The sequence below is a fragment of the Actinomadura alba genome (assembly GCF_014323705.1).
Classification (GTDB): Bacteria; Actinomycetota; Actinomycetes; order Streptosporangiales; family Streptosporangiaceae; genus Actinomadura_C; species Actinomadura_C alba.
Genome location: NZ_JABVEC010000007.1, coordinates 1 through 53,375, shown reverse-complemented (window position 1 = coordinate 53,375; position 53,375 = coordinate 1). Strand labels below are relative to the sequence as shown.

General features: G+C 70.1%; 62 protein-coding genes, 3 tRNA genes and 1 other RNA gene (1 of these 66 running past the window's edge). 43 read left to right on the top strand and 23 right to left on the bottom strand.

The window, feature by feature from the left end; translation table 11 throughout:
• A protein-coding gene (locus HKK74_RS11600) for a sensor histidine kinase (protein ID WP_187243163.1) crosses the window boundary here: on the bottom strand, window positions 1-53 show its 5' portion. The gene continues 1,120 nt to the left of window position 1, outside the view; only the first 53 of its 1,173 coding nucleotides appear in the window; it begins with the start codon at window positions 51-53; its stop codon lies off the left edge, out of view.
• On the bottom strand, window positions 40-714 hold the full coding sequence (locus HKK74_RS11595) for a response regulator transcription factor (protein WP_187243162.1): 675 nt from the start codon (window positions 712-714) through the stop codon (window positions 40-42). Before HKK74_RS11595 ends, HKK74_RS11600 begins: the two co-directional genes overlap by 14 nt.
• A gap of 125 nt (window positions 715-839) precedes the next feature.
• Between HKK74_RS11595 and HKK74_RS11590 the strand changes: the two genes are divergently transcribed.
• Genes HKK74_RS11590 through HKK74_RS11570 form a run of 5 tightly spaced genes read left to right on the top strand, consistent with a single transcriptional unit; the run spans window position 840 to window position 5,106 of the window.
• Window positions 840-1,379, top strand: coding sequence for a hypothetical protein (locus HKK74_RS11590; RefSeq protein WP_187243161.1), 540 nt, complete (start codon window positions 840-842; stop codon window positions 1,377-1,379).
• A complete protein-coding gene (locus tag HKK74_RS11585; protein WP_187243160.1) occupies window positions 1,376-2,569 on the top strand; it encodes a peptidoglycan-binding protein in 1,194 nt (397 codons plus the stop codon). Before HKK74_RS11590 ends, HKK74_RS11585 begins: the two co-directional genes overlap by 4 nt.
• Window positions 2,566-3,321, top strand: a complete 756-nt coding sequence (locus tag HKK74_RS11580) for an ABC transporter ATP-binding protein (protein ID WP_187243159.1) — start codon at window positions 2,566-2,568, stop codon at window positions 3,319-3,321. The genes HKK74_RS11585 and HKK74_RS11580 overlap by 4 nt, the downstream gene beginning before the upstream one ends.
• 1 nt (window position 3,322) lies before the next feature.
• Complete coding sequence (locus HKK74_RS11575) at window positions 3,323-4,558, top strand: ABC transporter permease (protein WP_187243158.1); 1,236 nt, start codon at window positions 3,323-3,325, stop codon at window positions 4,556-4,558.
• A 44-nt stretch (window positions 4,559-4,602) separates the two neighbouring features.
• Window positions 4,603-5,106, top strand: a complete 504-nt coding sequence (locus tag HKK74_RS11570) for a M15 family metallopeptidase (RefSeq protein ID WP_312881421.1) — start codon at window positions 4,603-4,605, stop codon at window positions 5,104-5,106.
• 381 nt (window positions 5,107-5,487) lie between these two features.
• On the opposite strand, the gene HKK74_RS11565 is transcribed toward HKK74_RS11570, so the two are convergent.
• A complete protein-coding gene (locus HKK74_RS11565) occupies window positions 5,488-7,080 on the bottom strand; it encodes an MFS transporter (RefSeq protein ID WP_187243157.1) in 1,593 nt (530 codons plus the stop codon).
• A gap of 95 nt (window positions 7,081-7,175) precedes the next feature.
• Here HKK74_RS11565 and HKK74_RS11560 point away from each other — a divergent pair, with 95 nt between their 5' ends.
• On the top strand, window positions 7,176-8,114 hold the full coding sequence (locus tag HKK74_RS11560; protein ID WP_187243156.1) for an RNA polymerase sigma-70 factor: 939 nt from the start codon (window positions 7,176-7,178) through the stop codon (window positions 8,112-8,114).
• A gap of 134 nt (window positions 8,115-8,248) precedes the next feature.
• Here the strand turns inward: HKK74_RS11560 and HKK74_RS11555 are convergent, their stop codons facing one another.
• Complete coding sequence (locus HKK74_RS11555; RefSeq protein ID WP_187243155.1) at window positions 8,249-8,926, bottom strand: response regulator transcription factor; 678 nt, start codon at window positions 8,924-8,926, stop codon at window positions 8,249-8,251.
• Window positions 8,923-10,182, bottom strand: a complete 1,260-nt coding sequence (locus HKK74_RS11550; RefSeq protein ID WP_246491465.1) for a HAMP domain-containing sensor histidine kinase — start codon at window positions 10,180-10,182, stop codon at window positions 8,923-8,925. The genes HKK74_RS11555 and HKK74_RS11550 overlap by 4 nt, the downstream gene beginning before the upstream one ends.
• Before the next feature lie 174 nt (window positions 10,183-10,356).
• Between HKK74_RS11550 and HKK74_RS11545 the strand changes: the two genes are divergently transcribed.
• From HKK74_RS11545 to HKK74_RS11535, 3 genes are read left to right on the top strand one after another with little or no spacing between them, the layout of a single operon-like run.
• Window positions 10,357-11,289 carry an ATP-binding cassette domain-containing protein gene (locus tag HKK74_RS11545; RefSeq protein WP_187243154.1) on the top strand — a complete coding sequence of 311 codons (933 nt, stop codon included), beginning with the start codon at window positions 10,357-10,359 and terminating at the stop codon, window positions 11,287-11,289.
• Complete coding sequence (locus tag HKK74_RS11540) at window positions 11,286-12,851, top strand: ABC transporter permease subunit (RefSeq protein WP_187243153.1); 1,566 nt, start codon at window positions 11,286-11,288, stop codon at window positions 12,849-12,851. Before HKK74_RS11545 ends, HKK74_RS11540 begins: the two co-directional genes overlap by 4 nt.
• A complete protein-coding gene (locus HKK74_RS11535) occupies window positions 12,848-13,624 on the top strand; it encodes an ABC transporter permease subunit (RefSeq protein ID WP_187243152.1) in 777 nt (258 codons plus the stop codon). Before HKK74_RS11540 ends, HKK74_RS11535 begins: the two co-directional genes overlap by 4 nt.
• Window positions 13,625-13,837: 213 nt before the next feature.
• On the opposite strand, the gene HKK74_RS11530 is transcribed toward HKK74_RS11535, so the two are convergent.
• Entirely contained in the window at window positions 13,838-14,380 is a 543-nt protein-coding gene (locus HKK74_RS11530) for an NADPH-dependent FMN reductase (RefSeq protein ID WP_187243151.1), read from the bottom strand.
• A gap of 26 nt (window positions 14,381-14,406) precedes the next feature.
• Window positions 14,407-15,960 (bottom strand): MFS transporter, encoded by a 1,554-nt coding sequence (locus tag HKK74_RS11525; RefSeq protein ID WP_187243150.1) that lies wholly within the window; start codon window positions 15,958-15,960, stop codon window positions 14,407-14,409.
• 131 nt (window positions 15,961-16,091) lie between these two features.
• On the opposite strand from HKK74_RS11525, the gene HKK74_RS40790 reads away from it, so the two are divergent.
• Window positions 16,092-16,220 carry a hypothetical protein gene (locus tag HKK74_RS40790; RefSeq protein ID WP_281397734.1) on the top strand — a complete coding sequence of 43 codons (129 nt, stop codon included), beginning with the start codon at window positions 16,092-16,094 and terminating at the stop codon, window positions 16,218-16,220.
• A 66-nt stretch (window positions 16,221-16,286) separates the two neighbouring features.
• Here the strand turns inward: HKK74_RS40790 and HKK74_RS11520 are convergent, their stop codons facing one another.
• A complete protein-coding gene (locus HKK74_RS11520; RefSeq protein WP_187243149.1) occupies window positions 16,287-17,471 on the bottom strand; it encodes a lipase family protein in 1,185 nt (394 codons plus the stop codon).
• Between the two features lie 182 nt (window positions 17,472-17,653).
• On the opposite strand from HKK74_RS11520, the gene HKK74_RS11515 reads away from it, so the two are divergent.
• Complete coding sequence (locus HKK74_RS11515; RefSeq protein WP_187243148.1) at window positions 17,654-17,944, top strand: hypothetical protein; 291 nt, start codon at window positions 17,654-17,656, stop codon at window positions 17,942-17,944.
• Window positions 17,945-18,431: 487 nt separating this feature from the next.
• Here the strand turns inward: HKK74_RS11515 and HKK74_RS11510 are convergent, their stop codons facing one another.
• Window positions 18,432-19,304 (bottom strand): aldo/keto reductase family oxidoreductase, encoded by an 873-nt coding sequence (locus tag HKK74_RS11510; protein WP_187243147.1) that lies wholly within the window; start codon window positions 19,302-19,304, stop codon window positions 18,432-18,434.
• Window positions 19,305-19,435: 131 nt separating this feature from the next.
• On the opposite strand from HKK74_RS11510, the gene HKK74_RS11505 reads away from it, so the two are divergent.
• From HKK74_RS11505 to HKK74_RS11460, 10 genes are all read left to right on the top strand, one after another.
• Window positions 19,436-19,879, top strand: a complete 444-nt coding sequence (locus tag HKK74_RS11505) for a winged helix-turn-helix transcriptional regulator (RefSeq protein WP_187243146.1) — start codon at window positions 19,436-19,438, stop codon at window positions 19,877-19,879.
• A 119-nt stretch (window positions 19,880-19,998) separates the two neighbouring features.
• Window positions 19,999-20,172 (top strand): hypothetical protein, encoded by a 174-nt coding sequence (locus tag HKK74_RS11500; protein WP_187243145.1) that lies wholly within the window; start codon window positions 19,999-20,001, stop codon window positions 20,170-20,172.
• Between the two features lie 147 nt (window positions 20,173-20,319).
• On the top strand, window positions 20,320-20,550 hold the full coding sequence (locus HKK74_RS11495) for a hypothetical protein (protein ID WP_187243144.1): 231 nt from the start codon (window positions 20,320-20,322) through the stop codon (window positions 20,548-20,550).
• Entirely contained in the window at window positions 20,528-21,049 is a 522-nt protein-coding gene (locus HKK74_RS11490; RefSeq protein ID WP_187243143.1) for a DUF6879 family protein, read from the top strand. Before HKK74_RS11495 ends, HKK74_RS11490 begins: the two co-directional genes overlap by 23 nt.
• Before the next feature lie 15 nt (window positions 21,050-21,064).
• A complete protein-coding gene (locus tag HKK74_RS41355; RefSeq protein WP_187243142.1) occupies window positions 21,065-21,919 on the top strand; it encodes a DUF5753 domain-containing protein in 855 nt (284 codons plus the stop codon).
• Between the two features lie 62 nt (window positions 21,920-21,981).
• A complete protein-coding gene (locus HKK74_RS11480; protein WP_187243141.1) occupies window positions 21,982-22,422 on the top strand; it encodes a hypothetical protein in 441 nt (146 codons plus the stop codon).
• 77 nt (window positions 22,423-22,499) lie between these two features.
• Window positions 22,500-22,910 (top strand): hypothetical protein, encoded by a 411-nt coding sequence (locus tag HKK74_RS11475; protein WP_187243140.1) that lies wholly within the window; start codon window positions 22,500-22,502, stop codon window positions 22,908-22,910.
• Between the two features lie 48 nt (window positions 22,911-22,958).
• Window positions 22,959-23,192: a DUF397 domain-containing protein gene (locus HKK74_RS11470; protein ID WP_187243139.1), complete on the top strand. Its 234-nt coding sequence runs from the start codon at window positions 22,959-22,961 to the stop codon at window positions 23,190-23,192.
• 63 nt (window positions 23,193-23,255) lie between these two features.
• Window positions 23,256-23,687: a hypothetical protein gene (locus HKK74_RS11465; protein WP_187243138.1), complete on the top strand. Its 432-nt coding sequence runs from the start codon at window positions 23,256-23,258 to the stop codon at window positions 23,685-23,687.
• On the top strand, window positions 23,629-24,453 hold the full coding sequence (locus HKK74_RS11460; protein ID WP_187243137.1) for a methyltransferase domain-containing protein: 825 nt from the start codon (window positions 23,629-23,631) through the stop codon (window positions 24,451-24,453). Before HKK74_RS11465 ends, HKK74_RS11460 begins: the two co-directional genes overlap by 59 nt.
• An 82-nt stretch (window positions 24,454-24,535) precedes the next feature.
• On the opposite strand, the gene HKK74_RS11455 is transcribed toward HKK74_RS11460, so the two are convergent.
• Window positions 24,536-25,666, bottom strand: a complete 1,131-nt coding sequence (locus tag HKK74_RS11455) for a methyltransferase domain-containing protein (RefSeq protein ID WP_312881420.1) — start codon at window positions 25,664-25,666, stop codon at window positions 24,536-24,538.
• Window positions 25,667-26,273: 607 nt separating this feature from the next.
• Here HKK74_RS11455 and dnaN point away from each other — a divergent pair.
• Window positions 26,274-27,440, top strand: coding sequence for a DNA polymerase III subunit beta (dnaN, locus tag HKK74_RS11445; protein ID WP_187243135.1), 1,167 nt, complete (start codon window positions 26,274-26,276; stop codon window positions 27,438-27,440).
• Between the two features lie 128 nt (window positions 27,441-27,568).
• On the opposite strand, the gene HKK74_RS11440 is transcribed toward dnaN, so the two are convergent.
• Window positions 27,569-28,609 carry a WD40/YVTN/BNR-like repeat-containing protein gene (locus HKK74_RS11440; RefSeq protein WP_187243134.1) on the bottom strand — a complete coding sequence of 347 codons (1,041 nt, stop codon included), beginning with the start codon at window positions 28,607-28,609 and terminating at the stop codon, window positions 27,569-27,571.
• Window positions 28,610-28,745: 136 nt separating this feature from the next.
• Window positions 28,746-29,309, bottom strand: coding sequence for a helix-turn-helix domain-containing protein (locus HKK74_RS11435; RefSeq protein WP_187243133.1), 564 nt, complete (start codon window positions 29,307-29,309; stop codon window positions 28,746-28,748).
• Window positions 29,310-29,476: 167 nt separating this feature from the next.
• Here HKK74_RS11435 and HKK74_RS11430 point away from each other — a divergent pair, with 167 nt between their 5' ends.
• Together HKK74_RS11430 and HKK74_RS11425 are read left to right on the top strand one after the other, a co-directional pair.
• Window positions 29,477-30,154 (top strand): B3/B4 domain-containing protein, encoded by a 678-nt coding sequence (locus HKK74_RS11430; RefSeq protein WP_187243132.1) that lies wholly within the window; start codon window positions 29,477-29,479, stop codon window positions 30,152-30,154.
• Complete coding sequence (locus HKK74_RS11425; protein WP_187243131.1) at window positions 30,154-31,017, top strand: EamA family transporter; 864 nt, start codon at window positions 30,154-30,156, stop codon at window positions 31,015-31,017. The genes HKK74_RS11430 and HKK74_RS11425 overlap by 1 nt, the downstream gene beginning before the upstream one ends.
• Before the next feature lie 360 nt (window positions 31,018-31,377).
• Here the strand turns inward: HKK74_RS11425 and HKK74_RS11420 are convergent, their stop codons facing one another.
• From HKK74_RS11420 to upp, 5 genes are all read right to left on the bottom strand, one after another.
• Entirely contained in the window at window positions 31,378-32,751 is a 1,374-nt protein-coding gene (locus HKK74_RS11420) for a helix-turn-helix domain-containing protein (RefSeq protein WP_187243130.1), read from the bottom strand.
• 159 nt (window positions 32,752-32,910) lie between these two features.
• Window positions 32,911-33,438, bottom strand: a complete 528-nt coding sequence (locus HKK74_RS11415; RefSeq protein WP_187243129.1) for a PH domain-containing protein — start codon at window positions 33,436-33,438, stop codon at window positions 32,911-32,913.
• Window positions 33,435-33,590, bottom strand: coding sequence for a hypothetical protein (locus tag HKK74_RS11410; protein ID WP_187243128.1), 156 nt, complete (start codon window positions 33,588-33,590; stop codon window positions 33,435-33,437). Before HKK74_RS11410 ends, HKK74_RS11415 begins: the two co-directional genes overlap by 4 nt.
• A 75-nt stretch (window positions 33,591-33,665) precedes the next feature.
• Complete coding sequence (locus HKK74_RS11405; protein WP_187243127.1) at window positions 33,666-33,917, bottom strand: hypothetical protein; 252 nt, start codon at window positions 33,915-33,917, stop codon at window positions 33,666-33,668.
• Between the two features lie 167 nt (window positions 33,918-34,084).
• Window positions 34,085-34,723, bottom strand: coding sequence for a uracil phosphoribosyltransferase (upp, locus tag HKK74_RS11400; protein WP_187243126.1), 639 nt, complete (start codon window positions 34,721-34,723; stop codon window positions 34,085-34,087).
• 70 nt (window positions 34,724-34,793) lie between these two features.
• On the opposite strand from upp, the gene HKK74_RS11395 reads away from it, so the two are divergent.
• The 6 genes from HKK74_RS11395 (at window position 34,794) to HKK74_RS11370 (ending at window position 37,618) form a co-directional block, all read left to right on the top strand.
• Window positions 34,794-34,976, top strand: a complete 183-nt coding sequence (locus HKK74_RS11395; RefSeq protein WP_187243125.1) for a hypothetical protein — start codon at window positions 34,794-34,796, stop codon at window positions 34,974-34,976.
• Between the two features lie 90 nt (window positions 34,977-35,066).
• A complete protein-coding gene (locus HKK74_RS11390; protein ID WP_187243124.1) occupies window positions 35,067-35,552 on the top strand; it encodes a tRNA adenosine deaminase-associated protein in 486 nt (161 codons plus the stop codon).
• Between the two features lie 162 nt (window positions 35,553-35,714).
• Window positions 35,715-36,164, top strand: a complete 450-nt coding sequence (locus tag HKK74_RS11385; RefSeq protein ID WP_187243123.1) for a tRNA adenosine deaminase-associated protein — start codon at window positions 35,715-35,717, stop codon at window positions 36,162-36,164.
• A gap of 55 nt (window positions 36,165-36,219) precedes the next feature.
• Window positions 36,220-36,657: a tRNA adenosine(34) deaminase TadA gene (gene tadA, locus HKK74_RS11380; protein WP_187243333.1), complete on the top strand. Its 438-nt coding sequence runs from the start codon at window positions 36,220-36,222 to the stop codon at window positions 36,655-36,657.
• A 10-nt stretch (window positions 36,658-36,667) separates the two neighbouring features.
• Window positions 36,668-36,757: transfer RNA gene (locus tag HKK74_RS11375), tRNA-Ser, on the top strand.
• Between the two features lie 111 nt (window positions 36,758-36,868).
• On the top strand, window positions 36,869-37,618 hold the full coding sequence (locus HKK74_RS11370) for an RDD family protein (protein WP_187243122.1): 750 nt from the start codon (window positions 36,869-36,871) through the stop codon (window positions 37,616-37,618).
• An 86-nt stretch (window positions 37,619-37,704) separates the two neighbouring features.
• Here the strand turns inward: HKK74_RS11370 and HKK74_RS11365 are convergent, their stop codons facing one another.
• Both HKK74_RS11365 and HKK74_RS11360 read right to left on the bottom strand, forming a co-directional pair.
• Window positions 37,705-38,004, bottom strand: a complete 300-nt coding sequence (locus tag HKK74_RS11365) for a type II toxin-antitoxin system VapB family antitoxin (protein WP_187243121.1) — start codon at window positions 38,002-38,004, stop codon at window positions 37,705-37,707.
• 96 nt (window positions 38,005-38,100) lie between these two features.
• Window positions 38,101-38,206 (bottom strand) — tRNA-OTHER (locus HKK74_RS11360).
• A gap of 216 nt (window positions 38,207-38,422) precedes the next feature.
• Between HKK74_RS11360 and HKK74_RS11355 the strand changes: the two genes are divergently transcribed.
• Window positions 38,423-39,832: a PhoX family protein gene (locus HKK74_RS11355; RefSeq protein ID WP_246491462.1), complete on the top strand. Its 1,410-nt coding sequence runs from the start codon at window positions 38,423-38,425 to the stop codon at window positions 39,830-39,832.
• Between the two features lie 243 nt (window positions 39,833-40,075).
• Here the strand turns inward: HKK74_RS11355 and HKK74_RS11350 are convergent.
• Together HKK74_RS11350 and HKK74_RS11345 are read right to left on the bottom strand one after the other, a co-directional pair.
• Window positions 40,076-40,163: transfer RNA gene (locus HKK74_RS11350), tRNA-Ser, on the bottom strand.
• A 10-nt stretch (window positions 40,164-40,173) separates the two neighbouring features.
• Window positions 40,174-40,497, bottom strand: a complete 324-nt coding sequence (locus HKK74_RS11345; protein WP_187243120.1) for a DUF952 domain-containing protein — start codon at window positions 40,495-40,497, stop codon at window positions 40,174-40,176.
• Window positions 40,498-40,562: 65 nt separating this feature from the next.
• Between HKK74_RS11345 and ffs the strand changes: the two genes are divergently transcribed.
• The 7 genes from ffs (at window position 40,563) to HKK74_RS11310 (ending at window position 46,846) form a co-directional block, all read left to right on the top strand.
• Window positions 40,563-40,658: signal recognition particle sRNA small type (gene ffs / locus HKK74_RS11340), an RNA gene on the top strand.
• A 21-nt stretch (window positions 40,659-40,679) separates the two neighbouring features.
• Window positions 40,680-42,758 (top strand): DNA polymerase III subunit gamma and tau, encoded by a 2,079-nt coding sequence (locus HKK74_RS11335; protein ID WP_187243119.1) that lies wholly within the window; start codon window positions 40,680-40,682, stop codon window positions 42,756-42,758.
• A 113-nt stretch (window positions 42,759-42,871) separates the two neighbouring features.
• Complete coding sequence (locus HKK74_RS11330; RefSeq protein WP_187243118.1) at window positions 42,872-43,225, top strand: YbaB/EbfC family nucleoid-associated protein; 354 nt, start codon at window positions 42,872-42,874, stop codon at window positions 43,223-43,225.
• A gap of 3 nt (window positions 43,226-43,228) precedes the next feature.
• Window positions 43,229-43,828 (top strand): recombination mediator RecR, encoded by a 600-nt coding sequence (gene recR / locus HKK74_RS11325; RefSeq protein ID WP_187243117.1) that lies wholly within the window; start codon window positions 43,229-43,231, stop codon window positions 43,826-43,828.
• Window positions 43,821-44,384, top strand: coding sequence for a DUF5063 domain-containing protein (locus HKK74_RS11320; protein WP_187243116.1), 564 nt, complete (start codon window positions 43,821-43,823; stop codon window positions 44,382-44,384). Before recR ends, HKK74_RS11320 begins: the two co-directional genes overlap by 8 nt.
• Before the next feature lie 105 nt (window positions 44,385-44,489).
• Window positions 44,490-45,773, top strand: coding sequence for an aspartate kinase (locus HKK74_RS11315; protein WP_187243115.1), 1,284 nt, complete (start codon window positions 44,490-44,492; stop codon window positions 45,771-45,773).
• A complete protein-coding gene (locus HKK74_RS11310; protein ID WP_187243114.1) occupies window positions 45,770-46,846 on the top strand; it encodes an aspartate-semialdehyde dehydrogenase in 1,077 nt (358 codons plus the stop codon). The genes HKK74_RS11315 and HKK74_RS11310 overlap by 4 nt, the downstream gene beginning before the upstream one ends.
• Window positions 46,847-46,921: 75 nt before the next feature.
• Here the strand turns inward: HKK74_RS11310 and HKK74_RS11305 are convergent, their stop codons facing one another.
• Window positions 46,922-47,704: a phytanoyl-CoA dioxygenase family protein gene (locus HKK74_RS11305; protein WP_187243113.1), complete on the bottom strand. Its 783-nt coding sequence runs from the start codon at window positions 47,702-47,704 to the stop codon at window positions 46,922-46,924.
• A 94-nt stretch (window positions 47,705-47,798) separates the two neighbouring features.
• Here HKK74_RS11305 and HKK74_RS11300 point away from each other — a divergent pair, with 94 nt between their 5' ends.
• The 4 genes from HKK74_RS11300 to HKK74_RS11285 all read left to right on the top strand — a co-directional run bounded on the left by HKK74_RS11300 (window position 47,799) and on the right by HKK74_RS11285 (window position 51,278).
• Window positions 47,799-48,629: a helix-turn-helix transcriptional regulator gene (locus tag HKK74_RS11300; RefSeq protein ID WP_187243112.1), complete on the top strand. Its 831-nt coding sequence runs from the start codon at window positions 47,799-47,801 to the stop codon at window positions 48,627-48,629.
• A gap of 290 nt (window positions 48,630-48,919) precedes the next feature.
• Window positions 48,920-49,429, top strand: coding sequence for a SigE family RNA polymerase sigma factor (locus tag HKK74_RS11295; protein ID WP_187243111.1), 510 nt, complete (start codon window positions 48,920-48,922; stop codon window positions 49,427-49,429).
• 19 nt (window positions 49,430-49,448) lie between these two features.
• On the top strand, window positions 49,449-50,504 hold the full coding sequence (locus tag HKK74_RS11290) for a hypothetical protein (protein WP_187243110.1): 1,056 nt from the start codon (window positions 49,449-49,451) through the stop codon (window positions 50,502-50,504).
• 105 nt (window positions 50,505-50,609) lie between these two features.
• Window positions 50,610-51,278: a TetR/AcrR family transcriptional regulator gene (locus HKK74_RS11285; RefSeq protein ID WP_187243109.1), complete on the top strand. Its 669-nt coding sequence runs from the start codon at window positions 50,610-50,612 to the stop codon at window positions 51,276-51,278.
• Between the two features lie 246 nt (window positions 51,279-51,524).
• On the opposite strand, the gene HKK74_RS11280 is transcribed toward HKK74_RS11285, so the two are convergent.
• On the bottom strand, window positions 51,525-51,752 hold the full coding sequence (locus HKK74_RS11280; RefSeq protein ID WP_187243108.1) for a hypothetical protein: 228 nt from the start codon (window positions 51,750-51,752) through the stop codon (window positions 51,525-51,527).
• Between the two features lie 342 nt (window positions 51,753-52,094).
• On the opposite strand from HKK74_RS11280, the gene HKK74_RS11275 reads away from it, so the two are divergent.
• Window positions 52,095-53,345: a helix-turn-helix transcriptional regulator gene (locus HKK74_RS11275; RefSeq protein ID WP_187243107.1), complete on the top strand. Its 1,251-nt coding sequence runs from the start codon at window positions 52,095-52,097 to the stop codon at window positions 53,343-53,345.
• Window positions 53,346-53,375: the final 30 nt, after the last annotated feature.

Below are 53,375 nucleotides of genomic sequence, written 5' to 3'. Positions count from 1 at the left end.
CGGAGGGACAGATGAGCGGAGACGCGCGGGCGGAGCAGGTCACGAAGGCGCATGGGCTTCACCTATCCGGTAGCCGCCCTGCTGGACGGTCTCGATCACCGGTGGCGGGCCGAGCTTGGACCGCAGCCGGTTCATCGTGGCCTTGACGGTGGTCGTGAACGGGTCGGCCATCTCGTCCCACACCCGTTCCAGCAGTTCCTCGGCGGACACGACACGGCCGTCGGCGCCGAGCAGGTACTCCAGAACCGCGAACTCCTTCGGGCTCAGCGCCAGGCGCATTCCCGCCCGGGTCGCGATCCGCTGCGCAGGATCCAGTCGCAGATCACCGTGGATGAGGACCGGCGGCAGCGCCGGCTGCGCTCGGCGGCCGAGCGCCCGGATCCGGGCTACGAGCTCGGCGTAGGAGAACGGCTTCGGCAGGTAGTCGTCGGCGCCGAGGCTCAGGCCCGACACCCGGTCGGCGATCGTGCCGGAGGCGGTCAGCATCAGGACACGGGTACGGCGCGTCCGGCTCACCAGCGTGCGGCACACCTCGTCGCCGTGGACGGCGGGCAGGTCCCGGTCGAGCACGACGACGTCGTACTCCAGCAGCGAGGTCCGCTCGATGGCCGCCTCGCCGTCGTGAACCACGTCGACGGCCATTCCCTCGCGGCGCAGGACTCTGGCCACGGAGGCCGCGAGCTCGGCGTGATCCTCGGCCACCAGCACTCTCATCGTGTGGTCAGAGTAACCACTGCCGCGGTCACAGCCGGGTCACAGGAGCTCTGACCGTGGTGTGACCGCCCGTTGCCTAGAAATGGCCTCCAGCGCCCATCCGCAGACGCGAAGGAGACCATGACATGTCCAAGGCGAAGCCGAAACGGACCCTGACGCTGCCGCTGGTGGCGCTCGCGATCTTCCTGCCGGTGCTCGCGGCCTGCGGTGGATCGGACGGCTCTTCCGGCGGTTCGGGTGCGGCGGCGGGCGGCGGTTCGAGTGCGGCGGCGGGCGGTGGTGCCGCTGGTAAGGGCAACGCCCAGTATGTGAAGTACGCGCAATGTATGCGCCAGAACGGAGTCCCGCAGTGGCCTGACCCCGTTGACGGGACGAAGTTCCGGATGCCGTATCCGGGGGCCGTTGATCCCGACTCGCCGCAGGTCAAGGCTGCGGGGCAGAAATGCGAGTCAGTGCGGCCGCCGGGATGGACCTCCCGGCAGGACCCGGCCGCGCAGGCCCGAATGCTGAAGTACGCGCAGTGCATGCGCAAGAACGGGGTGCCCAAGTTCCCCGACCCGCAGGGCGGAGCACTGGACCTCGGTGACCTCAATCTCAACTCGCCGCAGTTCAAGGCCGCGGAGCAGAAATGCCAGTCATTGCGGCCGTCGGGTGGTGGGGGTTGAGCACCGAAGTCAATGAGGCGCCTTCCGGTATGCCCGGTGCCGAGGACACCGCCCCCGGCATCCCGGTTCCGGACCGCCGGAAGCCGCGCCGGCGCGGTCGGAAGGTGCTCGCCGCGACGGGGGCCCTGGTGCTGCTGGTCGCCGCGGGTGTCGCCGCCGCCGTCATGGATCCCTTCGATGACGGGGACACCCAAGCGTCCTCGACCGATGGCACCTCGTTGGCGGCCGTACGGGAAGGACCGCTGTCCACGCAGGTAACGCAGAGTGGGACGCTCTCGTACGCGGCCCATGGTGACGGGACCCCGTACGCCGTGGTCAACCAGGCCAAGGGGATCTACACCTGGGTCCCCAGCGAGGGCAAGGAGATCGGCTGCGGCAAGACCCTGTACCGGGTAGACGAGAAACCGGTGGTGCTGATCTGCGGCGACACACCGGCTTACCGCGCTCTGTCGGTGGGCGACGAGGGACGCGAGGTGCGCGACCTCAACGAGAACCTCGTGAAGCTCGGGTACGCCGAGAAGTCCGAGCTCGATCCCGACTCGGACTACTACGGATCGGAGACCGCGGAGGCGGTCACCGAACTGCAGGATGAGCTGGGCGTCGAGGAGACCGGGAGACTGGCCCTCGGGGATGCGGTATTCCTGCCCGGTCCGCTCCTGGTGACGAAGGCGATGGCCAAGGCCGGAACGCGGGCGGCGCCGGGAGCCCAGGTGGCCCAGTCCACCTCGGCCAAACGCCAGGTGACGGTGGAACTCGACCCCGGTCAGCAGTCCCAGGTCAAGGTCGGTGACCGTGCCCAGATCACGCTTCCGGACAACAGGACGACCCCGGGCAGGGTGGGCCGCATCGGGACGGTCGCGAAATCCGGTGACGACAAGAAGGACTCGTCGAGCTCCACGATCCCGGTGTACATCACGCTCACGCGCCCCAAGGACGCGGGGAAACTGGATGAGGCCCCGGTTCAGGTGCAGATCACAACCGACGGGGTCAAGAAGGCGCTGACCGTCCCGGTCACCGCGCTCATGGGCAAGGCCGGAGGCGGCTACGTCGTCGAGGTGGCCGACCCGGCGGATAGCCGGCGGCGCCGTCTGGTTCCCGTGACGCTCGGCATGTTCGATAACGACAACGGGCTCGTGCAGGTATCCGGGGACCTGTCCGCCGGCGATCAAGTGGTGGTGCCGGCCTCATGAACACGACTCACGATCAACACGGCCAGGCTCCCGCGCTCGAGCTGGAAGGCGTCACCAAGATCTACGGAGGACAGCCACCCGTGCCCGCGCTGCGGGGCGTGAGCTTCACCGTCCGGCATGGTGAGCTGGTCGCCATCGTCGGGCCGTCGGGGTCAGGGAAGACGACGCTCTTGCACGTCATGGGGACGCTGGAGCGGCCCACGGACGGGTTGATCCGGATCGACGGAGTCGACGCGGCGGGGCTCGGCGACCGGCAGCTCGCGGCATTGCGCGCCCGCAGCATCGGGTTCATCTTCCAGCAGTTCTTCCTGGCCGAGCACTCCACCGCCCTGGAGAACGTCGCGAACGGCCTCCTGTACGCGGGCGTCGAGGTCGGCGAGCGACGGCGCCGTGCCGCCGACGCACTCGATCGTGTCGGGCTCGCGCATCGCAGCGACTTCCGTCCCACGAAGATGTCCGGAGGTGAGCGCCAGCGCGTGGCCATCGCCCGCGCACTGGTGGGCAGGCCGGCGATCGTGCTCGCCGACGAACCGACGGGCAACCTCGACAGCACTACGGGAGCCTCGATCCTCGAGCTGCTGCGAGAGCTCAACGCCGATGGCGCGACGATCATCATGATCACGCACGACGGTGACCTGGCCGCACGGCTGCCTCGCCAGCTGCACGTTCTGGACGGCCGGATCATCTCCGACGACAGCGGCGCCTCCTTCGCCGGCTCGGGTGCGTACAGCAGGCCAGGAAAGGCGGAGTGACATGCGGATCCCATCCCATCTCGTGCCGGCACGCTTGCGCGCCGGAGACCAGGCCCGGGTGGCGAGCGCCGGGCTGCGTGCCCGGCCACTGCGGGCGGGGCTGTCCGCGCTCGGGATCGCGATCGGCACCACGGCGATCGTCGCGGTTCTCGGGCTGTCGTCGTCCTCCCAGGCCGGTCTGCTGGCGGAGATCGACCGGCTCGGCACAAATCTGCTGACCGCCAAGACCGGCCAGAGTTTCACCCAGGAGGAAGCGGTCATGCCGGTCGCCGCGCCCGCCCGGGTGTCGCGGCTCGGGTCCGTCGAGGAGGTGGCACATACCGGCACGGTCAGCGACGCGAAGGTGTACCGGAGCCCGTTGATACCTCCGATCAACACCAACGGGCTGAAGGTCCAGGCGGCGAGTTTGAACCTGCCGCGGGTGGCCGGCGCCGGCGTCGCCCATGGCCGCTGGCTCAACGAGGCGACAGCGACGCAGCCTGCCGTCGTGCTCGGCGCGGCTGCCGCGGAGCGACTGGGGATCAGCCGCGTCCATCCCGGGCAGCGAGTGTGGCTGGACGGGCAGTGGTTCTATGTCGCCGGGACTCTCACCCCGGCGACGCTCGCGCCGGACATCGACACAAGCGCCCTGGTCGGATACCCGGCGGCGCGGCGCTACCTCGGCCACACCAGCATGGCCCGCGGCAAGCTGGCAGACGGCCCGCCGAGCACGCTCTACGTACGGTCGAAGACCGACGCGGTCGGCGAGGTGCAGTCGGTGCTCGCGCAAACCGCCAATCCCGAGGCGCCGAACGAGGTCGACGTGAGCCAGCCCTCCGATGCGCTCACCGCGCGTGCCGCAGCGAAGGGAGCGTTCAACAGCCTGTTCCTCGGACTCGGCGTGGTGGCCCTGCTCGTAGGGGCGGTAGGCGTAGCCAACATCATGATCATCTCCGTCCTCGAACGCCGCTCGGAGATCGGCCTGCGCCGCGCGCTCGGCGCGACCCGGGGACAGATCCGCACACAGTTCCTGTCGGAAGCGATCATGCTGGCGGTCCTCGGCGGTGTGGCCGGCGTGGCCGCCGGCGCCGTGGCGACCGCGGTGTACGCCAGCGTCAAGGGCTGGGCGGTCGTCGTTCCCGCAGAGGCGTGGGTGGGTGGTGTCGGCTCGGCTGTTGTCATCGGCGCGGTCGCCGGTTTGATGCCCGCGTTGCGCGCGGCCCGGCTCTCGCCGACCGAGGCTCTGCGTGCGGCTTGATCCTTGGGTGGTGAGTTGTGGTGAATCCGCCCTTGGTGATCAGAGTGCGTGTCTTGGCGGCCGTCACTCGGCTTGTCGGGGTGCTGCTGGTGCCGGTCGCCTTCTGCTGCGGACCGGGCCGCGCTCGTTTCCTGGCGTGCCAGTGGGCGTTGGGTCTGCGTTTTCCCGCCGAGGATCTGCGTGGGTTGGCAGCGGAGGTGTTGACGGCGTTCACGCATGCGCGGGCCGAGGCGTTCTGGCGCGATGGGCAGTTGATCGGTCTCACTTCGGGATATCGCGATGCGGCGGAACAGCACCGGATCTTCACTGAGGAGGTGCGGCGCACCGGCTCGGTGTCCGCGGCGCGGCGCCGGGTGCTGCCACCGCAGGAGTCCCGCCATGTGCGGGGGCTTGCGCTCGACGTCCGGCCGACCGAGGGCGCGCGGTGGCTCGAACAGCACGGCGGGCGGTACGGGCTCTACCGCGTCTACGACAACGAGTGGTGGCACTTCGAATACCGCACGGCCGCCCCGGCCCGGCTGCCGCATCCGGACGCGCGCGTCAGCTAGGTGGGTTGAGCCGGGCCGCACGGGTTCTCTAGGCGTCGCGTTTGCGTAGCAGTAGGCCGCCGGCCACGAGCGCGGCGGCGGCCCACCCGGCGGTGACGCCAAGACCGGCCCAGGGGCTGAGGGGCAGGCTGTGGAGATCGGTGGGAGACAACTACGCAGAACTCGCGACCTAAACGCATATCGGGGCCTTCACCAAACCCCATGCATGCGCGTTTGACCAGAGCTTGCTGCTCCGGGGCCCTTTCGTCACTCTGTGTGGGGGCGACTTTTGTCGGTTCCCCGGAAGCGGGTCACGATCAAGGAGGCCGTCCATGACGCTCATGAAGAAGGGCTCCAGACTGATCGTTGTGGACGACGTCGAGTGACACGAGCGGTGAGAACCTACAGTGCGAGCAGCGGCTCGACACTCTCGGCGTCCTCGGCGACGGCCTCGTGCTTGGGGCGCGGGGTGTTCATCAGGACGGCGACGATCAGCGCGCCGACCAAGATGATCCCCGCGGCCCAGGCGCTGGCCGCCGCGAAGCCTTCCACCACTGCCTGCTTGGCGATGGCCGGGCTCGTGCCGTGCGAGGCCAGGTAGTCCACCGTCGCGCTGGTGGCGATGGTGTTGAGCAGCGCGGTGCCGATCGAACCGCCGATCTGCTGCGCGGTGTTGACGCTGGCCGAGGCTACGCCCGAGTCGCCCGGGTCGACGCCGTGGGTGGCGTAGTTGAGGGCCACCGGCAGGATCATGCCCGCCCCGAAGCCGAACAGGAGCCCCGTGACCAACACGCCGCCGGCGTAGGCGGTGCCGGGCTCCACGGTGAGCATCCACAGCATGCCGAGGGCACTGATGAGCATGCCGGGTACGATCAGCGTCCGCGGCGGGAGCTTGGGCAGCAGCCGGGTGGTGAGCCCGCCGGCCGATATCAGGACCGCCGTGACCATCGGGAGGAAGGCCACGCCCGTCTTGATCGGCGAGTATCCCTTGACGACCTGCAGGTAGTAGGTCATGAAGAGGAACGCCCCGAACATTCCGATGACGGCCAGGCCCACGGCCAAGTAGGCGCCGCCGCGGGTGCGGTCGGCGATCACACGCAGCGGCAGCAGCGGCTGCGGCACCCGGCTCTCGACGAAGGCGAACGCGGCGAGGAGCGCCGCGCCGGCGGCCAGCAGGCCGATGACCGTCGCCGAGCCCCAGCCGTCGGACTCGGCCCGGCTGGTGGCGTACACGACCGCGACCAGCCCGCCGGTGACCAGCAGCACGCCGGGGATGTCGAACCGGGCCCTGCCCTCGTGCCGCGACTCGGCCAGCATCGCGTACCCGCCGATCGCCGCGATCAGGGCGATCGGGATGTTGACGTACAGGCACCAGCGCCAGTCCAGGTATTCGGTCAGCGCCCCTCCGGCCAGCAGCCCGATCGCGCCGCCCGCGGCGGAGATGCCACCCCAGATCCCGAACGCCTTGGCGCGATCCTTCGGCTGGGTGAACATCACTGTCAGCAGCGACAGCGCGGACGGCCCGAGCAGCGCGCCGAAGCCGCCCTGCAGGGCACGGGCGATCAGCAGCATCTCGAAGTTGGCCGCCGCGCCGCCGAGCGCCGACGCGCCGGTGAAGCCGAGCAGCGCGATCAGAAAGGTCCGCTTGCGGCCGGTGTAGTCGGCGATCCGGCCGCCGAGCAACAGCAGGCTGCCGAACGCCAGCGTGTACGCGGTAATGATCCACTGTCGGTCGCCGTCGGAGACCCCCAGGTCCCGCTGGAGCGACGGCAGCGCGATGTTCACGACGGTGGCGTCCAAAACGATCATGAGCTGGGCCAACCCGATGAAGAACAGCGCGGCCCAGCGGCGCGAAGTGACCGCAGGGGCCTGCGCCTTCGTGGTTACCAAGACTTCGTCCTTACTCGTGGTGTTGCGTGCCGCGCGGATCGTTCGTGCGGCGTCCTGACAAGCACGAGACGTGGGCGATCCGATCCCTGTGACAGCAGCGGTCATGTGACGTGCGCCACCGATCGTGGGTGTCACAAAGCGGTGGGGGCCGGCGTCTTGTGCGTGGAGCACAATTAAGGGCGAACAGGCAGGAGTCGGGCATGAGCGAGCGCAGCGAACGAACAACGGACACAGCCGGGCCGCTCGATCGTGGCGACCGCGTGGACGCCGCCACCGAGGCGTTCGTCGCTCACCGCAATCTGCTGTTCACCGTTGCCTACGAGATGCTCGGTTCGGCGGCTGACGCTGAAGACGTGCTGCAGGAGACCTGGTTGCGGTGGGTGGGTGTCGATCTCGGCACGGTGCGAGATCAGCGTGCGTACCTGGTGCGGATCGCCACCCGGCAGGCGCTGGACCGGTTGCGTACGCTCGGCCGGCGCAAGGAGTCCTACGTCGGTCCCTGGTTGCCCGAGCCGTTGCTGACCGCTCCGGACGTGGCCGAGGACGTCGAGTTGGCCGACAGTGTCTCGATGGCGATGTTGCTGGTGCTGGAGACGCTCGCGCCGACCGAGCGGGCGGTGTTCGTGCTGCGCGAGGTGTTCGATCTGGCCTATGGCGAGATCGCCGAAGCCGTCGACAAGAGCCCGTCCGCGGTCCGCCAGATCGCCCACCGGGCACGGGCGCACGTCGCCGCGCGCCGACCACGCGACGTCGTCTCCCCCGCTGATACCCGAGCCGCGCTCCAAGCGTTCCAGCGGGCGATCGAAACCGGCGACCTGCAGAACCTGCTCGACATCCTCGCGCCGGACGTCGTCCTTTTGAGTGACGGTGGTGGACTCAAGCAGACTGTGCCGCGGCCCATCGTGGGGGCCGGCAAGGTGGGTCGTTTGCTGGGCGCCGGCTTGAACAGGCTCGGCGCCGAGGCGTCGGTCGAGCCGGTCCAGGTCAACGGCTACCCGGGGCTCATCATGCGGCGCAACGGAGAGCTCGACACCGTCGTGGCGATGCGGGTCGAGGACGGCCTCATCACCGGGTTCTACTTCGTACGCAATCCCGAGAAACTGTCGCGTGTGGAGCAGGAGACCGCGCTGAGCCGCTGAGGCCGTAACGACCTGGGCGAACAGACCTCCGCCCGCGTCACCGCCGAGCCAGACCCGGCCGCATCCACCACCGAGCGGAAGGACAAGGCCGCCGCCCGCGTTGGGTGCTCCGCCCCAGCTGCCGCGGCAAAGCGTCAGCCTTCGTCTGCGGGTGGGGCGGTGATGCGGTAGCCCACGCCCGGCGTTGTGATGATCACCGGTGGGTCGCCGAGCTTGCGGCGCAGCCGGCCGATGGTGACGGTGACGGTGTTGGTGAACGGGTCGGCGTGCTCGTCCCAGACCTGCTCGAGCAGGTCCTCGGAGCTGAGGAACGCGGGGCCGGCGCGCAGGAGCGCCTCGAGGAGGGCGAACTCCTTGACCGACAGGTCGACCTGACGTCCGTCGCGGGTGACCGTACGCCGCAGAGGGTCGAGCTCGATCCCCGCCGCGCGCAGAACGCGGGCCCGTACGGACGGCCGGCGGCGGGCGAGGGCGCGGATGCGCAGGACGAGTTCGGGAAAGTGGAACGGCTTGGCGAGATAGTCGTCGGCTCCGAGGCCCAGGCCGCTGACGCGGTCGCCGGGCGCTCCGGCCGCGGTCAGCATCAGCACCATGACCCGGTCGTCCCGGTCAGTGATCATCTGGCAGAGCGTGTCGCCGTGGATGCCCGGCAGGTCACGGTCAAGGACGACCACGTCATAGGCGTTGAGGTCGAGTTTGGCCGCGGCCTCGAGCCCGTCGTGCGCGGCGTCGACCGCCATGCCCTGGTCGCGTAGGCCCTCGACCAGAACGTCGGCGAGGGACCGGGCGTCCTCGACGACCAGGACCCTCACGCCGGCGTCCCCGCGGAGGACGTACGGCCCGTCGGCCGATCGCCCGGGTGTTCCGCCGCCCGGTCCGCGCGGGGGAGTGCGATGCCGACCCGCAGACCGCCCTCGTCCCGGGCGCGCAGGTCCAGAGTGCCGCCGTGCGCCCTCGCGATGGCCGCGACGATGGAGAGCCCGAGGCCGGACCCGCCGTCGGAGCCGGTCCGGTCCGCGCCGAGCCGGTGGAACGGCCGGCCCAGCTCCGCGACCTGCCGCTGGTCGAGGAGCCGGCCGCCGGTCTCGACCACGAGCCGTGCGGTCGTGGCGTCGGTCTCGGTGGCGACGCGGATCCAGCCCCCATCGGCGTTGTGCCGGATCGCGTTGTCGACCACGTTCTCGACCATCCGCGCCAGAAGGGTCCGGCTTCCGCGGACCCACGCCTCGTCGCGGCCGCCGGCCACCCGCGTGGTCAGGCCCTTGGTGGTGAGGTCGGCGGAGCGGGCGGCGAGAGCCGTGGACGCGACCTGGCCGAGCGAGAGCGTCGTGTGGTCGGCAAGCGCGCCGTGTTCCGTACGGGCGAGTGTGAGGAAGCCTTCCAGCAGCCGGTCGACCTGGTCGAGTTCGGTGCGCAGCCGGTCGGCGAGGGCGATGGTCTGCGCGGGTACGGGCTCGGGTTTGGCCACCGCGACGTCGAGCGACGCCCGCATGGTGGCGAGCGGGGTGCGCAGCTCGTGGGACGCGTTGGCGACGAAACGGCGCTGCGCCGTGAAGGCGTCCTCGAGCCGTTCCAGCAGGCCGTCGATGGTGTCGGCGAGGGCCTTCACCTCGTCGGCCGGGCCCGGCACGGCCAGCCGCTCGTGCAGGTTGTCCGCGGAGATCCGCCGGGTGGCCGCCGTCATGGTCCGCAGCGGCCGCAGGACCCGGCCCGCGACGATCCGGCCCAGCACGACGGACACCACGGCCATGACGGCCAGCGCCACCGCCGATCCCACCAGGAACTGACGCGATGCGGTCGCCTGCGCCTGGGACAACTGTTCCTGCAGCCGCTCGATGTGGGCCTGGACCTGCGCCGACGATGGTGGGACCGGCCGACCGGCGTACGGCCCGGTAGGCGCGCTTTGGGAGACGCTCGCCGACCCGTTGAACACGATGCCGGCGATGAGTAGCAACCCGGCGCCGGACAGGAGGAACAGAGAACCGTACAGGGCGGTGAAGCGCAGTCGTACGGTGCGGCGCGGCAGTGAGAGAGCGTCGCCCAGACGACGCATCAGGCGCTTTCCCATCGGTCCTCTCTCGTCCCGCGCGCGTGCCCGCCGCCGAGGCGGGGCACCGGTCCCGGCCTCCAGGATGCAGCCCTGGACCTAACAGCGGAATGACGGCCCCTGTTCGGCCCAGGTTATGGCCGGATCCGTACAACCGGTTCACGAACGCGAAGCCGCAACGAGAGGGACCACCACATGGAAGCGACCATCGAGGTCAACGATGTGCACAAACGCTTCGGGCCGATCGTGGCACTGGACGGGATGTCATTCACGGTGAAGCCGGGGCATGTCACCGGCTTCGTCGGCCCCAACGGCGCGGGCAAGTCCACCACGATGCGGGTGATCCTCGGCTTGGACGCGGCCGACGAAGGCAGCGCGCTGATCGGCGGGCGGCCGTACCGGAGCCTGCGCCACCCGCTGCGCCACGTCGGAGCTCATGTGGACGCCGCCGCGCTGCAGCCGAGCCGATCCGCCCGCAACCACCTGCTGTGGCTGGCGCATTCTCAGGGGCTGACCGCCGAGCGGGTCGATGAGGTGATCGAGCAGGCCGGTCTGCGGGAGGCGGCCCGGCGTAGGGCGGGCGGCTATTCGCTGGGCATGCGGCAGCGGCTCGGGATCGCCGCCGCACTGCTCGGCGACCCGCCCGTGATCATTTTGGACGAGCCGTTCAACGGTTTGGATCCCGAAGGCATCGTGTGGATGCGCGGCTTCCTGGCAGAGCTGGCCGGGCAGGGCCGCGCCGTACTGGTGTCCAGCCATCTGATGAGCGAGCTGCAGGACACCGCCGCCCATCTGGTGGTGGTGGGGCGCGGCAAGGTCATCGCCGACGCCGGCGTGGCGGAGCTGCTGGCCGCGGTATCCGGCGACCGGGTGACGCTGCGAACCACGGCGCCGTCGGAGGCGGCGAGGGTGCTGGAGCACGAGGGGGCCACCGTCGCCGCCCTCGGCCACGACACGCTGACGGTGTCCGGGCTGGCGGCCGAGAGAGTGGCGGCGCTCCTCGGTGCGAGGACGGTGCCGTTCCACGAGGTGGCGGCCCACCGCGCGACGCTCGAGGATGCCTATCTGGAGCTCACCCGGGACGCGGCCGAGTTCCGCGCCGTCTCCGGACAGGAGGCGCGGCGATGAATACCACTATCCCCTCCCGCTCGGTCCCGCGGGCCCAGCGCGGCGGCCTGGCCTACCTGTTGCGCGCGGAATGGACCAAATTCCGTACGGTCCGCGGCTGGGTGCTCGCCGTGGTCGTCGCGGCGCTGGCCACCGTGCTGCTCGGGCTGCTCACCGCGTCAGGCAGCCACTCGTCATGCCCCGAAGGGCCCTGCCCCAGTCCTCCCGTGGGGCCGGGCGGCGAAGCGGTGAACGACAGGTTCTACTTCGTGCACCAGCCACTGGCCGGAGACGGAAGCATCACCGCCCGCCTGACCTCCATGACCGGCATCATCACCTACCCCCCGCCCGATCACGATGAGATCGTCCCCGGCCTGGTGCCGTGGGCGAAGGCCGGGATCATCGTCAAGCAGAGCACCGAACAGGGCTCGGCCTACGCGGCGGTGATGCTCACCGGCAAGCACGGGGTGCGCATGCAGAACAACTTCACCCACGACACGGCCGGCCGGCCGGGCGGTGTCTCGGCGGCGTCCCCGCGATGGTTGCGGCTGACCCGCTCCGGTGACACATTGACCGGCTACGAGTCGACGGACGGCAAGCAGTGGACCAAGGTCGGCACGGCTCGCCTGGCCGGGCTGTCGGCCACCGTACGGGTCGGGCTCTTCGTCAACTCGCCGGGCGATCTGACGGTGGAGCGGGTCGGGCTCGGCGGGAGCACAGGACAGGTGCGCTTCACCCAGACCACGGCGGTCTTCGACCAGGTCAGCCTGCATTCCAAGGCGGCCGGCGGCGCGTGGAGCCGCGTCGAGGTGGGAGACGGTCCCGGCATGACCGATTGGGAGCGTTTCCATCGCCCGAACGGGCTTGAGCAGTCCGGCGGCACGCTGACCGTGACCGGGACCGGCGACATCGGACCGCTCGGGGCCGAGGGCGGCCAGTCCATCGAGCGCACCCTCGGCGGCGCGTTCGCCGGGCTGATCGTGGTGATCGTCGTGGCGGTGCTGTTCATCACCGCCGAATACCGGCGGGGCCTGATCCGCACCACCCTGCTCGCCGGCCCGCGGCGAGGCCGGGTGCTGGCGGCGAAGGCCATCGTGATCGGCACGGTCACCTTCGTCGCGGGGCTGGCCGCCGCCGGCGTCGCGGTTCCGATCTGCACGCGGATCCTGCGCTCCAACGGCAACTACATCCTCCCGGTGACCCTGCTCACCGAACTGCGGGTCATCGTCGGCACCGCGGCGCTGCTCGCCGTCGCCGCCGTCTTCGCCCTCGCGCTCGGCGCCCTGTTCCGGCGCAGTGTCGCCGCGGTCGTCACCGCGATCGTGGTGATCGTCGTGCCCTACATTCTCGCGACCACCTCGATCCTGCCCTTGGGCGCTGCGCAGTGGCTGCTGCGGCTCACTCCGGCCGCCGCCTTCGCGATCCAGCAGAGCATTCCGGAGTACCCGCAGGTGATCAGCCACTACGCGCCGCAGATGGGCTACTACCCGCTGGCGCCGTGGGCCGGCTTCGCCGTACTCTGCGGCTACACCGCGCTCGCTCTCGGCTCGGCCGTCTTCCTGCTACGCCGGAGAGACGCATGAGACCGGAACTGCACGCGGAATGGACGAAACTGCGCACCGTGGCGGGCGCCGGCCGACTCCTGCTCGCCGTCGTCGCGCTGACCGTCGCCGTGAGCGCCGCGGCGGCCGCGACCGTGACCTGTCCGTCGGCACGCTGCAACTACGATGCCGCCAAGCTCAGCCTCATGGGCATCCAGGTGAGCCAGGCGATCGTCGCCATCTTGGCCGTACTGGCGATCAGCGGTGAGTACAGCACCGGCATGATCCGCACCACCCTCACCGCCATGCCGCGCCGGGCCACCGTGCTGGCCGCCAAGGCCGCCATCCTCACCGGCCTGACATTGGCCGCGGGGACCATCGCCGTGCTCGCGTCCGTGCTGGCCGGGCGGCTCATCCTGCCCGGCAACGGCTTCACCCCCGCGCACGGCTACCCTCCTCTGTCCCTGGCCGACGCACCGACGCTGCGCGCGGCCGCAGGCTCGGTCCTCTACCTCGTCCTCATCGCCCTGCTCAGCCTCGGCATCGCCGCCGCCGTACGGGACTCCGCCGCAGCCATCGGGGCCGTGCTCGGCGTGCTCTACCTCCTCCCGATCATCGGCAGCATGATCAGCGATCCGGACTGGCAGCGGCTGCTGTGGAAGATCTCGCCGATGAACGCCGGGCTCGCCGTTCAGGCCACCACCGATCTCACCGACCTGCCCCTGAGCCCATGGGCGGGCCTCGGCGTACTGGCGGCCTGGGCGGCGGCGGCACTCTTCATCGGTGGGCAACTGCTCCGGCTGCGCGACGCGTGAGCGGATCGCGGGGAATCGTACGGCGTGAGCCGCGGGGCACGACGGCACGCGCGGGCCCGGCACGCATGGCCCCGGCACGCATGGCCCCGGCACGCATGGGCCCGGCACGCATGGGCCCGGCACGCATGGGCCCGGCACGCATGGGCCCGGCACGGCAGCGATGACCACGGCCCACGGTGGTGCCCATACCACCGTGGGCCGCGATCGCAGTGATCAGCCGGGGTAGGGCCGGGACGTTCGCGCCTCGCGGAGCGCGTCGGCCCACCACGCGAGCTGGGCGATGAGCCCGGCGGCCGCCGCGTTGGCCGCCTCGGTGTCGCGGGGTTCGCCGCCGTCGTGGAAGTTGCCCCGTGCGCCGTGAAAGCTCACCGTCTCGCGGACCGTGACCGTGTGGAGCTCGGCGAAGACGGCGCGAAGCTGCTCGACCGCCCGCAGCCCGCCCGACCTCCCGCCGTACGACACGAAACCGACCGGCTTGGCGCGCCACTGCTCTTTCACCGAGTCAACGGCGCACTTCAGCTCTCCCGGGTAGCCGCGGTTGTACTCCGGCGTGACGACGACGAAGGCGTCCGCGAGGCCGACGCGCGTCGTGAAGTCCATGCCGGGGATCTCGGTGCCGAGCAGGTCGATGCGATCGACCTTCAGGTCGCCGCGCTGCTCAACCTGGCCTATGAACCAGTCGGCCACCGTCGGGCCGAACCGGCCCTCTCGGGTACTGCCGATCAACACCGCGAGCTGAAGCGGTTCTCCGGGCATGGTCGGTTCCTTTCTGAGTGGACGTGTCATCGGCTGGGGCTTCCCGATGCCGGTGGGCCGGCCATCGGTTCGGGTTCCTCATGGCGGGGCCGGGACCGCCGGAGCAGGAACGCGGTGACGATGGCAGTGGCGACCATGAGCACGGCGCTGCCCGCGGCGGTGAGCCGCATTCCCTGGGCGAAGGCAATCCGGGCCGTGTGCAGGAGTTCGGCGGCGATCGGGCCCGGGAGCATGTCGGCGGCGGCCACCGCACCGCCGAGGGTGTCGTGCGCTGCGTGTGCGGTCTCGGGTGGAAGGCCCGCCGGTACGGCGTCCGCCGCCCCGTGGCGGTGGACGGCGGTGATGACGCTTCCGATCACCGCGATGCCGAGTGCTCCGCCGAGCTGCGGCGCGGTGGACGAGATGGCCGAGGCGGCTCCCGCCCGCCCGGGCGGGGCCGCGCCCACGACGAGGTCGGTCGCCAGGGCCATCATCGGGCCGAGCCCGGCCGAGACGATGACCGATCCGATCACCACGACGGTCGGCCCGGAGTCGACGCCGACCTGGGTGAGCACGCAGAATCCCGCGGCCGAGAGGGCCAGCCCGGCGCTGATGACCGTACCCGGGCCGACCCGGCGGATGCGGGACGCGATCGTGGATCCGGCGATGACGCCGGCGGCCGAGGGCGCCGTCCACAGGCCGGCCCGCAGCGGCGACAGCCCCTCCACGAGCTGGAGATACTGGGCGATGGCATAGTTCGAGCCCCACAGGACGAAGATGCCGAGCGCCAGTGTGCCGACGGCGGCGGCGATGACGCGGTCGGTGAACAGTCCGAGGTCGAGCAGCGGGTGCGGCAGCGCACGCTGCCTGCGGACGAAAACAACGCCGACTGCGAGCCCGGCGGCGATCGCCGTCAGCGGCACCGGCTCGGGCCCGTCGACGGCGATTCGCTTGAGGCCGTAGACCATCGGCAGCACCGCGCCGAGTGACAGCACCACGCTGACCGGGTCGAGCCGCGCCGCCCCCGGGTCGCGGTGTTCCGGCAGCAGCACCGGCCCGACGGCGAGCAACAGCACCATGACGGGTACGCCGAGCAGGAACACCGAGCCCCACCAGAAGCTCTCCAGCAGCCTTCCGCCGATCAGCGGCCCGAGCGCGGTGCCCCCCGACACGCTGGCGACGATCACACCGATGGCGGCCCTGCGCCGTCTCGGCTCGGGGAACATCGTGGCGGTCAGGGCGAGCGTGGACGGCATCAGGGTCGATCCCGCGATCCCGAGAAGGGCGCGGGCCGCGATGAGCGTCTCGGCCGTGGGCGCGTAGGCGGCGAGCACTGACGCGATCCCGTACGCGGCCGCACCGATCAGGAGCAGTCGGCGGCGGCCGATGCGATCGCCGAGAGCGCCCATGGTGATCAGTGATCCGGCGAGCAGGAACGGGTAGACGTCCACGATCCAGAGCAACTGGTCGCCGCTCGGCCGCAGATCCCTGGTGAGGGCGGGCAGCGCCAGATGCGTGACGGTCAGCTCAAGCGAGGCGAGCAGCGCGGGCAGGGCCAGCACGATGAGCGCGACCTGGTCGCGCCGTCCCGTTCTCCGCACGAATCCTCCTGAACCCGGGTGCCGGAGTCGGACCGGCGCGTCGTGAACAGGACGAACGCTAGGACCTCAAGCAACATTGAGGTCAATGCCGACGTTCCGAAACCCGATTCGGGGGTGCGAAACCGGGATACGTGGGCATCGGCTGTGGACGGACGACGGCGCTGGCCGAGGTCGCGAGCATCCACGACGAGGTGAGCCGGGAGACGGTCCAGCGGATGGCGTCCTGCCGCGGGACGAGCACCGTCTCGCTCACGTCGTAGCGTGACCCGCGGCCGGGTGTCGTGCCACACCCGGCCGCGGGCCGCTTGTCCGTACCCGGTCGGAGGTCAGCAGTTGCTCGGCGCGCCGCGGCCGGCCAGCCGGTCGGACAGCCAGTTGCCGGCCGGGATGGACCCGAGCACCGCCGTGCCCACGTGGTCGGCGGGATAGACGTTCCACTGCACCGAGACGCCGCGCGAGCAGTAGGTGCGGCGGAGGGTGCCGGCCTGCGCGATCGGGATCGTCACGTCCAGGAGACCGTGGTAGAGCAGCATCGGAACGCCGGGAGTGGCGCCGCCGAGCTTGTTCTCGGCCAGCCGCGCCTGCCACGCGGGGAGTTCCAGCACGTCCGGTACGGTCGTGAACTCGTTCATCCGGCGATCGGCGAGCTTGCCCTGGATCTCGGAGAGGCAGTCGTCACGGATGTCGGCGAACAGTGCCTTGCCCTCGGCCGTCAGCAGCTCTTCGAAGGGCAGCTCGGGGTAGGCCGCGTCGAAGCCGACGCCCGCCATGGGCACGTAACCGGCCTCGGGGCCGCCGTCGAGATTCGCGGCCACGGCGTTCAGGTCGGCCGGCGTCCCGCCCGCGGCGATGCCCTTGATGGGCAGCTCGGGGGCGTAGTCGCCGCGGATCTGCGCCGCCCACCCGACGGCGGACCCGCCCTGTGAGTAGCCGCTGACGGCCATCGGCGCGGACGCGCTGAGGCCGGCGTCCGGCAGCCGGGTGGCGGCCCGCATGACGTCGAGGACGGCATGGCCGGCCGACGGGCCGACCATGTAGGTGTGGTCGCCGGGCGTTCCGAGGGCCTCGTAGTCGGTCACCGCGACCGCCCAGCCGCGGCCCAGCAGCAGCGAGATCAGTGACGCCTCGGTATCGGTGCCGGCGTCGATCTGCCGGGACGGCGCGCACTGGTCGCCGAGGCCGTGTGAGCCGGGGGCGTATCCGATGATCGGGCGTGGCCCGCCGTACGGCAGGATCGGAACGATGACGGCGCCCGAGACGGCGATCTGCCGGCCGGTCGCCGAGGTGGACAGGTAGAGCACGCGCCACGCCCGGGCCAGTGCCGGAACGGTCGCCTTGTAGTTCATGCGCTCGGACCGGATCACGTCCCCGGACTTGCCGGCGGGCAGGGGGGAGGGCGGGGTGTAGAAGTCGGCGGCGGTGGCGGCTCGGTGCGGCATCGCCATGCTGAACACGACGATCAACGCGACCAGAACCGCCTGAGCGCGTCGGGAACGGACGCGTGCGCTCATGGTCGGCTCCTCGGGGAGGGGGTGGAGAACTGACTCGGAGCGGCGCCAACCGGATTGTTACCCTCGAGTAGAGAGGCGGTCAAGAGATATCTGAATCCTTTTCACCTTCGCCTTCCCGGGTTCCGCATTCGGGTGCGTGATCAGGTCTTGTCGGGAATGGCGGCGCGGGCTACCGTCCAGCCATGAGCGTCCTGCACCGACCGCGCGTCGCGTGGGAAGGTGCCCGCGTCTTCGTCGCCGCCGCCAACGCCGATGCCTACTACTGGCTCAGCGACCTCGTGGGGCGGCATCTCGGTGTCATGTACCAGCTCAGGCTGGCCGAGACGCGCATCCGCCTGCAGGCCGAGGACGCGTCGTACGCCGAGACCGGTGTCTGGCGGGCGCACTTGGAGGATCTGCTGTACGACCGCCCCGAGCTGACATCGCTCGTGCACGAGCTGGCCGGCGAGACCTCCTCGCGGCTCGACCGCTGAGCGACCGTACGACGCGCGCTTCTGGCCGGCAAACGCGGAGGAAGCTACTGTGCGGCCCACGCGCTGCCGTCCGGGTCGCTGAAGTAGACGAACGACCTGTCCTTGGGAGGGATCGCGGGTACGAAAGACCTGGTTGCACCGCTCATCCGCCGGTGGACACGGCATCGGCGCTCGTCAGCGCCGACCAGCTACACGATGGAACTCGTGCGAGGGCTCAACCGAGATAAGGATGCTCTCGGCCCTCAATGAAGTGACGCAACCTGAGCTGCTGTGTGTGGTGCATCGGCAATCTGTCAATCTCGTCCGGAGACAGGGCCTCCTCACCAGCCACCGGCGTCCCAACGGATACCGCGACTACAGCGAGGATGCCGCACGCCAGGTCGCCTTCATCCAGGACCTCTACAGCGCCGGACTTCCCCTCCGGAATTATCCGGGAGATCCTTCCCTGCGCCGGATCGACACGCCCCAAGGGCGACTGCACCGAACTCTAGTGGCCGATCTTGTCCAGCTCGGCGAGCTCCTCGTCGGAGAGCGAGAGTCCCGCGCCGGCGACGTTCTCGCGCAGGTGCGCAATCGATGAGGTGCCGGGAATCAGCAGGATGTTCGGCGACCGCTGCAGCAGCCAGGCTAGGGCGACCGACATCGGCGTGGCATCCAACCGGGCGGCTACGGTCGAGAGCGCCGAGGACTGCAGTGGGCTGAAGCCGCCGAGCGGGAAGAAGGGCACGTAGGCGATGCCCTCTTCGGCGAGCTCGTCGATCAGCTTGTCGTCGTGGCGGAAGGCGAGGTTGTACATGTTCTGCACGCACACGATCGGCGCGATCGCCTGTGCCTCGGTGACCTGTTCCGCCGTCGCGTTGCTCACGCCGAGGTGCCGGATCAGGCCCTGTTGCTGGAGTTCGACGAGCGTCTCGAACGGCTCAGCGAGCGAGCCGGGTTGGGGTCCCTCGGCGTTGCCGAGCCGGAGATTGACCAGGTCGAGCACCTCGAGGCCGAGGGTTTCAAGGTTCTCGTAGACGGAGCGGCGCAGATCTTCGGGCTGTCGGGCCGGGGGCCAGCCGCCCTGCTGGTCGCGGGTCGCGCCGACCTTGGTCACGATGTGCAGCGATTCGGGGAATGGGTGCAGCGCTTCACGGATCAGCCGGTTGGTGACGCGCGGTCCGTAGGCGTTGCTGGTGTCGATGTGGGTGATTCCGAGGTCGACGGCCTCGCGGAGGACGGCGAGTGCGCCGTTGTGGTCGGCAGGCGGACCCATGACCCCGGGGCCGGCGAGCTGCATAGCGCCGTAGCCGAACCGGGTGACGGTCAGGTCGCCCAGGGTCCAGGTGCCGCCGGGAAGCGAAGTGGAGAGCGTGCTCATACCTCTGACTTTCGTGTTGAGCTGGGTGGTGGCGCCTAACGGCTCCTTGCATCAGTATTGGTATCTAGCTTCCTGACGGGAAGTAGGCACTTCGGAGTGCGTAAGGCACCCACGGGTCAGAGGAGCGGTCGATGGCAACGATGACGGCGGGCCAGAAGAGGGCACAGGCCAAGGCGGAATATGACGCTTTCCTGGCGGCATGTCCAAGCCGCAAGCTGCTCGACCGGATCTCCGACAAATGGGTCACGCTGATCCTGGCCGCGCTGGGCAGCGACGGCTCACATCAGCTAGGCGCCGACTGCGCCGGTGAGCCCCGGTCGATGCGCTACTCGGAGCTGGCCCGTCTGCTGGCCGGCGTCAGCCAGAAGATGCTCACTCAGACGCTGCGCTCCTTGGAGCGTGACGGCCTGATCACCCGCACCGCGACGCCGACCGTGCCCGTCACGGTCTCCTACGAGCTGACCGACCTCGGTCTCTCACTGCACCAGATGATGCGCGGCCTCAAAACCTGGGCCGAGATGCACATGGACGATGTGCTCGCCAACCGCGCGACGTACGACACCCGCGTCGCCTGAACCAAGGAGCGGAGGCGTCACATCAGCCTCTCTCTCCATCCGCTACCCCAACTCGTCGACGTCGAGGTCCGGCCGCGCAGCCCTGACCCAGCGACCCCGTGGGGCGGTATCTCGGCGTCATGTACCAGCTCAGGCTGGCCGAGACGCGCATCCGCCTGCAGGCCGAGGACGCGTCGTACGCCGAGACCGGTGTCTGGCGGGCGCACCTTGAAGATCTGCTGCACAACCGCCCCGAGCTGACATCGCTCGTGCACGAGCTGGTCGGCGAGACCTCCTCGCGGCTCGACCGCTGAGCGACCGCACGACGCGCCCTCCGACCCGTCAAGACCGCGGAGGCAGGCGTGTGACGTCGTTCGTCCTGGTTTCCCTTGACCACCCGACCGGAGTGGGCGAGAGTCGCAAGTGCACTCCGGTGCACACCCCCCGCGAAGGAGACGAGCATGGCTTTAGAGTTCCTCGGCGGAGACCCTGAATCTGACGACGGCGGGTCGCCGACGGTGTGGCGTGACCCGGCTACCGGCGACTATGTCCTACGGGGCTGGGTCATCGCCGATGCGGAGACGCGCACAGACGTCGGCGCGGATCCCCCGGGCGAGGTGACGATGCGGTTTCCAGCCCGCATGATGCAGTTCTTTCCGGAGGTGAACAGTGGCGGTGCCGACCTACGGTGACCTGCTGCGTTCGGCCGTGACTTCGGCGGTACACCTGGAGATGCGCGACGTCTACACCGTGGATTCCGAGCAGGAGAGGATCGCGGCGTGGCGAGCCGGCCACCGATACGACCCTGCCGACCGTGGCTCGTGGTGGCGGCCGTGGCTGGATCTGATCGCCGAGACCGTCGCCCGCGGCGTTGACGTACGCCGGGCACGCATTGTCTCCGAGCCGGTGAGCGAGTACATCAGGTATTCGCACTCGTACGCGTTCACCAACGTCGCGGCCGGCGAAGGGCTGCGGTGGCTACCGCGCCGCCGGGCATCGCATCTGGTGCTGCCGGGCAACGACTTCTGGCTTGTCGACGGGCAGCTCGTACTGTTCAACCATTTCGACGGTGACGGCCGCCCCACGGGCGTCGAGACGACCGACGATGCGGCGACGGCCAAACTCTGCGCCTCGGCGTTCGATGCAGTCTGGGAACACGGCATCGATCACGAGGACTACCGGCCGGCCTGACACCCGCCTCGCTCCGTGCCTTCGCCGACCTCGCCGTCGTCCATTGTCCAGCAGGCGCGGCAAGCGCTCGCGGATCGGCTCCGCGAGATCCGCACCGAGGCCGGCCTCACTGCGCAAGCACTGGCCGCGGCGGCGGGATGGCATCGCACGAAGGTCTCCAAGCTCGAGCACGCGGTCACGTCGCCGTCTGCTGCGGACATCCGCGAATGGTGCGATCTATGCGGTGCTGCCGATCAGGCGGGTGATTTGATCGCGTCGTTGCGTGCGGTCGATTCGATGTATGTGGAGTGGCGGCGGCTTCACCGGGCCGGCTTGCGCCGTCAGATGGAGTCGCGGCTGCCGTTGTATGAGCGGACCCGGCATTTCCGCGCCTACTCGTCGTGGCTGGTGCCGGGTCTGCTCCAGACCCGGGCGTATACGGCCGCCGTCCTCCGCTCGATCATGCGGAGACAGAGGCTTCCCGACGACGTCGACGAGGCAGTGGCGTCCAGGATGGAACGTCAGCGCGTACTGCACGAGGGAGACCACCGGTTTGCGCTGCTGATCGAGGAGTCAGTACTGCGGTCGGCCGTATGCGATCGCGGCACGATGGCCGGACAACTCGACCACCTCATCACCTGCTCGTCTCTGCCGTCCGTCAGCCTCGGCGTGATCCCGATGGGCACCGGACGCGACCGGTGGCCGGTCGAGGGATTCTGGATCTTTGATGAGGAACAGGTGAATGTCGAGTTGGTGTCCAGCTACCTGACGATCACGCAGCCTCGGGAGGTCGCCGAGTACGCCCAGGCGTTCGCCGAACTGGCCGCGATGGCTGTTCATGGCGAGCCCGCGCGGGCGCTCATCAGAGCGGCGATCGACGCGCTCGGCTGAACTACTGCACACTCCTGCACACTCATTGAGTCGCGCTTTCCGACCCACCTAGCGTCGCCGCCATGACAGCGATGCGGGCACGATCCAGTCGGGAACCACCTCGCCTGTACTCGTGGACCGTGGTGACCGAGGCCGGTGGCGTCGGCGCCGTGGGCGTCGCCGATGACTACTACCGTGCGTGCCGCGAAGTTGTGGACGCGCTCGCGTCCGCCCCGGCCGGATCGCGCGGCCTGATCCACCGGGTGTGCCTGAGCTACCACCGCACGGCGTACGTGTACGAGGGCCTGATCGCCCGCGGCCGGTTCCGTCGCGGGCGTGTCGTGTGGGACAAGGTTTCCCCGCCGTCCGCATGGACTCATCTGCGGCCGCGGTACTCCGACCCTGACCACGCCATCGGCGACGCCATCCCGCCCGAGGCGTTCGCCGCAGGGTTCGAGGACCTTCAGACCCACAAGGAGCGCCAGGCGCGCACTGCGGCATCCAGCTTGACGGACCGGTGGTAGCCGTGGGCGTCTCCTGGCCCGACCTGCCGTCCCTGCCGGTGAGCGCGCCCGCCCGTACGCATGGAAGGAGTGACACCATGCCCCTGTACCTCAGCCCGGACCATCCGCCTGCTGCCCTTGCAGCACTCCGGCAACGATTCGCAGGCATCCCGATCTGGTTTGGCCAGTACACCGGGCACTACTGGGCGCTGGTCGACCGCGCCGGGTTCGTCGAGGGCTACACCGCGGCGGACCTTGCCGAGCAACTCTCGAACCTCACACGGAACCAACCACCCCCGATCGGCCGTACGGTCCGCGTACCGTCCCCGGGCGCTGGGTCGTACGGTCCCCTGCTGATGAGCGCGGCGGCGCCGTCGACTCCCTCGTCCACCCCCCGACGAGGCAGGTCCGGCGCCGCCGCGCCATCGCCACCACACCGCCGCAGGCCCGGCCGGTGGGCACCGCTGCGGCACCGCATCGGGTTCTGGCTCGCCCCCGTACCGGCCTGACCCCAGCTCCGCCCGGCACGGTGTCGGGCGGCGAACGAAGGAGGAACCATGGACCACGGCGCGACGTCCCCCTTAACGCCCGCGCTCGACTTCCACACCTCGAGCCGTTGTTCGGACGGATGCGGCGGTTGCTGCGTGGAGGTCGCACAGACCCCCACTGGAGTGACCTTGCGCGACACCGAGGGCCGCACCGTCGAATACACCGACCAGGAATGGGCCGACTTCCTCGTCGGCGTCCGGCGCGGAGAGTTCCACATCATGCGCGACACGGTCACCGGCTGACTTTCCAACCGACAGGCCCCGCCCCTCGCCCGCGGGGCCTGTCCCCGTGATAGGACCGCATGGATGACGCTGCCCGCGTTCGACCACGAGTACTGGCGCACGCCACGCGAGGACTGGACGCATCTCGGATATCACTGGCATTGCTACTCCTGGACCGGCGACGGGCGCATGATCGCCAACGATGCGGCCCGGCGCGACCCCGCCACCGAGCTCCCACCCACCGTCATCCGCGAGTGGCTCGGCAAGGCGGACCGCATCATCCGAAAGTCGCCGAGAACGCCCGACGACGCGGTCGCGTGGCTACGACGCGAGTACGAGCGAGCGGTGCCGCAACTCGGCGCCCAGGCCCTCGACATCCCGGACGAGATGCGGTTCGGCCGAGCGCTCCATGACCTCCAGTGCGGCAATGACATCTCGTGGGGGTTCTGGCTGACCGGTGGCTCGTCGTACGTCTCCATGGCCGTCGTCGCCACGGCGGAGTGCCGACTGCACTGACGCCGCCGTCGCCCTGGGCCCAAGCGCGGCGCGCGGCACTGATCAGAGCAGAGAAACGAATGGAGAAAGCAGATGGGCAGGCACGGTACGGGCGGAGACGAGCGAGACGGCAGCAAGGATAAGAACAACGCCTTGCGCGGCGTACGACCGGGTCATCGCCTCCGCGTCAGCACGTGCCGTTCCCTATGCGTGGGTGGCTCAGATCCGGCCCGGTGGGGCCATCCTCACCCCTTGGGGCAACGCCTATGACAACGGCGCACTGGCCCGCCTGACGGTCGACGAGCACGGCGCGGCGCACGGCCCGTTCGTCGACAACACCGTGGCGTTCATGTGGCTGCGTGCCCAGCGCGCCGTGCGGCCCACGCCGCCGACCGAACCGGCGGACGCGGCCGAGTCGACCACGACCCTGCATCCGGACGCGGTCGCCTGGCACGACTACGACGCCAAGTTCGCGGTCGGACTTCGGCTGCCCGACGTGAGCGTGAGGTTCTCGGACGCCGACGACGGAAGCGACGATTTCACCTTCTGGGCATTCTCTGGCCCGTCCTGGGCGCGCGTCGACGTCACCGACGGCGCCTCCACGTACCAGGTGCGCCGGCACGGGCCGCGCGCACTCTGGTCAGAGATCGAGGCCGCTTACAGGTGGTGGGAGGAGATCGGGCGGCCGGCCACCGGACGGTTCGGTCTCGCGATCACTCCCGACCGCCAGTACATCTACCTCGACTCGCCCGACAACCTTGTCCGATCCGATCACCGAGAGGGCTGACCCTGCGCACGACGAACCTTACCTCCCGGAGGAGGGCGGGGCGTTTGCGAATGCGATGGGACGCATGCCCTGGGTAGGCGAATCAGGTCGTCACGACCACGTTCGCCGGGCTGTCCAACCACATGTGCTGCCCGTCAGGAAGGACCGTTAGGCCGAACCTGTCACGCACCGGCCTGCCCCAGGACTGCCACCGGAAGTAGGCATCCTCGACCTCATCCCAGAGACAGCGATCTCCATGCTGTATCACCGGGAACTCCACCGCACCTGGTTGGTATTCGGCGGTCGCCCACGACCCATCGGCATCGGCGCACCACAGGATGACAGATCCGTCGTCCCTACGGTCCTCACGCAGCAGGACACCTGGGAGCTGGCCAGCGAGCGCCGCGTCCACGCCGTACGAGTCCCACACGATCGAGCGTGGATCCACCGCGGTCGTTGACGTCGCCGCATCCCCCTCGCATGCGCCGGCGGCTGGCCGCTGAGAGCGCAGCAGCATGTAGCCCGCCGACCCGGTGAGCCGTCCTATCGCTGTCCCGTCGCGCTGCACGTCCAACCGGACCTGGTGGCCGAACGCTATCCCTGGTGACCAGGGCAGCACGATGATGCCGCCTGGGCGGGTCTGCTCTACCCAGGCGTACGGGATGTCTCGCACGCCGCAGGTGACGTGCACGCGGTCGTAGGGTGCACCTTCCGGCCAGCCGTCCGTGCCGTCGCCGACGACGAGGTGTGGGGCGAAGCCTGCGGCGTGGAGGTTCATCTCTGCCTGCTTGGCCACCGTGGCGTCGACCTCGACCGAGATGACGTTGTCCGCACCGAGGCGGGCGGACAGGAGCGCAGCTGTCCATCCGGTGCCCGTGCCGATTTCCAGAACCCGCTGGTGGTCGTGGACGTACAGCAGCTTCAGGAACTCGATGACGACCGTGGGGGCGGAGCATGAGGAGGTGTAGTCGCCGGCGCCCGCGCTGATGTCGGTTGCGCCGTCGTCGAGCTGGGTGACGATCGCGGCATCGGAGTAGGCGGCGTCCCACCATCCGTTGGGGTCTTGGGTGTGGTCGATGTGCCCGTCTGGGCCGCCTGGTGGTCCGGCCAGGATGGACTCTGGCAGGAACAGGTGCCGTGGTGCCTGGTGCATGGCCCGCCGCCACTCGGGTGGGGCGGCGAGGCGGTTCGCGAGGGCGTCAATGCGTGCGGAGACGTCGGGTGGTTGCGTCACCGTCTACTTGCCTCTCGTACCGCCGCCGGGAGGTGGGGTGTCTTTACTCGGCGGATCTTTGGGGGGCTCGTACGGCTTGTCTTTCGGATCGCCTGCGTGCCTTCCACCCATGGTGGGCTCCTCTCTTGTGTCCCGGTATGGGGGACGGTACCCGCGCTGGAAGATCGATAGGCGGGTGTGGCGCACAGCGGAACGGCCCCGATCCTCTCGAAGCGGAGGGACCGGGGCCGTTGTTGTCCACCGTGTCGGCGGGTTACAACCGGCTGCGCCGGCGTCCCACCGGTTGCTGCTCCACAGGCCCACGGTGCCGTGGATCCGCGACGGGCTGAATCCCACGACGCCGCGGTAGCGGATGTTCGCTCGCCTGTGCGTGCCGATGTTCGTCGCGATGTGCCCGCCGGCGGAGTCGCCGACGAGGAACACCCGCGACATGTTCGCGTCGAAAGTACCCCGCGCGGGCCCGGATCCACGCCTCGGCGCGTTTGACGTCGTCGCGTTGCGCCGGCCGTTCAACCGGCAGGGCGGCGGCCATTGAGACCCGGCCGGTTCTGTCGGCACCCCCGCATAACGTTCTGAGGGCCGGTGCTCCCGACGGAAGGCGGGCCGAGTGAAGATCCGGGTCGATCATGATGTGCTGGCCGATGCCGTGGCATGGGCCGCGCGCATGCTGCCCGCCCGTCCCACACTTCCCGTGCTCGCGGGGCTGCTCATCGAGGCCGACGACCGGCTCACGCTGTCGAGCTTCGACTATGAGGTGTCCGGGCGGGTGACGGTCGACGCCGACGTCGCCGAGCCGGGTCGTGTCCTGGTGCCCGGCCGGTTGCTCGCCGAGATCGTGCGCAGCCTTCCCCCACATCCCGTGCAGATCTCCACCGACGGCGCCGAAGCGGTAGTGACGTGCGGGAGCGCGGAGTTCGGGCTGCTGACCATGCCGGTGGAGGACTACCCGACCCTGCCCGGGCAACCGGCGCTCGCGGGCACCGTCGACGGCGGTCTGCTGGCGACCGCGGTGGCCCAGGTCGTCGTCGCCGCGAGCCGCGACGACACGCTGCCGATGCTCACCGGCGTGCGCGTCGACATCGACGACGACACGGTACGGCTGGCCTGCACCGACCGGTACCGGATCGCCGCGAGCGACCTGACCTGGACACCGGCGCGACCCGGCCTCACGGCCACCGCCGTCGTCCCGGCGCGCGCCCTCGCCGACGCGGTCAAGTCGTTGCGGCACGGCACCGAGGCGGCGATCTCGCTGGACGGTGTCGGCGACACCCTCATGGGCATCGACAGCGGCGGGCGGCGCATGACGACACGGCTCCTCGACGACCAGTTCATCGACTACCGGTCCCGGCTCGCCGGCGAGTGGACGTCGCGTGCCGAGGTGCCCACCGCGCCGTTCATCGAGGCGATCAAGCGGGTGGCGCTCGTGGCGGAACGCGCCACCCCGGTCCGGCTCGCCTTCACCCCCGGCGAGGTACGGATCCGCGCGGCGAGCGGCGATGCCGCCCGGGGGAGCGAGGTACTTCCGGCCCGGCTCGGCGGGGACGATGTCGACATCGCCTTCAATCCGAAGTTCCTGCTCGACGGGCTGGCCGGGCTCGACAGCGAGACCGCGGTGATCGACTGCGCCGGCGCGACCAGGGCGGCGCTCATCACCGGCGGGTCCGGTGACGCGGGGGAGCGGGCGGCCGGCGACCCGCCTGCGGCTCCGGCGGGCTCCGGCGGGGGTGAGCCCGGCTACCGCTATCTGGTCATGTCCGTTCGGCTGAGCGGCTGAGCGGCTGAGCGGCTGACCGGCGGAGCGAGTGAGCGGCGGAGCGGCTGACCGGCTGAGCACCGGGTACCGGGCGGTGGGGCGGTGAGTGCCGGGCGGTTGAGCGTTGAGCGCCGAGCTGCCGGCGGGTCTCAGGTCTCGCCGCGGTCGGTCGCGTACGTGTGCCGGCCGGCGGGCGCGGACACGTCGGCGGTCTGCCGGGTTCCCACCATCCAGATCGTGTGGGGTGCCGCCGAGGCCGAGCCGAGCCAGACGGCCGCCTCGCCCAGCGGTGGCGGCGAGCCGGCCCGGCTCCAGGTCCGGCCGTCGAAGTGCGCGAGTTCACCGCCGGCGCCGGCCACCCAGATGTCCGACGGGGCGAGTGCGCTGATGGTGTTCGCCGACGTGAGCGGCGGGGTGTCCATACGCCGCCAGGACCGGCCGTTCCAGCACAGCACCCCGCCGCCGTCCACGGCCCAGGCGTCGGAGGGCGACAACGCGACCACGTCGGTGAGCGGCCGCGACCCGGCCGGGCTCCGCACCCGGTTCCAGTCGTGCCCGTCGAAGTGCAGGATCAGCGCGTCCCGGCCCGACGCGCCCACGGCCCAGACGTCCCGCGGCGAGGTACCCGCGACGGCGAGCAGCCGGCCGCCGGCGATCGGTGGTGTCGCGGCGCGGGTCCAGCCGTCGCCGGTCCAGTGGAGCGCCACCGGGACGGGCCGCCCGTCGCCCGGGCCGGTTCCATGACCGACCGCCCACGCCTCCGCGGCGGAGAGCATCGTCACCCCGGTCAGCACGTGGCCGCCGTCGAGCTCCGCGGTGTTCCACCGGGCCCCGTCCCAGTGCCGGACCAGCGGGATCTCCTCGCCGGCCAGCCGGTCGTAGGCACCGCCGACGGCGATGGCGGACCCCCGGGCGGCCACGTCCACACCGAGCAGCCCAGCGCCGACGGCCCCGGGCGGCCGTTCGGCCGGTGCCGCCGTCCAGTGCGAGCCGTCCCAGTACGCGATCACCGGATGGTCCTGCGCCTGCCCGACCGCCCACGCCTCCGAAGGCGACGCCGCCACGTCGTTCAGCAGGTACTGCGGTTCGGAGACCTCGGCCGGCACCGCCGTCCAGCCGGCCGTTCCGTCGCCCAGCAGCATGGTGGCGCCCAGCACGCGGGAGGGTCTGAGGGCTCTGCTCTGGCTCACCGTCCGTGGCCCTCCCGATGGTCGGCTGCCCGTGCGCGACGGGTCGTGACGGGAAAAGGCGTCGTGACGCCCTTCACCTCAACGATTGCGTACGCATCGCCGGTTCCTGGAACGGCGCGTCACCTGCGCCGTGGCCTCAAAGGTCCATGACGGCGAGGATGAAGCGGCACACCTCGTCGTGCTCATTGCCGTACGAGTGCGGCCGGTCTCCGGCGAACACCACAGCGGCCCCTGCCTCGATCACATGGGACCTGCCGTCGACGGTGAGGGTCAGGGTCCCCTGCTCGACATAGGCGATCTCACGGGTACCGGGGATGTGCGCGTCGCTCTCGTGCGGTTCGCCGGGCCTGATCTCCCATGACCAGAGCTCGATCGACGGGCGCGGGTCGCTGCCGGCGAGCAGCTTTCCCTGGCCGCCGGAGGGTCCGCGCCACAGGACGACGTGCCGGTCCGCGGAGAACACCCGTACCGGCGGCTCCTCTTCGACCTGGACCAGCCGGGTCAGCGGCACGCCCAGTGCGTCCGCGATGCGGATCAGCGTGCCGAGGTTGGGATTGCCACGCCCCTGCTCGAGCGCGACGAGCATCCCTTTGCTCACCCCGGCCCGGTGGGCCAGCTGGTCGAGGCTCCATCCGTGCTCGGATCGCAGCGCGCGTACGGTCCGTGCCACCGCCTCGCCGACCGGCTCCGAATCCCTCACCACGCCTCCTGGTCGCCGTCCCAAGGACACCGCTCCGCCGGCGTCCCACCCGGTTGCGACAACAGTAGGGCCGCTGCGAGGTGGCCCCGACGGGCTTGGCAGCCGATCGGTCGTTATGATGCACCGCAGGTTGCATTAAGATGACCGTCCGGTGAGGGGATGTCAGCATGCTGGAGAAGATCTCGGTCGACGACGCGGTGAGGAGTCTCCGCCCGGACTTCGCCGCTCTGCTCATGACCGCCGAGGGGCTGGCCAACGCCCCCAGTGACTCGGAGTCCACGGACTGGCTGCGGATCGCCGGCGACGGCGCCGCCCGCGCGGAAGACCACCCCCACGTGGCGGCCTGGCAGGAGGCGTACCGCGGGTTCGGGGCCAAGCCGAAGCGGACCCGCCCCTCCGTGGACGCGTTGCTGAGGCGGGCCGAAGCGCTGCCCGCCATCAACCGGGTGGTGGACGCCTACAACGCGATCAGCGTCGAGTACGTGCTGCCGGTGGGCGGCGAGGACCTCGACGGCTACCTCGGCCCGGCCCGGCTCGTACGGGCGGTCGGCGACGAGGTGTTCGACACCGTCGCCGGTGGAGAATCCGTGGTCGAGCACCCCGAGCCCGGCGAGGTCGTCTGGCGCGACGACGAGGGCGTCACCTGCCGTCGCTGGAACTGGCGGCAGTGCACCCGCACCCGCATCACCGAATCGACCAAGAACGCGCTGTTCATCTTCGAGCGGCTGGAGCCCTACTCCCTCGAAACGCTTCGCGAGGCGGCCGGCGAACTCGCCGTACGGCTGCGCACGATCACGCCGGAGGTCCGGATCGAGACCCGGCTCATCGGTCCCGGGGCCGAGTGATGGTGACACTGCTCGGCCTCGGCGCGGCGCTCGGCTACGGTGTCGCCGACTTCCTCGGTGGCGCGGCCTCGAGACGGTCGAGTGTGCTCAGGGTCCTTCTGCTGGGCATGCCGGTCGGCCTCGTGCTCCTGTCCGCCGCCGCCGTCCTCACCACGGGGCCGCCGACGGGCGGCGGTCTGGCCTGGGGACTCGCGGCCGGCCTGGCCGGAGCCACCGGCATCCTCACCTTCTACCGCGCCCTCGCCCAGGGACCGATGAGCGTCGTGGCACCGGTTTCCGCACTGGCCGCCGCGATCCTGCCCGTCGCCGTCGGGACCATGCGCGGTGAACGGCTCGGGGCCACTGTGCTCGCCGGCGTCGTGCTCTGCGTGGCGGCCATCGGCATGGTCAGCATGGAGGACGGCGGGCGGGCCGGAGATCGTGTCACGTCCAGGCGGCTGATGGGCGGCGGACCGTTCTTGGCGGCCGTGTCCGGTCTCGCCTTCGGCGTCTTCTTCACCATGCTCAAGGAGGCCGGTGACGGCAACGGTCTGTGGCCGCTCGTCGCCTCTCGGGCGAGCGGGGTCGCGCTGCTCCTGATCATCGCCGTGATCCTGGGCGGGCGCATGGGCGGCGGCCGCCTGTCGGGGGCCACCACGCTGGTACTGGCGCTGTTCTCAGGAGTCCTCGACGCCGTCGGGAACGCGCTGTACTACCTGGCCGCCCAGCGGGGGATGCTCAGCCTCGCCGCCGTGCTGACCTCGCTCTACCCCGCCGTCACCGTGCTGCTGGCCCGCGTGGTCTACAGCGAACGGCTGAGGGTCGTCCAGCGGGCCGGTCTCGCCGTCGCGGTGGCGGGCGTCGCGCTCGTCACCCTCGGCTGAACCGCGCCTCGCCCTGGTCGAGCCTCGCCCTCGGGCCGATTCGGCGCGGCGGCGGCCCCGGGGCCGGCCCGGGAGGAATCCTGTCCCGTGCAGTCCGCGCCCCCGATTCGAACGCCGCCGATCGGCCGCCCAGAGGTTCGAGCCGACCGGAACGCACGGCGGACCGACGCGGAGCCAAGATCCCTCCGGCGAGCGGGCCATCCCCTTAAACCATGTTATGGCCCCTTATGAATGCTTCGTCCCAGCCTGCGGTGGTCGCGGGACCGCTGAGCGGGGACACGGCCACCGCATCGGGAGGCGGCGTCACGGCGTCCGCGCACGAGATTCCGCGCGGGAGCGCCGCTCGACGGTCGAGGGCTCCTACAGCCCGACCGCGTTGGAGGCGATGCTCTGCGCCCGCGAGATCGGCCGCAGGCCCGCGGCCTCGAGGGCCCGGCGGTAGGCGGTGGTGGCACCGTTGATGTCGCCGGTGGACTCGTACAGGTCACCGAGCTCCCGGTACAGGTGCGCCGTCGGCCGGCCGGGCGTGAGCCGGTCGAGTTCGCCGGCGGCCGCGCGCAGCACGGACGAGGTCGTGGTGCGGTCGCCCTGCGCCAGGCGGGCCTGGGCGAGGACGAGCCGGGCCCGGACCGTCTCGAGGGCCCGCGTCCCGTTCACGAGCTCGGGGGTGGAGTCGCCGGCGAGCCGGTCGAGTGCCTGCTCGGCGGCGTCGACGGCCTGCGCGGGCTCGTCGAGCAGCACCAGTGCCCTGGCCGTCTCGATCGCGCACTGGGTCGCCTCGGCTCCTCGCAGTGCGGGCGCGCACGCGCGCAGAAGGTCGAGTGCCTCCTGTGCCGCGTTCCCTTCGACCGCGTCTCCGATGCCGTACGGCGCCGTGCCCCGCAGCAGAGCCCTGGCCCCGGCCATCTGCAGCCGGGCGTGTGCCTCCGCGCGCGCTCCCTCGACGTGCGCCGCCAGTGCCTGCTCGGCGAAGAAGAGCGCGTCGCCGATGTCGCCGTCCTCAAGGGCCTTGGCGCTGGCCCGCTGGTAGGCCAGTGCGATCGACGCGCCGGCCGTCTCGGCGCCGACCAGCACGCTGCGGCCGAGCCCATGTGCGCGGGCCGGTTCGGAGCGGTCTACATAGGCGAGCAGCAAGACCCGGCTGACCTCGGTGTGCTCCTGCCCCACGGTGAGTTCGAGCTCGTGCAGCCGGGCGAGGGCCCGCTCGCCGAGGGCGATGGCCTGCCCGAGGTCACCGGCGGCGTGATAGCAGCGCGCCAGCGAGATCACGGGAGGCAGCCAGCTCGACCGGCCAGGGTCACGTTCGGCCTGCTCGCGCAGCGCCTCCAGGGCTCCGATCGCCTCGGCGAAGCGATCCATCGCCTCGAGCGCGCGCGCCCGTCCCCAGCGGGAGCGCGCCGTCAGCTCGGGGTCGTCGGTGTGCTCGATCACCTCGTCGAAACCCGCCAGCGCCGCGTCGGGCCGGCCGTCCAGCAGCGCGAGGTCGGCATGGCGCTCCCGGACCTCGAGATGGGCCCGCTGCTCCGGCGCGATGCCCTCGGAGAGGTACTCGGCCGTACAGCCGAGGCGCTCGGCGAGCAGTCGCAGCACCGCCGGCGTCGGGGTGCGCTTGCCGGACTCGATCAACGAGATGTAACTGTCAGAAAGGTCATGCCCGGCCAGCTGCGCCTGTGACAGGCGCCTGGACAGACGCAGGTCACGGACTCGCTCACCGACATTGCCTAGACCCGGCATGTGAACTCACTTAGCGGAAGAAATCAGGCGGCTCTGGTTCCGACATGATGGCATGCTGAGGCACAACTCACATCGAGAGTAACCCAAGCATTGCGGACAAAGTCCTGCAGTTCTCGTCGTGCCGCCCCGATCCACCGGAATCGGATGTGGGCGGCCTCGTCAATCATCCGAGGGATTCTTGTTGGGGAAGATCATTTCGCAGACTTCGAGGTAGAGCTGCTCGGGGTAGGGCAGGTAGTCGACCGTGCGCAGCGCCTGCTCCTGCCCGGCGGATTCGAGGACGAACTCGCCATAGCCCAGGATGCGTCCGGTGATAGAGCGCTGGAAGCCCATGTCCGTCACCTTGGTCAGGGGCATCATCGCCACTTTGCGGGTGATGAGACCGGTGGTGAGGATCATGCGCTGGTTCGTGATGACGAAGTAATCCACCGACCATTCGGCGACCTTCCAGACGAACCAGCCGAGGAGTATCAGCCAGGCCCACCAAATCCAGCTGACCGCCGCGCCCCCGGAGCCCGCCATCGTGTTGCTGAGGACGCCGGCGACGATGAGGCCGCCGAGCACCAGCGCCACCGGTTGCATGAGCACCGCCGGATGCCGGCGCACCGTGATGACCTGATTCTCGTGCGGGAGGAGATACCGGTTGACCGACGCCGGCGCGGAGTCGCCGGGCGTCACCAGCCTCATGAGGCGGGAGCGCGGACGAGGGCGGGCAGCGCGCCGATCTCCGAGACGAGGCCGGCGGTGTCAACGCCGGGGATGATCGATACGGGCTGTCGGACGGAATGACCCAGCACGATCGCCGTGGCCACCCAGGGGACGAACTCCTTGGCGGGCACGGCTGCCTCCTGAAACGTGCTGACCCACTGACCCAGCTCTGTTTCTACACTAGAGGCCGCGCCCGGTAAAGCGGGTCAAGGCGTGTTGTCGAAGGTGATCTGACGCCGGCGCTCCGCGGCCACCGTGGCCAGGATCTGCAGGTGCTTGCGGGCGATGCACAGCACCAGCTCCGGAGTGGCCGACCCGGTCACGTCCTCGGAGCTGTGCCGGGCCGCCGCGACGCAGCGGGAGACCAGCGCCGGTGGGTGGATCCCGGTGAACTCCTCGATGAGGTCCGCGGTCACCTGTTCGTAACCGGGCGGCTCGCTTCCCCCTGGGTGGGCCATGACGCTCCTCGAACTCGCTAACGCGCACCTTGTCGGCGCCCTCCGTCAGGCCCCCGATGGTCACGGCGGCGGAGGGAACGGCGCTGCCGTTCCGTAGCGGTTCATTACCCTCGGTGATCCAGTGATCAACCCATGCCGGATTAAAGGGATCCCCAGCGAGGTGCGGCTCAGACCACCCCGTACAACCGGTCTCCGGCGTCTCCCAGCCCCGGCACGATGAATCCGTTCTCGTTCAGGTGGGAGTCGATCGCCGCGGTGACGACCCGGATGGGCGCCGCGATGCCGGTGAACGAGTCCTCCAGATGCTTCAGCCCCTCGGGCGCCGCGAGCAGGCACAGGGCGGTCACGTCGCGCGCCCCCCGGGCGAGCAGCAGGTGGATCGCCGCCGCGAGCGTGCCGCCGGTCGCCAGCATCGGGTCGAGGACGTAGCACTGCCGGCCGGACAGGTCGTCGGGCAGCCGCGTGGCGTACGTCTGGGCCTGCAGGCTGCCCTCGTCGCGGATCATGCCGAGGAAACCGACCTCGGCGGTCGGCAGCAGCCTCGTCATGCCGTCGAGCATGCCGAGCCCGGCCCGCAGGATGGGCACCACGAGAGGCGCCGGCCGCGCGAGCCGTACGCCCTCGGTGGCCTGAAGGGGAGTGTCCACGTTCGTGTCGACGACGCGGACATCGCGGGTCGCCTCGTACGCGAGGAGCGTGACCAGCTCATCGGCGAGCCGGCGGAAGGTGGGTGAGTCGGTGCGCACATCACGCAGCGTGGTGAGTTTGTGCGCGACCAGCGGATGCGCGACGGCCAGGGTTTCCATGCGAGCAAAGGTACCCAGCCATCTCTTACCGTGCCGAATGGATACGTTTGCGCTGGGAAGGTAGTTCGGCATGACCGCTGAACGACCCGAAGAACCGACCCCCGAGGAGGTCCGGGACCGGCTCCAGCGTCGCGCCGTCTTCCTGTGCGAGCTGGCCGAGGCCAGAGAGCTGCGACGGAGAGTCGCCCCCCGCCGGTCCCGCCGCGCCGCCATCCACGCCGCCCTCCGCATGCATACGTTCCGGATCATCTGACAGACGCGACGCGAGTTTCGGGGTGGAGCACGCGTCCGCACTCCGCATCTGCGACCATTCCCAGGCAGGTTCCGCGGCGGTGGGGTGAAGATGACGGACGTTGGAATGACTGACTTCGCTGTTGTGGTCTTCCGGGAGGACGACAGCTGGGAGACCGAACTGCTCCCCGTCGCACTCACCGAGGACCTCGCAGGGTTCGTGCATGCTCTGCGGCAGCAGCCCGGCATCGGCGGCACGATCGGGCTGGCGGCGGTCGGCGACGACTTCTTCATCGCGATCCGCGTGCTGGGCGACGAGGTCATGGTGTTCCTCTCCGACGTGACCGCGTCGGTCGAGTGGCCGCTGGCGCGGCAGGTCCTGGACTACCTCGACATCCCGGTGCCTGAGGACGAGGAACTCGATCAGGTGCTGCCCGTCGGCGACATGTCGATCTTCGCGGACCTGGGGCTGGACGAGATGGAGCTCGGCGCGCTCTCCGGCGATCTCGATCTCTACCCCGACGAGATGCTGCTGAGCATCGCCGGCCGGCTCGGCTTCGGCCACTCGTTCGAGCGCGCGATCGACAGCATCGGCTGATCCCGCAGCCCCGGCCGGGCGGCCGGGCGGCGGAGTCGCTGGGGGCCCCGCCGGGCCGCGCGGGCTGCCCGGACGACCCGGGACGGCCCGAATGACGAAATCTCCCGTACCGCATCGCCGACACGGATGCTTCGCAGTCGCCGCTGGGTCACAATGAGAGACATGCCGTACTTCGCTGCCGTCTTCGCCCGCACCGAGCAGGGCTGGCTGGGCACCGAGGCCGAACTGGCCGAGGCAGAGGGCATAGACGACGTCGCCGACGTGATGCGCGAGGTGGCGATGGAGACGACCGGCGACCCGGTGCTGCTGCTCGTCGAGGAGAACGACCAGTGGTTCGCGGTCATGCGACTGGACGAGCAGGACGAGCCCCGCGTCTTCGTGTCCGATGCGCAGGCCCCCCTGACCAGCGACCTGGCCGGTCTGCTCAGCCAGTTCGTCGGTGAGTCGGCGCTCGAGGGTGAGGCGACCGGCGATCCCGAGCTGCTGAACGACCTTGGCCTTGACGCCAAGCGGCTGCTCGAGTTGAGCGAGCGGGCGCTACCCGGCGACGCGTTGCTGACCGTCGCCGAGCAGACCGGGTTCGCCGAGGAGTTCGACCGTATCCGTGACTGAGCCGACCGGGCCCGGCGGGCTCCCCGAGCAGGCGGAGGGGGAGTTCGAACGGGCGATGCGGCTCGCGCTGGCCGAGGCAGGGCGGGCGGGTGAGGCCGGTGACGTCCCGGTGGGCGCCGTGGTCCTGGACGCCGGGGGCCAGGTCGCCGGCGCCGGTCACAACGAGCGGGAACTCGCCGCCGACCCGACCGCGCACGCCGAGGTGGTCGCGCTGCGCCGGGCCGCCGCCCGGCTGGGCACGTGGCGGCTCGAGGGCTGCACGCTGGTCGTCACGCTGGAGCCCTGCACCATGTGCGCGGGTGCCGCCGTGCTCGCCCGGGTGGACCGCGTCGTGTACGGCGCCGTCGACCCGAAGGCGGGTGCCGTCGGATCGCTCTGGGACGTCGTACGCGACCGGCGGCTCAACCATCGGCCCGAGGTGATCGCCGAGGTGCTCGCGGCGGAGTGCGGGGCCCTGCTCACCGAGTTCTTCACGCGGCGCAGAGTCGGGTAGGCTTCCCCGCGGTGGAGTCGCCTAGTGGCCGAGGGCGCACGCCTCGAAAGCGTGTGATGGGGCAACTCATCCGTGGGTTCAAATCCCACCTCCACCGCCAAGCCGACCAGCGAGCACGCTGAAGCCCGTTTCCCTCGTGGAACGGGCTTCGTCGTGTCAGGAACCGGCCCCGCCCTTGTTGGCGCCCTGCCCGGCGAGGATGATCCTGGTCATGGCACAGGATTCCCAGGACGACCCTCCCGGCTTCGCCCCGCCCTCGGAGCCGCTGCCCGATCCCGGCCCGGCGGCCGGGTCCCAGCCGCCACCGTACGGGCGGCCCTACGGCGTGCCGGGACCGGTGCCCGGGCCGGTTCCGGGCCCCTCACCGGGTCCGCCGCCCGGCGCCTACGGGACGCCGTCGCCCTATCAGCCGTACCCCCAAGCTCAGCCGCACGGCTACGGACCGCAGCCGCGGGACCCGACCCTCGCCGAGTGGTGGCAGCGGCTCGTCGCCCGGATCATCGATTCCGTCATCATCGGGCTGGTGGTCGCGCCGCTGTGGGTCTGGCTCTATGTCTGGTACTTCGGGCAGCCGTACGAGTCCGACCTCGAGGCGGCGCTGAGGCAGGAGTTGACGTTCTTCGCCTACAGCCTGCTGATCGGCTTGGGGCAGGCGCTCCTCACGTTCTTCTACGACTGGCTCCAGCTCGGGAGTTCGGGGCAGACCGTCGGCAAGCGCGTCATGAAGACCAGGGTCGTCGCGCTGCCCGACCGCGCACCTTTGACCGGTGCCGCCGCCGCCAAGCGCGCAGGGACCTACGCGTTGGCGGGACAGGTCCCCGTGCTCGGCCTGCTGAATGTGCTGTGGCACCTCTGGGACCAGCCCTACCACCAGTGCCTGCACGACAAGTTCGCCCGCACGGTGGTCGTCAAGACCACGCCCGGCCAGAGCGCCGCCGCGGGGCCGTGGGACGGGCGCTAGAGCGGTGGAAAGGGCCCATGGCCGTCGAAACGGCCCGAGGCCGGAAAGGGAGGTACGGCCCCGGCACCTCGGCCGGGGCCGCTCGCTCACTGGGCGTCGAGGTCCAGTACCCGGGCATGCAGCACGAGCCGCTGGTGGAGCGCGGCGCGCAGGGCCCGGTGCAGGCCGTCCTCCAAGTACAGTTCGCCGTGCCACTGCACGACGTGCGGGAAGAGGTCGCCGTAGAACGTCGAGTCCCTGGCGAGCAGTGAGTGCAGGTCGAGTTCCCGCTTCGTGGTGATCAGCTGGTCGAGGCGGACCTGGCGCGGGGGGATCTTCGCCCAGTCCCGGGGCTCGAGCCCGTGCTCGGGATAGGGACGTCCTTCGCCCACCGACTTAAAGATCACGTGTGGAGTCTACGTGGCGCTTCCAATGGACGGCACATGACGAAAGAGGCCGACCCGGATGGGTCGACCTCTCTGCGTTCCTGTCTCAACCAGGTGCGGAGGGTAGGAGATTCGAACTCCTGAGGCGTTGCCACCAACACGCTTTCCAAGTCTTCGCTCACCTGTTCGGCGGCGTGTGCACCGGTCCGTGACCTGTGCCTCCGGCCGTCGCGTGTGGCTTGCTGGACCGGTGTGAACTCGTTGGGGCCGGGACGGATTCGCTAGTCCCTCGCTGCTTGGACACCCGATCGAACGGTCTAGGTCATCATCCTGCCGTTCCGCGTATGAGCCATGTTCTGACCGTTTTCATGACCCCCCGAGAGGCTCGTACGCCGATGGCTGGCTTTTGCCAGTAGCGGTAACAACAAGAGGAGATGCGTTGAGCGAGCGCATGAGGTTCGATCGCCGGTCATTCCTGCTGTCCTCCGGCGTCCTGGCCACAGGGGTGGTGGCGGCTGGGTCGTTGGACGCGCTGGCCGCTCGGCCGGCGGGTGCCGCGCCGAGGTCGAAGCCGCACAGCAGCCCGGATTATGGCCCGCTGCGCCCGGTCAGGGACCAGGCGACCGGGCTGGAGCTCATCCTGCTTCCGGAGGGCTTCGAGTACATCTCGTACGGCTGGACGGGCGACCGCATGTCTGATGGTCGTCCTACGCCCGGCGCACACGACGGGATGGGAGCGTTCCGACCTGGCAAGTTCGCCGGCGACCCCGGCAAGCGCCCCGGCGGCGACCCTGGGGTGGACCACAAGGTCTGGATCGTGCGCAACCACGAGATCAACGATCTCGACGGCGCGTTCATCGACGCGGCCTACGACCCGATGGCCAGCGGGGGCACCAGCAACGTCGTCTTCGACACCCGCAAGGGCGAGTTCGTGGAGAGCTGGGCGAGCCTGTCCGGCACGATCCGCAACTGCGGGGGCGGGGTGACGCCTTGGGGCACCTGGCTGTCGTGCGAGGAGACCGACCTCCGCAACGGTGAAGTCCAGCACGGCTACATCTTCGAGGTGCCGCACGATGGCGTGAGCTCCGCCAAGCCATACAAGGCGATGGGCCGCTTCGTGCACGAGGCGGCCGTGGTCGACCCGAAGACCGGCTGGGTCTACATGACCGAGGACGACGGCCCGACCGGGCTGTACCGATTCCGGCCCAACAAGCGCGGGAAGCTGGACGAGGGCGTCCTTGAGATGCTGGCGATCGGCGGTTCCACCATCGACACCGGCAGTGACCCCACCGGCGTCGAGTACGGCGACCTGAGCTGGGTGCGGATCGACAACCCCGACCCCGCACCCTCAGAGCCCAGCGTGGGGCGGCAGGGTATCGCCAAGGGTGCCGCCAGTTTCGCCGCGCTGGAGGGGGCCTATTACCACGACGGCAAGGTCTTCTTCGTCGCCTCGGGCGGCGGCCCGACCGGGGAGGGCCAGGTCTTCGTGTACGACCTCAGGGCCAACCGGCTGAAGGTGCTGATCGCCCCGACGGACACCGGCGTTCTCAACAACCCTGACAACGTGTGCGTGAGCCCGCGTGGCGGGATCATGCTGTGCGACGACGGCTCCGGCAACCAGTTCCTCCGCGGACTCACCCAGGACGGCGAGATCTTCCACTTCGCCCAGAACAACCTGGTCGTTCCCTCTGGTGGCATCCCGGGCAAGTCCGTGGAGCCCGGGGACTACAGCTGGAGCGAGTGGGCCGGCGCGACCTTCGACCCGAAGGGCGAGTGGCTGTTCGTCAACATCCAGACGCCCGGCGTCACCCTCGCGATCACCGGCCCCTGGGGGCGCGGCTCCCTCTGACCCGTGTGACGGTCTCAGACCCGTTTTGACGGTCGCAGGCTCGCCACGATCGGACCGCCCCGCCAGGCGGCCCGTCGGGCGGGCCCGCGCCACATTCTGCTGAGAGAAGGCCGGACTCCGGGATGCTCGGCTGCATGACGCCCGGCACATCGCTGCTACCGGTATGAGACTGAGAAGGAGACCAAAGATCGACAAAGGCCGGTGCCCCGTGGGCACCGGCCTCGTGTTCTGCCTGGTCAGAGCTGGCGGAGGATAGGAGATTCGAACTCCTGAGGCGTTGCCACCAACACGCTTTCCAAGCGTGCGCCCTAGGCCACTAGGCGAATCCTCCGCCGATGAGCTTACCGGTTCGCGGGCAGTGGCCGTACCTGGATGACGGCGTCGAGCGGCAGTGGTCCGTAGATGTGCGGGAAGACGTCACCGTCGGCGGGCTCGTGCCGGACGGGCACGTCCAGCCGGGCTGTGTCGATCTCCAGCAGGACCAGGTCGCCGACGCCCGCGTAGAAGGCCCGCAGCACCTCGCCGGCCTGGGCCTCGTCGCGCGAGCAGTGGATGAACCCCTCCTCCCGCAGGGTACGGCCCCGGGTGGAGATCTCGTACGGCCCGCCGGCCGCCCGCGCGGCGTCCCAGTCCGCCCGCTCGGCGATGTGAAAGATGTGGCTCATGGGAAGCGAGCCTATGGACTCGGCGGACCTGAACGAACTCACCTCTCGGATGCCATAGACTCAGCGAAGACCCCTCGCATGGCGTCATCCTGTGAACCTCCCCAGGGCCGGAAGGCAGCAAGGATAAGCAGGCTCTGACGGGTGTGCGGGGGGTCCCCTTTTTCTGACCTGGACGGACCCCCATGAGTCTGGCTCTGTACCGAAAGTACCGGCCAGCGACGTTCGCCGAGCTCAAGGGGCAAGAACACGTCGCCGAGCCGCTCCAGCAGGCGCTGCGCAACGGTCGTGTCAATCACGCATACCTCTTCAGCGGTCCGCGCGGCTGTGGCAAGACCTCCAGCGCGCGCATCCTGGCCCGCTCGCTCAACTGCGAGCAGGGCCCGACTCCGGACCCGTGCGGCGAGTGCGACTCCTGTGTCGCGCTGGGGCCGGCGGGTTCGGGCCACATTGACGTCATAGAGATCGACGCCGCGTCGCACGGTGGAGTGGACGACGCCCGTGATCTCCGTGAGCGCGCCTTCTTCGCGCCCGTGGCCGCGCGCTTCAAGATCTACATCATCGACGAGGCGCACATGGTCACCCGCGAGGGCTTCAACGCCCTGTTGAAGCTCGTGGAGGAGCCGCCGCCGCACCTGAAGTTCATCTTCGCGACCACCGAGCCGGAAAAGGTGATCGGGACGATCCGGTCCCGCACCCACCACTACCCGTTCCGGCTGATGCCGCCAGGGGTGCTCCGAGAGCTGCTCGAGCAGATCCTCGAGTCCGAGAAGGTGCCGTACGAGGCCACGGCGCTGCCTCTGGTGGTCCGGGCGGGAGCGGGCTCGGCCCGCGATTCGCTGTCGATCCTCGACCAGCTGCTCGCGGGTTCCGACGAGGCCGGCATCACCTACGCGCGCGCTGTTTCGCTGCTGGGATACACCGATTCCACGCTGCTGGACGAGGTCGTGAACGCGTTCGCCGCGCGGGACGGAAGCGCCGTCTTCGCCGCCGTCGACCGGGTCATCGAGAGCGGGCAGGACCCGCGCAGGTTCGCCGCCGATCTGCTGGAGCGATTCCGCGATCTCGTAGTGCTGGCGAACGTGCCGGACGCCGGGGCCACCGGGCTCCTGGACATGCCGGCGGACGAACTCGAGCGGATGCGCGAGCAGGCCGCCGCCATGGGTCCCGGCGAGCTGACCCGGGCCGCCGACCTGCTGCACACGGGCCTGACCGAGATGCGCGGTGCGACGTCGCCCCGGCTGCTGCTGGAGCTGATCTGCGCCCGGATCCTGCTGCCGGGGGCCTACGACGACGAGGCTTCGGTGTTCGCCCGGCTCGACCGCATCGAGCGGCGCTTCGCCATGGGCGGTGGTGAGGCCCCGTCCCACCCGGCTCCGGTGCGACCGGCCCACACTCCCCAAGCCACGGTGCGCCCGCCGGCCCCGGTACAACCCCCGCCCGCCCAGGGGGGCGACCCCACTTCCATTGTCCAGCGCCCCGGCGCTCCCGCGGAAGCCGAACGGCGTTCTGTGGATAACTCTCCGGCGCCCGCCGGAGCCCCTGACCGGGCCGGCCGGACCCGCGGGGACGGCGCACGGGCACCCGCGCCGCCGCCCCGGGCGCCCGAGCCCGACCCAGATCACTCGCCCGCCCGGCCGCAGGTGCAGCGCGCTTCCGCACCCCCGCCGCCCCCGGCCGCGCCCGTGCCCGTGCCCGTGCCCGCGGCAGCGTCCGCACCCGTTTCCGGAGCGGGCCTGGACATCGGCGCGGTCCATGGTGCCTGGGGTGACATCCTCGAAGCGGTCAAGCAGCGGAGCAAGGTCGCCTGGATCATGCTCGACGGCACGCAGCCCGCCTCGGTCGAGCACAACGTGCTGACCGTCGCCTTCGCCGAGGAGGGGAAGCGCAAAGGCTTCTCCGTCGGCGGCAAAGAAGTCGTCTTCCGCGAGGTGCTCAAGGAGTACCTCGGTGTCGACTGGCGGGTCGAGACGTTGCTCGCCGACCCCCGTACGGTACGGCCCGGAGCCGGCCCCGCACGGCCGGCGGCGCCCGCGCCTGCCGCACCACCCGCGAGGCCGAGCGCGGCTCCGGCCGCGCGGCGGGAGCGCCCCGCGGAACCGCCGCCGCCACCACCGCCCGACGAGCCTCCTCCGATGGACGAGAGCGACGAGGTCGATCCCGACGGGGACGCGGACGCGGGGGCCGAAACCGAGGTCAACGGCATGGCGCTCATTCAGCGAGAACTCGGCGGGCAGATCATCAGGGAGATCGACAACACCTGACCGTCCGCTCCCTCCCGGCGGGCCGCATGGCGGCGCCCCAGGGGTGGGTCCGCATACCGCATCGAAGCCGGAACCCGTAGTCTCGGGAAGACGGACTTGCAAAGGAGAGCACCGTGGAATCCGGTGGTGAGCTGAACTTCCAACATGTGCTGGAGCAGGCGCAGCGCATGAATGAGCAACTACTCAGCGCTCAGCAGGAGCTCGTGGAGACGGAGGTGGAAGGCACGGCGGGCGGCGGCCTGGTCAGCGTGACGGTGAACGGCACGGGCGAGATCCTGGAGTTGGTCATCGACCCCAAGGCCATCGATCCCGGTGACCCGCAGGACACGGCGGAGACGCTCGCCGACCTGGTGCTCGCTGCGATCCGCGACGCCGGACGTGCCGCCCAGGAGATCCAGGAAGAGAAGATGGGGCCGCTCACCGAGGGCCTCGGCGGAGCCGGTTTCCCTGGTCTGCCCGGGCTCTGATCGATGTACGAAGGCGTCGTCCAGAACCTCATCGACGAGTTGGGCAGGCTGCCCGGCGTCGGTCCCAAGAGTGCGCAGCGGATCGCCTTTCACCTCCTCGCCGCCGATCCGGCCGATGTGAGCCGGCTCAGCGACGCGCTCAAGGAGGTGAAGGACAAGGTCCGGTTCTGCCGAACGTGCGGCAACGTGGCCGAGGCCGAGGAGTGCCGCATCTGCCGCGACCCGCGACGGGATCCGTGCATCATCTGTGTCGTCGAAGAGTCCAAGGACGTCGTCGCGGTCGAGAAGACCCGCGAGTTCCGCGGGCGCTATCACGTGCTCGGAGGGGCGATCAGCCCGATCGAGGGGATCGGCCCCGAGGAACTGCGCATCAAGGAACTGATGCAGCGCCTCGCCGATGGTGAGGTCACCGAGCTGATCCTCGCCACCGACCCCAACCTGGAGGGTGAGGCGACGGCCACCTACCTCGCAAGGCTCGTGAAACCCATGGGCATCACTGTTACCCGCCTGGCCAGCGGCCTCCCCGTGGGAGGCGACCTCGAGTACGCGGACGAGGTCACACTGGGCCGCGCGTTCGAAGGAAGGAGGCTCCTCGATGTCTAGTTTCAACACCGCAGACTTCAACACCGCAGAGGACTGGAACACCCTTGCCGAGCGGGTGGCGCTCCACGTCAGGAACTACCTCGGCGGGCTCGAGGCGGTGGCGCGTGGTGAGGCGGGCGCGCACACCGTGCCTTTGCTGTTGCTCGAGGTCTCGCAGGTGATCCTCGCGGGGGCGCAGCTCGGGGCCAGCGCCGATGTGATCCTGCCGGACAACTGGGAGCCCGAGGTGGGCGAGGACCCCGACCTCGACGCCGTACGGCAGGGGCTCGCCGAGCGGCTGGCCCTCGTCGACGACTACACCGAGGTCTTCGACCCGTACAAGGACAACGAGTCGACGTCGTACCGGCTCTCCGACGACCTGGTCGACGTCGCCAGCGATCTGATCCACGGCCTGCGGCACTACGAGAAGGGCCGCCCGCTGGAGGCCCTGTGGTGGTGGCAGTACAGCTACTTCAACCACTGGGGCAACCACGCCGGTGCGGCGCTGAGGGCACTGCACGCCGTGGTGGCCGGCGCCAGGCTCGACGTCGAGACCGAGCCCGTCGCCACCCCCTGATACCGGTGTCTCACCTTGCGGGATGCACTGGTCATGTCACGGGTCCACGACCTGGGTAGACTCGACGGCCGGTACTCCTGATCCCGATCCGAGGAGCGCACACTCGTGGCCCTTGTCGTGCAGAAGTACGGTGGCTCCTCCGTCGCCGACGCCGACGGTGTGAAGCGGGTCGCCCAGCGCATCGTCGCCACGAAGAAGGCGGGCAACGATGTCGTCGTCGTGGTGTCGGCGATGGGTGACACGACAGATGAACTGATCGATCTGGCCGAGCAGATCAGTCCGCTTCCGCCGGGGCGTGAGCTGGACATGCTCCTGACGGCCGGAGAGCGGATCTCGATGGCGCTGCTCGCCATGGCCATCGCCAATCTGGGTCATGAGGCGCGGTCGTTCACCGGCTCCCAGGCCGGGGTGATCACCGACGGCTCGCACGGCAAGGCCCGCATCATCGACGTGACGCCCGGCCGGATCCGCAGCGCCCTGGACGAGGGCTCGATCTGCATCGTGGCCGGCTTCCAGGGGGTCTCCCAGGACTCCAAGGACATCACCACGCTCGGCCGGGGCGGCTCCGACACCACGGCCGTGGCACTGGCCGCCGCGCTCAACGCCGATGTCTGCGAGATCTACTCCGACGTCGATGGGATCTTCACCGCCGACCCGCGGATCGTGCCGTCCGCACGGCGCATCCCGCAGATCTCCTTCGAGGAGATGCTCGAGATGGCCGCGTGCGGAGCCAAGATCCTGCACCTGCGCTGTGTGGAGTACGCGCGGCGCTACAACATGCCGATCCATGTGCGGTCCTCGTTCAGCCAGCGAGTGGGTACGTGGGTCAGGGACAGCATCGAGGCCACGGACACCGAGGACGGCGAGATGGAGCAAGCGATCATTTCCGGTGTGGCGCACGACCGGAGCGAAGCGAAGATCACCGTTGTGGGGGTGCCCGACAAGGTCGGCGAGGCCGCCACGATCTTCCAGGTGCTGTCCGACGCCGAGATCAACCTCGACATGATCGTGCAGAACGTGTCGGCCGCCGCGACCGGGCGTACGGACATTTCGTTCACGCTGCCGCGCACCGACGGACAGACGGCGATGGCCGCCCTCAACAAGGTCAAGGAGCGGATCGGCTTCGAATCGCTGCGCTATGACGACCGAATCGGGAAGGTGTCGCTCATCGGTGCGGGCATGCGCTCGCACCCGGGGGTGACCGCGCGGCTGTTCGGCGCGATCGCGAACGCGGGCGTGAACATCGAGATGATCTCCACCTCGGAGATCCGGATCTCGGTCATCGTCGACCAGGACGACATCGACGCCGCGGTGCAGAGTGCGCACGCCGCCTTCGACCTCGACGCCGATCAGGTCGAGGCGGTCGTTTACGGAGGCACCGGCAGATGAGCGCTTACCCCGGCGCCCGCGCCGACCGGCCCACCTTGGCCGTCGTCGGCGCCACGGGCGCCGTCGGCTCGGTGATGCTCCAGATCCTCTCCACCCGCCAGGACGTGTACGGCGAGATCCGCCTGGTCGCCTCGCCCCGGTCGGCCGGTCGCAAGCTGAGCGTACGAGGTGAAGAGGTCGAGGTCGTCGCACTCGCCCCCGAGGTCTTCGACGGCGTCGACGTGGCGATGTTCGACGTGCCCGACGCGGTGTCGGCGGAGTGGGCCCCGGTCGCGGCCGAGCGCGGCGCGGTCGTGGTGGACAACTCGGGTGCCTTCCGCATGGACGACGACGTTCCGCTCGTCGTGCCCGAGGTCAACCCGGAGCAGGTACGCCACCGGCCGAGGGGCATCATCGCCAACCCCAACTGCACGACGCTGTCGATGATCGTCGCGATCGGCGTCCTGCACGAGATGTACGGGCTGAGCGAGCTCGTCGTCGCCTCCTACCAGGCCGCCTCCGGTGCGGGCCAGGAGGGCGTCGACACCCTGTACGACCAGCTGGAGCGCGTCGCGGGCAAGCGTGGGCTCGGTGAGCGGCCGGGTGACATCCGCGGTGTCGTGGGCGGGCTCGGGCCGTTCCCCGCGCCGCTGGCCCTCAACGTCGTGCCATGGGCCGGTTCGCTCAAGGAGGACGGCTGGAGCTCTGAGGAGCTCAAGGTCCGCAACGAGTCCCGGAAGATTCTCGGCCTGCCCGACCTCCGGGTGTCCGCGACGTGTGTGCGCGTCCCCGTGGTCACCACTCACTCTCTCGCGGTCCACGCGGTCTTCGATCGCGACGTCGACCAGCGGGAGGCCCAGGCCGTCCTCGCCGGGGCGCCGGGTGTGGTCCTCGTCGACCACCCCGAGGCGTACGAGTTCCCGACCCCGGCCGATGTCGTCGGCACCGACCCGACGTGGGTGGGCAGGGTGCGCCGGTCGCTCGACGATCCCCGGGCACTCGACCTCTTCTTGTGCGGTGACAATCTGCGCAAGGGCGCGGCGCTCAACACGGCGCAGATCGCCGAACTGGTGGCGGCCGAACTCACCCGATGACGTGCTGAATCCGGCCGGGAACAATCCGGACCGACGCTGACCCGGCCTTCGACTGGTCCATCCAGGCGCTCCGCGCTACCCGATAGTGCCGAAGCGGGGGAAGTGCTCGTCGGGCAGCGGGCCGCCCACGGTGAGGCCGAGCCGGTCGGTGACGACATGCGAGGGTTCGGCGGCGAAGGTCACATCGGCGTCCACGTAGATCACGACGTGTGCGACGCGGGGATCGTCGGTGAAGTTGGGGGTGGCGCTGTGCGCGAGGTGGGCGTTGTGGAACGTGCAGTCGCCCGCGCGCAGCGGCACGGTCACCCGCCGCTCCCAGATCAGCTCCGGAGCCAGCCCGAGCAGATCCGCGCTGTCCGCGAGGTCCTGCGGCCTTAGTCCGTCCAGGTGCTGGGAGCCCGGGATGAAGGTCATGCAGCCGCGCTCGACGGGGATGTCCACCAGCGCGATCCAGGCCGAGAGCGCATGCCGCGACCCGGCATGCGGCCAGTACGGCTGGTCCTGGTGGAACTCGGTCGCGGCTCCGTTGCGCGGTTCCTTGATCAGGAGCTGGTCATGCCACAGCCGCAGCGGGACCCCGGCCAGCTTCGTCGCGAGGTCGGCCAGGTCCGGGTTCAGGGTCAGCTCACGCAACGTCTGGTCGTGCTGCCAGAGTTGCAACAGCTGGGTGAAGATCGCTCCGGAGTGATGGTCGGTCAGGGCACGCCGGGCGGTCATGGCCGCGTCGGCGAACCGCTTGGCGTCCTGGGCCGAGATGACCCCGGGCAGGTGGATGAAACCCTCCCGGCGGTAGGCCGAAACCATCTCGTCGCTGAGGTCGTCCGGTGTGGTGCGCGAGTGCTGAGTGCCGATGTTCATACTGGTAACCGTCGCTGTCGTGGCGGTCCGGCGGCTAGCACAGGAGCGCCGGGCCCTAGCACAATCTTGCTGTCTGCGGGCGAGAGGAGTGTCGATGCACCGCGTTCGGCGGGCCGATGTCCTCGCGCCGGGCCGTCCGCCGGTCGTTTTTGAGCGGTACGAGTTGCAGCGCGATACCGAGGCCCACGGCCATGACTTCATCGAGCTGGCCGTGGTCACCGCGGGCACGGCAACGCACGTCTCGGCCGGCGGTGAGTGGGCCCTCGAGCGTGGATCGGCGGTGCTGCTGCGCCCCGGGGACTGGCACGGCTACCGAGACTGCCGTGGGCTGGTGGTGCACAACGTCTACGTCGGCCCGGAGGTGTTCCGGCACGAGCTGGCCTGGCTGCGCGCGGAGCCACGGCTCGGCCGAGTGCTGAACACCTCCTGCACTTCGCTCCAGCTCGATGCCGCGGCGCTTCAGGTCGCCGAGGCAGGTTTCGCCGCGCTTAACGATGATGCGGCCGGAGTGGCGCATGCCGTACGGGTGGGGCTACTGCTCTGCGTGCTCGGTGGAACGACCGCCGCCCTCCCTCCGGTCCCGGCCGGTGACATGCACCCCGCGGTACCTGCGGCGGCACGACTGCTGGAAGACGACATCCAGCACCCCTGGACTCTCACCGAACTCGCCGCCTCGGTGAACCTGTCGCCCTCCTACTTGGCGCGCCTGTTCACCGCGCGGTTCGGCATGCCGCCGATGACCTATTTGGGCAGGCTGCGTGCGGAACGCGCTGCGGCGCTGCTGATCGAGACGGAGCTTTCCGTCGCGGCGATCGGCAGGATGGTCGGCTGGTCCGATCCCAACTACGCCAGTCGCCGGTTCGGGCACTTCTTCGCATTCAGCCCGACGGCGTATCGCGACCGTTTTCGGGCGGCAGGCCCGTGATGCGCCGCGCTCAGTCAGAGGCTGTCGGGTAGCCGGGTGACTGCGCCGCTGGGTTGGGTGGCCGGTTGCTCCAGCGGACTTGCTCGCCCGAGGAGCCGGGGAATACGACGGCGCGCGACTACGATCGCGGCCGAGCCGGCCTGACCGCCCGCCGGAGACGACGAACTCGCAGGTGAACGGCCCGGAGTCACTCCGGGCCGTTTTCCGTTGTGCCGCGACTCAACGAACGGGCCCGCTCGGGACGTTGAAGGAGTGACCGAGGACCGAGGGTCGGGAGATGAGGAGTTCCGGTGGGCTTCGAGGAGTTCCTCGCCGCACGACTTCCCGCGTTACTGCGCTTCGCCACGGCCCTCACCGGTGACCCGCATCGGGCCGAGGACGTCGTCCAGGACGTGCTGATCCGGGCGCAGCGGCGCTGGCGGCGGATCCGCGCGATGGACGCGCCGGAGGCGTACCTCAAACGGATGATCACCAACGAGTACCTGTCGTGGCGGCGGCGGCGCTCCTCTCGGGAGGTCCCGGCCGCGGACCGGACGCTCGACGCGGCCATCGAACCGCAGGACGACCCGGCCCGCCGATTCGACGAACGCGACGCGATCTGGTCCGGGCTGGCGGCGCTCCCGCCTCGGCAGCGGGCCGTGCTGGCGCTCCGCTACTACGAGGGCCTGACCACCGCCGAGATCTCCGGCGTTCTCGGCTGTTCCGAGGCGACCGTGCGTTCACACGAGTCCCGCGCACTCTCCGGGCTCAGGCTCGAACACCGTAGGCCGGATCCGCGACGTGATTCCGCCAAGTCATGATTCCGCCGGGAGGAGCCGGATGACCACCGACGAGTTGATCCGCCAGGAGTTCGAGCGGCAGGCGGCGGACGCACCGGACCCGGGCCAGGTGCTCGCACGGTTCGGGGTGCGCGCGGAGCGTGCCCGCCGGCGGCGTGCGATCACCCGGGGCGTCGCGGCCGCCCTCGCCGCTGCCGTGGCGGTGCCCGCCGTCATGGTGGGACGGTACGCGCTGACCGAGCGGCCGGAGCCGATCGAACGTCCGGTCCCGCTCGACACGCCGCCTGCGTCGGTGACGCTCCTCTACCGGCCGACCTGGGTGCCACCGGGCCTGGCCGAGGTGACGCGCAGGGTCGGTCCGAGGAAGGGAGCGCGGCAGGAGCGCATCTGGTCGTCGGCGCTGCGCGGCGACGGCACCTCGAACGAGCGGGCTCCGCTGCTCTCGGTCAGCGCGAGCGGGCGCACGCAAGGCGGTCTTGAGGACTACTTCGACTCGCTCCGGCGGCAGCCGGAGGCGGTTCGGCTCACCGTCCGCGGGCATCCGGCCCTGCGGCTCCGGGACGGCCGGAGGTGCGTGGTGGCCTGGCGGCCCACGGCCGGACAGGTGGTGTCCGTCGAGACCCTGAATCTCGGCACGTGCGACGATGCCGAGCGGGTCGCTCGATCGGTGGTCCCCGACGGGGCGACGACGGTCGTACAGCCGCTGTCGGTGGGCTGGCTGCCGCGGTCGTACGTCACCGTCCTCTTCGCTGTGCGCGCGACCGACTCGGGCTGCCGGGCGGACCTGCTCGCGTCCAGTGCCCTGCGCTCGGTCAGCGTCATTGTGAGCCGCGGCGCCTTGCCCCGCCGGGGTGTTCCGCTGCGGATCGGGGGCCGCCCCGCCCGTAGCATCGTCACCCTGGAGCCGCACGACGAGACAACGTTCGTCCGGAAGGTCGCCGTGGACCTCGGCGGCGGCCGGCTGCTCACCGTCGATACCAGCGACGACGCCGGGCCGACCGAGGGGGAGCTTGGCCGGATCGCGGCCGGGACGGTCGTGGGGGACGTGGACGGGGCGTGCTCGTGGCCGTTGCCGGCCCGAGGCGGGGGCCGGTGACGGCTGGTGGCGGCCGGGTGGTGAACAGGGGAGCGGGTGGTACGGCACCGGCGGGGAGCGCGCTCTCGGCCCGGACCCGCCGTGGCGCGCGACTACGATCGCAGGGTGACCGAGCCCAAGGCCGTGAAGTCCGAACACACCCGGACGTTGATCGTCGAGACGGCGCTCCGGTTGTTCCGTGAACGTGGCTACGAGGCGACGACGATGCGGGGCATCGCCAAGGAGGCGGGCGTCTCGGTCGGCAACGCCTACTACTACTTCGGTTCCAAGGAAGAGCTGATCCAGGCGTACTACGACCAACTGCAGGAGGAGCACAACGCCGCCTGCCGTGCGGTGCTCGACCGGGAGCGCGACTTCGCGCCACGGCTGCTGGGTGTGCTCAAGGCCAGAATCGACACGATGGTGCCCTACCACGCCTTCGCCGGGAAGTTCTTCAAGTTCGCCGCCGAGCCGACCAGCCCGCTCAACCCGTTCAGTGCCGAGTCGGGCCCGTCCCGCAAGGGCGCCATCGCCATCTACCGCGAGGTCGTCGACGGCTCCAACCTGAAGATCGACTCCGACTTCCGCGAGGAACTGCCCGAACTGCTGTGGCTCTACTCGATGGGCATCGTTCTGTACTGGGTGCATGACAGCTCACCGGGCTGCCGCAAGACCTACCTGCTGGTCGATCGTACGGTTCCGCTGGTCAAGCGCATGGTGTCGATGTCGCGGCTGCCGGGCTTCCGCTCCGTCACCCGCGACCTCGTCGGCGTCATCCGCGACGTGCGTGCCTAGCGCTGATGCCGACGATCCAGGATCTCTGGGCCCGCCCTGTTCGGGCGCTTCTCCCCAACGAGTACCGAGCGACGGCCACGGCGCCGGAATGACCAGACCGGCGCCGTGGCCGTACGCGCGCCGGCCGGGCCACGGGGGCTTGGCCTGACTCCGGCGCCTTCCCGGGAGTTCCATCCCGGGGATGGTGTGGACGTGCCGTCCGCGCTCGGCACGTCCACGTTTTCAGACCCACGAGATGCCCACGGGTCACCGCCCGTCCGTCGTACTGGAGGCCGTGGTCTGTTCCAGACGCTCCTTGTGCGCCTGGAGGTCGAGGAAGCCGGCGGCGAGAGCCTCGGGCGGGATGGCGTCGTCGAGGGCTTGGCCGGGGTCGGTGTACATCGGCCGGACATGGGTCCACGCGGACGGCGGAGGGATGTCGTCCCATGCCACATCCCCGGCCGGGTCGATCCGGCAGCGAGCCAAGGCCCTCATAGACATAGGCGACGCGGTGGAAGCTCAGCATCACGCGGTGGACGAGTCCGCGAGATCCGGCCGGGGCGCTCTTCAGTGCATCCACGACATTGTTCAGGGCAAGGTCGTGGTCGTCAGTGACGCCAATGGCTCCGGCGCCCGCTCCACCCGCGACAGTCCAGGAATAGAGCCGTGGAGGGTCCGAGGACCGTTGAGCGTGCACCGTGACCGTCTCCTCCCTGAGTTCCTCTTGGTCACAGCCAGTGAAGCCCTGCGCACCTGGTGCCGGGAGACGGATACTGGCGGAGAAGGCGCGGAGACCTCGCCCTCCGTATGTTCGAGGCTTGCGATTGGTGCACGCGGATGAGCGACAGCGAACGTCCTGGATGGGCCGTACGGTTGCGAGCCGAGCGTGAGGCGCGCGGCTGGAACAAGCGGGAGATGGCCCGGCGGCTCCTGCGCGCTGCCGGCCATGCATACGGATCACTTGACTCCCTCACCCGGCAGATTCGCGACTGGGAGAACGGAAGGCACTTCCCCCGAGACTGGGCCGGCGCCTACGCCACCGCGTTCGGTGTGCCTGAGGCGGCGTTGTTCCTGCGCCCCGCAATGGCCGAACTGCCCGACGCCGCGGACTTCGATGACGAGCTCGAAGCCCTCGAACTGGCACGTCGAGCGGCCGCCAGCGATGTCGGAGCGGAGACGCTCGAGGTGCTGGAGATGGTCGTCGACGAATTCGCCATCGCCTACCCCGGCACGCCACCGGCCGAACTGCTCCGCCGCGTTCGGCGGACCCTCTCTTACGTCATGCAACTGCTGGATGGCCGCAAGACGCTCACGGAACATCGCCGCCTGCTGGTCGTCGGCGGATGGCTGTCGCTCCTGGCGGCGACCTGCCACACCGACCTCCACCAACGGTCGGCCGCGACGGCGCGCTTGCGGGCGGCCGCTCAGATGGCCGAGCACGCCGACCATCCAGAGATCGCGGCGTGGTGCCTGGAGACGGAGGCGTGGCGGGCCCTCACCGACGGCGACTACCAGCGCGCTGTGACCCTGTCCAAGGGGGCGCAGACGGTTGCGCCTAAGAGCAGCTCCGCCTATGTCCAGGCGACGGCGCAGGAGGGCCGGGCCTGGGCACGGCTCGGCGCCCGGCCGGAGACCCACAAGTCGCTCGATCGGGTCGCCCGGCTGGTAGAGCCGTTGCCCATGCCCGACCGGCCTGAGCATCATTACCGATACGACCCGGCGAAAGGCGACGCCTATGCCGCCACGACGCTGTCATGGCTCGGAGACCCGTCTGCCGAGCCGTACGCCCGGCGGGTCCTCGCCCGGCTGGAATCCGCGGAAGAAGGCCCGCCGCGTCCGCGTCGGGCCGCGTCCGCGCGCTTGGACCTGTCGCTGGCACTACTGTCCGCCGATCAACCTGACGAGGCCGTCCACCTGACCCATGCGGCGATCGCGAGCGGCGTGCTCGTGCCGTCGAACCACTGGCGCGCGGCCGAGGTGGTCGCCGCCGTCGAGGCACTGCGGCTTCCCGAAGCGGCCGAGCTGCGAGAGGCATACCGGGGGCTCCGCACGGTGGGCGAGGCGGGAGGACCGCCGGCCATCGGGTGAAGCCACCGGTTCCGCCATGCCCGAGGGCTT

Excerpts from the sequence above, each read along its gene's own strand:
- HKK74_RS11595 (WP_187243162.1), bottom strand. The coding sequence starts at position 714 with ATGAGAGTGCTGGTGGCCGAGGATCACGCCGAGCTCGCGGCCTCCGTG.
- HKK74_RS11590 (WP_187243161.1), top strand. The coding sequence starts at position 840 with ATGTCCAAGGCGAAGCCGAAACGGACCCTGACGCTGCCGCTGGTGGCG.
- HKK74_RS11580 (WP_187243159.1), top strand. The coding sequence starts at position 2,566 with ATGAACACGACTCACGATCAACACGGCCAGGCTCCCGCGCTCGAGCTG.
- HKK74_RS11575 (WP_187243158.1), top strand. The coding sequence starts at position 3,323 with ATGCGGATCCCATCCCATCTCGTGCCGGCACGCTTGCGCGCCGGAGAC.
- HKK74_RS11565 (WP_187243157.1), bottom strand. The coding sequence starts at position 7,080 with ATGACCGCTGCTGTCACAGGGATCGGATCGCCCACGTCTCGTGCTTGT.
- HKK74_RS11560 (WP_187243156.1), top strand. The coding sequence starts at position 7,176 with ATGAGCGAGCGCAGCGAACGAACAACGGACACAGCCGGGCCGCTCGAT.
- HKK74_RS11550 (WP_246491465.1), bottom strand. The coding sequence starts at position 10,182 with ATGGGAAAGCGCCTGATGCGTCGTCTGGGCGACGCTCTCTCACTGCCG.
- HKK74_RS11545 (WP_187243154.1), top strand. The coding sequence starts at position 10,357 with ATGGAAGCGACCATCGAGGTCAACGATGTGCACAAACGCTTCGGGCCG.
- HKK74_RS11540 (WP_187243153.1), top strand. The coding sequence starts at position 11,286 with ATGAATACCACTATCCCCTCCCGCTCGGTCCCGCGGGCCCAGCGCGGC.
- HKK74_RS11535 (WP_187243152.1), top strand. The coding sequence starts at position 12,848 with ATGAGACCGGAACTGCACGCGGAATGGACGAAACTGCGCACCGTGGCG.
- HKK74_RS11530 (WP_187243151.1), bottom strand. The coding sequence starts at position 14,380 with ATGCCCGGAGAACCGCTTCAGCTCGCGGTGTTGATCGGCAGTACCCGA.
- HKK74_RS11520 (WP_187243149.1), bottom strand. The coding sequence starts at position 17,471 with ATGAGCGCACGCGTCCGTTCCCGACGCGCTCAGGCGGTTCTGGTCGCG.
- HKK74_RS11515 (WP_187243148.1), top strand. The coding sequence starts at position 17,654 with ATGAGCGTCCTGCACCGACCGCGCGTCGCGTGGGAAGGTGCCCGCGTC.
- HKK74_RS11510 (WP_187243147.1), bottom strand. The coding sequence starts at position 19,304 with ATGAGCACGCTCTCCACTTCGCTTCCCGGCGGCACCTGGACCCTGGGC.
- HKK74_RS11505 (WP_187243146.1), top strand. The coding sequence starts at position 19,436 with ATGGCAACGATGACGGCGGGCCAGAAGAGGGCACAGGCCAAGGCGGAA.
- HKK74_RS11500 (WP_187243145.1), top strand. The coding sequence starts at position 19,999 with ATGTACCAGCTCAGGCTGGCCGAGACGCGCATCCGCCTGCAGGCCGAG.
- HKK74_RS11495 (WP_187243144.1), top strand. The coding sequence starts at position 20,320 with ATGGCTTTAGAGTTCCTCGGCGGAGACCCTGAATCTGACGACGGCGGG.
- HKK74_RS11480 (WP_187243141.1), top strand. The coding sequence starts at position 21,982 with ATGACAGCGATGCGGGCACGATCCAGTCGGGAACCACCTCGCCTGTAC.
- HKK74_RS11475 (WP_187243140.1), top strand. The coding sequence starts at position 22,500 with ATGCCCCTGTACCTCAGCCCGGACCATCCGCCTGCTGCCCTTGCAGCA.
- HKK74_RS11470 (WP_187243139.1), top strand. The coding sequence starts at position 22,959 with ATGGACCACGGCGCGACGTCCCCCTTAACGCCCGCGCTCGACTTCCAC.
- HKK74_RS11465 (WP_187243138.1), top strand. The coding sequence starts at position 23,256 with ATGACGCTGCCCGCGTTCGACCACGAGTACTGGCGCACGCCACGCGAG.
- HKK74_RS11430 (WP_187243132.1), top strand. The coding sequence starts at position 29,477 with ATGCTGGAGAAGATCTCGGTCGACGACGCGGTGAGGAGTCTCCGCCCG.
- HKK74_RS11425 (WP_187243131.1), top strand. The coding sequence starts at position 30,154 with ATGGTGACACTGCTCGGCCTCGGCGCGGCGCTCGGCTACGGTGTCGCC.
- HKK74_RS11420 (WP_187243130.1), bottom strand. The coding sequence starts at position 32,751 with ATGCCGGGTCTAGGCAATGTCGGTGAGCGAGTCCGTGACCTGCGTCTG.
- HKK74_RS11415 (WP_187243129.1), bottom strand. The coding sequence starts at position 33,438 with ATGAGGCTGGTGACGCCCGGCGACTCCGCGCCGGCGTCGGTCAACCGG.
- HKK74_RS11405 (WP_187243127.1), bottom strand. The coding sequence starts at position 33,917 with ATGGCCCACCCAGGGGGAAGCGAGCCGCCCGGTTACGAACAGGTGACC.
- upp (WP_187243126.1), bottom strand. The coding sequence starts at position 34,723 with ATGGAAACCCTGGCCGTCGCGCATCCGCTGGTCGCGCACAAACTCACC.
- HKK74_RS11395 (WP_187243125.1), top strand. The coding sequence starts at position 34,794 with ATGACCGCTGAACGACCCGAAGAACCGACCCCCGAGGAGGTCCGGGAC.
- HKK74_RS11390 (WP_187243124.1), top strand. The coding sequence starts at position 35,067 with ATGACGGACGTTGGAATGACTGACTTCGCTGTTGTGGTCTTCCGGGAG.
- HKK74_RS11385 (WP_187243123.1), top strand. The coding sequence starts at position 35,715 with ATGCCGTACTTCGCTGCCGTCTTCGCCCGCACCGAGCAGGGCTGGCTG.
- tadA (WP_187243333.1), top strand. The coding sequence starts at position 36,220 with ATGCGGCTCGCGCTGGCCGAGGCAGGGCGGGCGGGTGAGGCCGGTGAC.
- HKK74_RS11370 (WP_187243122.1), top strand. The coding sequence starts at position 36,869 with ATGGCACAGGATTCCCAGGACGACCCTCCCGGCTTCGCCCCGCCCTCG.
- HKK74_RS11345 (WP_187243120.1), bottom strand. The coding sequence starts at position 40,497 with ATGAGCCACATCTTTCACATCGCCGAGCGGGCGGACTGGGACGCCGCG.
- HKK74_RS11335 (WP_187243119.1), top strand. The coding sequence starts at position 40,680 with ATGAGTCTGGCTCTGTACCGAAAGTACCGGCCAGCGACGTTCGCCGAG.
- recR (WP_187243117.1), top strand. The coding sequence starts at position 43,229 with ATGTACGAAGGCGTCGTCCAGAACCTCATCGACGAGTTGGGCAGGCTG.
- HKK74_RS11320 (WP_187243116.1), top strand. The coding sequence starts at position 43,821 with ATGTCTAGTTTCAACACCGCAGACTTCAACACCGCAGAGGACTGGAAC.
- HKK74_RS11310 (WP_187243114.1), top strand. The coding sequence starts at position 45,770 with ATGAGCGCTTACCCCGGCGCCCGCGCCGACCGGCCCACCTTGGCCGTC.
- HKK74_RS11305 (WP_187243113.1), bottom strand. The coding sequence starts at position 47,704 with ATGAACATCGGCACTCAGCACTCGCGCACCACACCGGACGACCTCAGC.
- HKK74_RS11300 (WP_187243112.1), top strand. The coding sequence starts at position 47,799 with ATGCACCGCGTTCGGCGGGCCGATGTCCTCGCGCCGGGCCGTCCGCCG.
- HKK74_RS11290 (WP_187243110.1), top strand. The coding sequence starts at position 49,449 with ATGACCACCGACGAGTTGATCCGCCAGGAGTTCGAGCGGCAGGCGGCG.
- HKK74_RS11280 (WP_187243108.1), bottom strand. The coding sequence starts at position 51,752 with ATGAGGGCCTTGGCTCGCTGCCGGATCGACCCGGCCGGGGATGTGGCA.
- HKK74_RS11275 (WP_187243107.1), top strand. The coding sequence starts at position 52,095 with ATGAGCGACAGCGAACGTCCTGGATGGGCCGTACGGTTGCGAGCCGAG.